The organism is Kineococcus arenarius subsp. arenarius (genome assembly GCF_050871845.1).
GTDB lineage: Bacteria > Actinomycetota > Actinomycetes > Actinomycetales > Kineococcaceae > Kineococcus.
In genome coordinates this window covers 1-57,379 of the sequence record NZ_JBJLSE010000016.1, presented here as the reverse complement: position 1 = coordinate 57,379, position 57,379 = coordinate 1, and the positions used below count along the sequence as shown (strand labels likewise).

Annotated in this window: 54 protein-coding genes and 1 pseudogene (1 of these 55 cut by a window edge); 30 read left to right on the top strand and 25 right to left on the bottom strand. The window is 73.9% G+C overall.

The window, feature by feature from the left end:
* Positions 1-547: the end of a glycoside hydrolase family 15 protein gene (locus tag ACRYM0_RS06560; RefSeq protein ID WP_432503268.1), read on the top strand. 1,295 nt of this gene lie to the left of the window's left edge; the window shows 547 of its 1,842 coding nt (coding positions 1,296-1,842); its start codon lies beyond the left edge, outside the window; it ends in the stop codon at positions 545-547.
* A 19-nt stretch (positions 548-566) separates the two neighbouring features.
* Here ACRYM0_RS06560 and ACRYM0_RS06555 read toward each other — a convergent pair whose 3' ends face one another.
* Genes ACRYM0_RS06555 through ACRYM0_RS06535 form a run of 5 tightly spaced genes read right to left on the bottom strand, consistent with a single transcriptional unit; the run spans position 567 to position 7,709 of the window.
* Positions 567-887: a carboxymuconolactone decarboxylase family protein gene (locus ACRYM0_RS06555; protein ID WP_432503267.1), complete on the bottom strand. Its 321-nt coding sequence runs from the start codon at positions 885-887 to the stop codon at positions 567-569.
* Between the two features lie 39 nt (positions 888-926).
* The gene (gene narI / locus ACRYM0_RS06550) at positions 927-1,673 is read right to left on the bottom strand and encodes a respiratory nitrate reductase subunit gamma (RefSeq protein WP_432503266.1); all 747 of its coding nucleotides are present in this window, start codon (positions 1,671-1,673) and stop codon (positions 927-929) included.
* A complete protein-coding gene (narJ, locus tag ACRYM0_RS06545) occupies positions 1,670-2,383 on the bottom strand; it encodes a nitrate reductase molybdenum cofactor assembly chaperone (protein ID WP_432503288.1) in 714 nt (237 codons plus the stop codon). The genes narI and narJ overlap by 4 nt, the downstream gene beginning before the upstream one ends.
* A gap of 29 nt (positions 2,384-2,412) precedes the next feature.
* Complete coding sequence (narH, locus tag ACRYM0_RS06540; protein WP_432503265.1) at positions 2,413-4,074, bottom strand: nitrate reductase subunit beta; 1,662 nt, start codon at positions 4,072-4,074, stop codon at positions 2,413-2,415.
* Positions 4,074-7,709: a nitrate reductase subunit alpha gene (locus ACRYM0_RS06535; RefSeq protein ID WP_432503286.1), complete on the bottom strand. Its 3,636-nt coding sequence runs from the start codon at positions 7,707-7,709 to the stop codon at positions 4,074-4,076. Before ACRYM0_RS06535 ends, narH begins: the two co-directional genes overlap by 1 nt.
* Positions 7,710-8,066: 357 nt before the next feature.
* Here ACRYM0_RS06535 and ACRYM0_RS06530 point away from each other — a divergent pair, with 357 nt between their 5' ends.
* On the top strand, positions 8,067-9,326 hold the full coding sequence (locus tag ACRYM0_RS06530) for an MFS transporter (protein WP_432503263.1): 1,260 nt from the start codon (positions 8,067-8,069) through the stop codon (positions 9,324-9,326).
* Positions 9,327-9,387: 61 nt separating this feature from the next.
* On the opposite strand, the gene ACRYM0_RS06525 is transcribed toward ACRYM0_RS06530, so the two are convergent.
* Positions 9,388-10,026, bottom strand: coding sequence for a response regulator (locus ACRYM0_RS06525; RefSeq protein WP_432503261.1), 639 nt, complete (start codon positions 10,024-10,026; stop codon positions 9,388-9,390).
* 92 nt (positions 10,027-10,118) lie between these two features.
* On the opposite strand from ACRYM0_RS06525, the gene ACRYM0_RS06520 reads away from it, so the two are divergent.
* A complete protein-coding gene (locus ACRYM0_RS06520; RefSeq protein WP_432503260.1) occupies positions 10,119-10,571 on the top strand; it encodes a pyridoxamine 5'-phosphate oxidase family protein in 453 nt (150 codons plus the stop codon).
* A 10-nt stretch (positions 10,572-10,581) separates the two neighbouring features.
* Here the strand turns inward: ACRYM0_RS06520 and ACRYM0_RS06515 are convergent, their stop codons facing one another.
* Positions 10,582-10,806: a hypothetical protein gene (locus ACRYM0_RS06515; protein WP_432503258.1), complete on the bottom strand. Its 225-nt coding sequence runs from the start codon at positions 10,804-10,806 to the stop codon at positions 10,582-10,584.
* A gap of 98 nt (positions 10,807-10,904) precedes the next feature.
* Here ACRYM0_RS06515 and ACRYM0_RS06510 point away from each other — a divergent pair, with 98 nt between their 5' ends.
* Together ACRYM0_RS06510 and ACRYM0_RS06505 are read left to right on the top strand one after the other, a co-directional pair.
* Positions 10,905-12,608, top strand: a complete 1,704-nt coding sequence (locus ACRYM0_RS06510; protein WP_432503256.1) for a sensor histidine kinase — start codon at positions 10,905-10,907, stop codon at positions 12,606-12,608.
* A gap of 513 nt (positions 12,609-13,121) precedes the next feature.
* A complete protein-coding gene (locus tag ACRYM0_RS06505) occupies positions 13,122-14,273 on the top strand; it encodes a globin domain-containing protein (protein WP_432503254.1) in 1,152 nt (383 codons plus the stop codon).
* A 3-nt stretch (positions 14,274-14,276) separates the two neighbouring features.
* Here ACRYM0_RS06505 and ACRYM0_RS06500 read toward each other — a convergent pair whose 3' ends face one another.
* From ACRYM0_RS06500 to ACRYM0_RS06480, 5 genes are all read right to left on the bottom strand, one after another.
* Entirely contained in the window at positions 14,277-14,561 is a 285-nt protein-coding gene (locus ACRYM0_RS06500) for a hypothetical protein (RefSeq protein WP_432503253.1), read from the bottom strand.
* Between the two features lie 120 nt (positions 14,562-14,681).
* Positions 14,682-15,365: a GNAT family N-acetyltransferase gene (locus tag ACRYM0_RS06495; protein WP_432503251.1), complete on the bottom strand. Its 684-nt coding sequence runs from the start codon at positions 15,363-15,365 to the stop codon at positions 14,682-14,684.
* A 70-nt stretch (positions 15,366-15,435) separates the two neighbouring features.
* On the bottom strand, positions 15,436-15,672 hold the full coding sequence (locus tag ACRYM0_RS06490) for a hypothetical protein (RefSeq protein WP_432503249.1): 237 nt from the start codon (positions 15,670-15,672) through the stop codon (positions 15,436-15,438).
* Between the two features lie 63 nt (positions 15,673-15,735).
* Positions 15,736-16,998, bottom strand: a complete 1,263-nt coding sequence (locus tag ACRYM0_RS06485; RefSeq protein WP_432503247.1) for an MFS transporter — start codon at positions 16,996-16,998, stop codon at positions 15,736-15,738.
* 73 nt (positions 16,999-17,071) lie between these two features.
* Positions 17,072-17,350: a helix-turn-helix domain-containing protein gene (locus ACRYM0_RS06480; protein WP_432503245.1), complete on the bottom strand. Its 279-nt coding sequence runs from the start codon at positions 17,348-17,350 to the stop codon at positions 17,072-17,074.
* 51 nt (positions 17,351-17,401) lie between these two features.
* Between ACRYM0_RS06480 and map the strand changes: the two genes are divergently transcribed.
* From map to ACRYM0_RS06460, 4 genes are all read left to right on the top strand, one after another.
* Positions 17,402-18,169: a type I methionyl aminopeptidase gene (gene map, locus ACRYM0_RS06475; protein ID WP_432503243.1), complete on the top strand. Its 768-nt coding sequence runs from the start codon at positions 17,402-17,404 to the stop codon at positions 18,167-18,169.
* An 82-nt stretch (positions 18,170-18,251) separates the two neighbouring features.
* A complete protein-coding gene (locus ACRYM0_RS06470; RefSeq protein ID WP_432503242.1) occupies positions 18,252-19,298 on the top strand; it encodes an SIS domain-containing protein in 1,047 nt (348 codons plus the stop codon).
* Complete coding sequence (gene nagA / locus ACRYM0_RS06465) at positions 19,295-20,392, top strand: N-acetylglucosamine-6-phosphate deacetylase (RefSeq protein WP_432503240.1); 1,098 nt, start codon at positions 19,295-19,297, stop codon at positions 20,390-20,392. The genes ACRYM0_RS06470 and nagA overlap by 4 nt, the downstream gene beginning before the upstream one ends.
* A gap of 73 nt (positions 20,393-20,465) precedes the next feature.
* A complete protein-coding gene (locus tag ACRYM0_RS06460; protein ID WP_432503238.1) occupies positions 20,466-21,566 on the top strand; it encodes a calcium:cation antiporter in 1,101 nt (366 codons plus the stop codon).
* A gap of 77 nt (positions 21,567-21,643) precedes the next feature.
* Here the strand turns inward: ACRYM0_RS06460 and ACRYM0_RS06455 are convergent, their stop codons facing one another.
* The gene (locus ACRYM0_RS06455; RefSeq protein WP_432503237.1) at positions 21,644-23,179 is read right to left on the bottom strand and encodes an APC family permease; all 1,536 of its coding nucleotides are present in this window, start codon (positions 23,177-23,179) and stop codon (positions 21,644-21,646) included.
* A gap of 147 nt (positions 23,180-23,326) precedes the next feature.
* Here ACRYM0_RS06455 and ACRYM0_RS06450 point away from each other — a divergent pair, with 147 nt between their 5' ends.
* On the top strand, positions 23,327-24,094 hold the full coding sequence (locus ACRYM0_RS06450; protein ID WP_432503235.1) for a universal stress protein: 768 nt from the start codon (positions 23,327-23,329) through the stop codon (positions 24,092-24,094).
* Here the strand turns inward: ACRYM0_RS06450 and ACRYM0_RS06445 are convergent.
* Complete coding sequence (locus ACRYM0_RS06445) at positions 24,004-24,327, bottom strand: hypothetical protein (RefSeq protein ID WP_432503233.1); 324 nt, start codon at positions 24,325-24,327, stop codon at positions 24,004-24,006. The two genes, ACRYM0_RS06450 and ACRYM0_RS06445, sit on opposite strands and share 91 nt — an antisense overlap.
* A 166-nt stretch (positions 24,328-24,493) precedes the next feature.
* Between ACRYM0_RS06445 and ACRYM0_RS06440 the strand changes: the two genes are divergently transcribed.
* The 3 genes from ACRYM0_RS06440 (at position 24,494) to ACRYM0_RS06430 (ending at position 25,648) form a co-directional block, all read left to right on the top strand.
* Positions 24,494-25,018 carry a nucleotidyltransferase domain-containing protein gene (locus ACRYM0_RS06440; RefSeq protein ID WP_432503232.1) on the top strand — a complete coding sequence of 175 codons (525 nt, stop codon included), beginning with the start codon at positions 24,494-24,496 and terminating at the stop codon, positions 25,016-25,018.
* A gap of 55 nt (positions 25,019-25,073) precedes the next feature.
* Positions 25,074-25,406: a HepT-like ribonuclease domain-containing protein gene (locus ACRYM0_RS06435; RefSeq protein ID WP_432503230.1), complete on the top strand. Its 333-nt coding sequence runs from the start codon at positions 25,074-25,076 to the stop codon at positions 25,404-25,406.
* A 62-nt stretch (positions 25,407-25,468) separates the two neighbouring features.
* Positions 25,469-25,648: a hypothetical protein gene (locus tag ACRYM0_RS06430; RefSeq protein WP_432503228.1), complete on the top strand. Its 180-nt coding sequence runs from the start codon at positions 25,469-25,471 to the stop codon at positions 25,646-25,648.
* A 112-nt stretch (positions 25,649-25,760) separates the two neighbouring features.
* Here the strand turns inward: ACRYM0_RS06430 and ACRYM0_RS06425 are convergent, their stop codons facing one another.
* The 3 genes and pseudogenes from ACRYM0_RS06425 to ACRYM0_RS06415 form a co-directional block, all read right to left on the bottom strand.
* Positions 25,761-26,096, bottom strand: coding sequence for a hypothetical protein (locus tag ACRYM0_RS06425; protein ID WP_432503227.1), 336 nt, complete (start codon positions 26,094-26,096; stop codon positions 25,761-25,763).
* Between the two features lie 198 nt (positions 26,097-26,294).
* Positions 26,295-26,861 carry a dihydrofolate reductase family protein gene (locus tag ACRYM0_RS06420; RefSeq protein WP_432503283.1) on the bottom strand — a complete coding sequence of 189 codons (567 nt, stop codon included), beginning with the start codon at positions 26,859-26,861 and terminating at the stop codon, positions 26,295-26,297.
* A gap of 220 nt (positions 26,862-27,081) precedes the next feature.
* Positions 27,082-27,225: pseudogene (locus ACRYM0_RS06415) on the bottom strand (SAM-dependent methyltransferase); the annotation flags it as partial.
* A gap of 247 nt (positions 27,226-27,472) precedes the next feature.
* On the opposite strand from ACRYM0_RS06415, the gene ACRYM0_RS06410 reads away from it, so the two are divergent.
* From ACRYM0_RS06410 to ACRYM0_RS06395, 4 genes are all read left to right on the top strand, one after another.
* Positions 27,473-27,889 (top strand): VOC family protein, encoded by a 417-nt coding sequence (locus ACRYM0_RS06410; RefSeq protein ID WP_432503225.1) that lies wholly within the window; start codon positions 27,473-27,475, stop codon positions 27,887-27,889.
* Positions 27,890-28,044: 155 nt separating this feature from the next.
* Positions 28,045-28,518 carry a hemerythrin domain-containing protein gene (locus ACRYM0_RS06405; RefSeq protein ID WP_432503224.1) on the top strand — a complete coding sequence of 158 codons (474 nt, stop codon included), beginning with the start codon at positions 28,045-28,047 and terminating at the stop codon, positions 28,516-28,518.
* 120 nt (positions 28,519-28,638) lie between these two features.
* On the top strand, positions 28,639-29,022 hold the full coding sequence (locus tag ACRYM0_RS06400; RefSeq protein ID WP_432503222.1) for an STAS domain-containing protein: 384 nt from the start codon (positions 28,639-28,641) through the stop codon (positions 29,020-29,022).
* Positions 29,023-29,108: 86 nt separating this feature from the next.
* On the top strand, positions 29,109-30,305 hold the full coding sequence (locus ACRYM0_RS06395) for an MFS transporter (protein WP_432503281.1): 1,197 nt from the start codon (positions 29,109-29,111) through the stop codon (positions 30,303-30,305).
* A 101-nt stretch (positions 30,306-30,406) separates the two neighbouring features.
* Here ACRYM0_RS06395 and ACRYM0_RS06390 read toward each other — a convergent pair whose 3' ends face one another.
* Entirely contained in the window at positions 30,407-31,360 is a 954-nt protein-coding gene (locus ACRYM0_RS06390) for an exopolyphosphatase (protein ID WP_432503221.1), read from the bottom strand.
* A gap of 99 nt (positions 31,361-31,459) precedes the next feature.
* On the opposite strand from ACRYM0_RS06390, the gene ACRYM0_RS06385 reads away from it, so the two are divergent.
* Positions 31,460-32,518, top strand: a complete 1,059-nt coding sequence (locus ACRYM0_RS06385) for a cation diffusion facilitator family transporter (protein ID WP_432503220.1) — start codon at positions 31,460-31,462, stop codon at positions 32,516-32,518.
* A 48-nt stretch (positions 32,519-32,566) separates the two neighbouring features.
* On the opposite strand, the gene ACRYM0_RS06380 is transcribed toward ACRYM0_RS06385, so the two are convergent.
* From ACRYM0_RS06380 to rhaI, 6 genes are read right to left on the bottom strand one after another with little or no spacing between them, the layout of a single operon-like run.
* On the bottom strand, positions 32,567-33,220 hold the full coding sequence (locus ACRYM0_RS06380; RefSeq protein ID WP_432503218.1) for a LutC/YkgG family protein: 654 nt from the start codon (positions 33,218-33,220) through the stop codon (positions 32,567-32,569).
* Positions 33,217-34,728, bottom strand: a complete 1,512-nt coding sequence (locus ACRYM0_RS06375) for a LutB/LldF family L-lactate oxidation iron-sulfur protein (protein WP_432503279.1) — start codon at positions 34,726-34,728, stop codon at positions 33,217-33,219. The genes ACRYM0_RS06380 and ACRYM0_RS06375 overlap by 4 nt, the downstream gene beginning before the upstream one ends.
* Positions 34,729-34,745: 17 nt before the next feature.
* Complete coding sequence (locus ACRYM0_RS06370) at positions 34,746-35,558, bottom strand: (Fe-S)-binding protein (protein WP_432503216.1); 813 nt, start codon at positions 35,556-35,558, stop codon at positions 34,746-34,748.
* The gene (locus tag ACRYM0_RS06365; RefSeq protein ID WP_432503214.1) at positions 35,555-37,003 is read right to left on the bottom strand and encodes a rhamnulokinase; all 1,449 of its coding nucleotides are present in this window, start codon (positions 37,001-37,003) and stop codon (positions 35,555-35,557) included. Before ACRYM0_RS06365 ends, ACRYM0_RS06370 begins: the two co-directional genes overlap by 4 nt.
* A 19-nt stretch (positions 37,004-37,022) precedes the next feature.
* Entirely contained in the window at positions 37,023-39,080 is a 2,058-nt protein-coding gene (locus tag ACRYM0_RS06360; RefSeq protein WP_432503213.1) for a bifunctional aldolase/short-chain dehydrogenase, read from the bottom strand.
* A gap of 5 nt (positions 39,081-39,085) precedes the next feature.
* The gene (gene rhaI / locus ACRYM0_RS06355) at positions 39,086-40,252 is read right to left on the bottom strand and encodes an L-rhamnose isomerase (RefSeq protein WP_432503211.1); all 1,167 of its coding nucleotides are present in this window, start codon (positions 40,250-40,252) and stop codon (positions 39,086-39,088) included.
* Between the two features lie 332 nt (positions 40,253-40,584).
* Between rhaI and ACRYM0_RS06350 the strand changes: the two genes are divergently transcribed.
* From ACRYM0_RS06350 to ACRYM0_RS06325, 6 genes are all read left to right on the top strand, one after another.
* Positions 40,585-41,919 carry an ABC transporter substrate-binding protein gene (locus ACRYM0_RS06350; RefSeq protein ID WP_432503210.1) on the top strand — a complete coding sequence of 445 codons (1,335 nt, stop codon included), beginning with the start codon at positions 40,585-40,587 and terminating at the stop codon, positions 41,917-41,919.
* A 66-nt stretch (positions 41,920-41,985) separates the two neighbouring features.
* Positions 41,986-42,915 (top strand): carbohydrate ABC transporter permease, encoded by a 930-nt coding sequence (locus tag ACRYM0_RS06345; protein ID WP_432503208.1) that lies wholly within the window; start codon positions 41,986-41,988, stop codon positions 42,913-42,915.
* 92 nt (positions 42,916-43,007) lie between these two features.
* On the top strand, positions 43,008-43,826 hold the full coding sequence (locus ACRYM0_RS06340; protein ID WP_432503277.1) for a carbohydrate ABC transporter permease: 819 nt from the start codon (positions 43,008-43,010) through the stop codon (positions 43,824-43,826).
* Between the two features lie 45 nt (positions 43,827-43,871).
* Complete coding sequence (locus ACRYM0_RS06335; protein ID WP_432503206.1) at positions 43,872-46,148, top strand: alpha-L-rhamnosidase; 2,277 nt, start codon at positions 43,872-43,874, stop codon at positions 46,146-46,148.
* 93 nt (positions 46,149-46,241) lie between these two features.
* Entirely contained in the window at positions 46,242-47,237 is a 996-nt protein-coding gene (locus ACRYM0_RS06330; RefSeq protein WP_432503275.1) for a LacI family DNA-binding transcriptional regulator, read from the top strand.
* A 292-nt stretch (positions 47,238-47,529) separates the two neighbouring features.
* Positions 47,530-49,938, top strand: a complete 2,409-nt coding sequence (locus ACRYM0_RS06325) for a beta-xylosidase/alpha-l-arabinosidase (protein ID WP_432503204.1) — start codon at positions 47,530-47,532, stop codon at positions 49,936-49,938.
* A 3-nt stretch (positions 49,939-49,941) separates the two neighbouring features.
* On the opposite strand, the gene ACRYM0_RS06320 is transcribed toward ACRYM0_RS06325, so the two are convergent.
* Positions 49,942-50,583 carry a trimeric intracellular cation channel family protein gene (locus ACRYM0_RS06320; RefSeq protein WP_432503202.1) on the bottom strand — a complete coding sequence of 214 codons (642 nt, stop codon included), beginning with the start codon at positions 50,581-50,583 and terminating at the stop codon, positions 49,942-49,944.
* 127 nt (positions 50,584-50,710) lie between these two features.
* Here ACRYM0_RS06320 and ACRYM0_RS06315 point away from each other — a divergent pair, with 127 nt between their 5' ends.
* The 6 genes from ACRYM0_RS06315 (at position 50,711) to nrdF (ending at position 57,337) form a co-directional block, all read left to right on the top strand.
* Positions 50,711-52,333 carry a methyl-accepting chemotaxis protein gene (locus ACRYM0_RS06315; protein ID WP_432503200.1) on the top strand — a complete coding sequence of 541 codons (1,623 nt, stop codon included), beginning with the start codon at positions 50,711-50,713 and terminating at the stop codon, positions 52,331-52,333.
* Between the two features lie 102 nt (positions 52,334-52,435).
* Positions 52,436-53,215 carry a carbon-nitrogen hydrolase family protein gene (locus ACRYM0_RS06310; protein WP_432503198.1) on the top strand — a complete coding sequence of 260 codons (780 nt, stop codon included), beginning with the start codon at positions 52,436-52,438 and terminating at the stop codon, positions 53,213-53,215.
* A 274-nt stretch (positions 53,216-53,489) separates the two neighbouring features.
* The gene (gene nrdH / locus ACRYM0_RS06305) at positions 53,490-53,735 is read left to right on the top strand and encodes a glutaredoxin-like protein NrdH (protein ID WP_337062986.1); all 246 of its coding nucleotides are present in this window, start codon (positions 53,490-53,492) and stop codon (positions 53,733-53,735) included.
* Positions 53,736-53,745: 10 nt separating this feature from the next.
* Positions 53,746-54,138 (top strand): class Ib ribonucleoside-diphosphate reductase assembly flavoprotein NrdI, encoded by a 393-nt coding sequence (gene nrdI, locus ACRYM0_RS06300; RefSeq protein ID WP_432503196.1) that lies wholly within the window; start codon positions 53,746-53,748, stop codon positions 54,136-54,138.
* A 35-nt stretch (positions 54,139-54,173) separates the two neighbouring features.
* Complete coding sequence (gene nrdE, locus ACRYM0_RS06295; protein ID WP_432503274.1) at positions 54,174-56,306, top strand: class 1b ribonucleoside-diphosphate reductase subunit alpha; 2,133 nt, start codon at positions 54,174-54,176, stop codon at positions 56,304-56,306.
* 59 nt (positions 56,307-56,365) lie between these two features.
* The gene (nrdF, locus tag ACRYM0_RS06290) at positions 56,366-57,337 is read left to right on the top strand and encodes a class 1b ribonucleoside-diphosphate reductase subunit beta (protein WP_432503195.1); all 972 of its coding nucleotides are present in this window, start codon (positions 56,366-56,368) and stop codon (positions 57,335-57,337) included.
* The last annotated feature ends 42 nt before the right edge of the window (positions 57,338-57,379 follow it).

The following is a 57,379-nucleotide window of genomic DNA, read 5'->3' as shown; positions in this document are numbered from 1 at the left end:
CTTCGACCGGGCGCTGCGGCTGGCGCGCGACCGCGGCCTGCCCGCACCGGAGCAGAAGTGGCGCAAGCTCGCCGCCAAGGCGTACCGCTTCGTGCAGGAGGAGTGCTGGGACCCGCGCGCCGGCGCGTTCACCATGGCTCCGGGGTCGCAGCTGCTGGACGCGTCGGTGCTGTGCATGCCGATGGTGAAGTTCGCCGGTCCCACCGACCCGCGGTTCCTCAGCACGCTGGACGTGGTGGGGGAGCGGCTCGTCTCCGACAGCCTGGTGCACCGGTACGCCCGCACGGGCCACGACGGCCTCCCGGGCGAGGAGGGGACGTTCAACCTGTGCTCGTTCTGGTACGTGGACGCGCTCACGGCTGCGGGCCGCCTGGCCGAGGCCCGGCTGGTCTTCGACAAGATGATGACCTACGCCAACCACCTGGGGCTGTACGCCGAGGAGATCGGTCCCTCGGGGGAAGCGCTGGGCAACTTCCCGCAGGCGTTCACGCACCTGGCGCTCATCAGCGCCGCCACCAACCTCGACCGGGCCCTGGACCGGGGGTGAGCGGGGCCCACCCACCCGCTCACTCCTCGGCGGCCAGGACCTCCTCGATCCAGCGCAGCCCCGCGATCGCGGTGGGGAACCCGCAGGTGGTGATCGCGGACAGGGCCACCGCGCGCAGCTCGTCGGGCGAGGAGCCCTCCGCCAGCGCCTTGCGGACGTTCGAGCGCACCGCGCCGTCGGCCTCGGCGCCCAGGGCCAGGGCGAACTTCAGCAGCCGGTCGGTGCGGGCGTCGAACCCGGTGTGCGCCCGCACCGCCTCGGCCAGCGCCCCCTGCGCGGCGGCCACGTCCGGGTACCGCTCGGTGAACTCGCGGTAGATCGAGGGCAGGTAGTCGCTCACGGCGTCCTCCGGTGCGCTGGGGTTCTCTCGCCGGTCACCCTACCGAGGGGGCAGGGCCCGGTCGCGGACCACGTCCGGGCGCGGCTGCGGCACGGGTGCCGCACCCGGCCGGCGGCGGTAGACGACGTACGGGCGCCACAGGTACGCCATCGGCGCGGACCACACGTGCACCAGCCGGGTGAAGGGCCACAGCGCCAGGAACAGGAAGCCGCCCAGGGCGTGCGCCTGGTACACCAGCGGCGCCCCGGCCATCAGGGAGGTGTCGGGGGACAGCAGGAACACCCCGCGGAACCACACCGCGATCGTCTCCCGGTAGTCGTAGCCCGGGCCAATGAGGTTCTCGCCGACGGTCGCGCTCATGCCGAGGACCACCATCGCGGCCAGCGCCAGGTACAGCACCCGGTCCATCGCCGTGGTGGTGCGCCGCACCCGGCCGCCGACGACGAAGCGGCGGGCGATCAGCAGCAGCAGCCCCACCACCATCGCGACCCCGGTGACGGTGCCGCCCCAGACGGCCACGAGGTGGTAGGCGTGCTCGGGCACGTGCAGCGCCTCGGTGACGGAGGCGGGGATCAGCAGGCCCATCGCGTGCCCGGCGATGACGCCGAACGCACCGAGGTGGAACAACGGCGAGCCCAGCCGCAGGATGCGGCTTTCCAGCAGCTGGCTGGTGTGCGTGGTCCAGCCGAACTGGTCGTGCCGCCAGCGCCACGCGTGGCCCACGGCGAACACCGCCAGGCACGCGTAGGGGACGACGATCCACAGGGCGACGTCGAGGGCGTTCACGGCCGGGCCTCCGGGGTGCTGCAGGGGGAGTGGGGCGACGGGCGGTGGGCGGGGGCCTCCCCGTAGGGGGCGAGACCGATCGCGGCCAGCTCGTCGGTGGGCGCGAGCGCGCCCGGGGTCGTCATGCCGACGGACTCCACCGGGGGGCCGTCCGCGGCGAGTGCGGCCACGGCCTCCCGGTCGGCGTCGGTCAGCGGCGGCAGCGCCAGGTGGACCGCGTCCAGCAGGTGGCGGTACGGGGTGCCGGAAGCCGTGAGCGCTTCCCGCAGCAGTTCCACCCCGCGCCGGTGCTGGCGCAGCGGCGCCTCCCCGTCGCCGGGACCGGCGACGGCCGCGAACTCCAGCACCACCGGCAGCAGGTCCGGCAGCTCCCCGCCGTCCAGGCGCAGGCCGTGGGCGCGGTAGCGCTGCTTCAGCGTCAGCAGCGCGATGCCGCGCTTGCGGGTGTCGCCGTGCAGGTAGTACGTCAGGTACAGGCCCGAGCGCCTGCGCAGGTCGAACGTCTGCACGTAGTGCTGCTGGACCTCGGTGCCGGGCGTGGTGGTGAACCAGGCCAGGAACTCGCGCACCGCCGCCCCGGCGTCCGGGTGCGCCAGGTGGGCGGCGGCCGCGGTCAGCTCGTCGCCCGCGGCGAGCAGGTCCGCGTCCGGGTAGGTCAGCAGCAGGGACACCAGCTCGAACAGGCGGGCGCGCTCGGCGGGCGCCACCAGCTCCCCGGCCGCGGGGCCCGTCACGGCGGTCACGAACCGCTCCCGGGGGTGCGCGGGGTCACCTTCAGGCCGCGGCGGCCGTCGGCGCGCCGGCGCAGCAGGCCGGTGCGGCCCGGCCGCACCTGCTCGCCCTCGTCGACGAGGTGGAACCGCTCGACGGTGGCCGAGGTGGCGGAGGCGGCCCCCACGGGGTCGCCGCCCATCCCGGGGCCGCCCGAGCAGTCCAGGCTGCACCCCGCCTCCTGCGCGGCGGTGGCCTGCGCCTCCAGGGCCGCCGCGTCGGCGGCGTGCGCCGGCGGGACGACGTAGCGGTCGTCGTACTTGGCCACCGCCAGCAGCCGGTACATGGCCTCCACCTGCGTGGCGCTCATCCCGATCCCCTCCAGCAGTTCCCGCGCGACCGTGCCGTCGAGGGTGCGGGCACGCATGTACGCGCGCATCGCCGCCAGCTTCATCAGCACGCCCGCGACCACCTCCGTGTCGCCGGCGCTGAACAGCTCGGCGAGGTACTCCACCGGGATCCGCAGGTCGCGGATCGTGTGGAACACGTCGTCGGCGTCGGTGTCGTCGCGCCCGGCCTGCCCGACCGCGTCCAGCACCGGCGAGAGCGGCGGCACGTACCAGACCATCGGCATCGTGCGGTACTCCGGGTGCAGCGGCAGCGCGATGCGGTACTCGCTGATGAGCCGGTGCACGGGGGAGTTCGCCGCCGCGGTGATCCACTCCTCCGGCATGCCGGCATCGCGCGCCGCCTGCTGCACCAGCGGGTCGTGCGGGTCGCAGAACGCGTCGCGCTGGGCGTCCAGCAGGTCGCGCTCGTCCGGGACGGACGCGGCGGCCAGCACCTTGTCCTCGTCGTAGAGCACGATGCCCAGGTAGCGGAGCCGCCCCACGCAGGTCTCAGAGCAGATCGTCGGCAGGCCGGCCTCGATGCGCGGGAAGCAGAACGTGCACTTCTCCGCCTTGCCGGTGGCGTGGTTGACGTACACCTTCTTGTACGGGCACGCCGAGACGCACATGCGCCAGCCGCGGCACTTGTCCTGGTCCACCAGGACGATGCCGTCCTCCTCGCGCTTGTACATCGCCCCGGACGGGCACGCGGACACGCACGCGGGGTTCAGGCAGTGCTCGCAGATGCGCGGCAGGTGGAACATGAACGTCTTCTCGAACTCGAACTTCACCTTCGCCGCGGCCTCCGGCGGCATCCGGACGATGTTCGGGTCGCCGCCGGCGCGCTCGTGCGCACCACCCAGGCCGTCCTCCCAGTTCGCGCCCCACTCGATCGCCATCGGCTCGCCCGTCAGCGCCGAGCGCGGCTGCTTCACCGGGGTGTCGGTCAGGCCCGCGGGAGCCGTCACCAGGACGTCCTTGTCGAACGTGGCGGGCTCGTAGTAGTCGTCCAGGGAGGGCAGGTCCGGGTTGGCGAAGATGCCCGTCAGGCGCTTGACGCGCCCACCGGAGCGCAGCTTCAGCCGGCCCTTGCCGTCGAGCACCCAGCCGCCCTTCCAGCGCTCCTGGTCCTCGTAGTGCTTCGGGTAGCCGATGCCGGGCTTCGTCTCGACGTTGTTGAACCAGACGTACTCGGTGCCCTCGCGGTTCGTCCACGTCTGCTTGCACGTCACCGAGCACGTGTGGCACCCGATGCACTTGTCCAGGTTCATCACCATGGCGACCTGCGCGCGGATCCGCATCAGTACTGCACCTCCTGAGAGCGGCGGCGGATCACGGTGATCTCGTCGCGCTGGCTGCCGATCGGGCCGTAGTAGTTGAAGGCGTAGGTCAGCTGGGCGTGACCCCCCGCCAGGTGGGTGGGCTTGACCAGCAGCCGAACCATCGAGTTGTGGTAGCCGCCGCGGCGGCCGCTGCCCTCCGCCTTCGGCACGTTCACGGTGCGCTCGGGGGAGTGGTACTGGAACACCGTCCCTTCGGGCATGCGGTGGCTCACCACTGCCCTCGCGACGACGACGCCGTTGCGGTTGTGCGCCTCGATCCAGTCGTTGTCGGCCACGCCGATCTTCGCGGCGTCCTCGACGCTCATCCAGACCACCGGCCCACCGCGCGAGAGGGCGAGCATCAGCTCGTTGTCGTGGTACATCGAGTGGATCGACCACTTCGCGTGCGGGGTGAGGAAGCGCACCGTCACGCCGCCGTCGGCGAGCTCTCCGGGCGGGCCGAAGTGCCGGGCCATGTTCAGCGGCGGGCGGAACGCCGGCAGCTGCTCACCGAGCTCGGCGACCCAGTCGTGCTCCACGAAGAAGTGCTGCCTGCCGGTCAGGGTGTGCCACGGCTTGGAGCGTTCGACGTTGATGGTGAACGGGGAGTACCGGCGTCCGTCCTTCTCCGACCCCGACCACTCCGGGCTGGTCAGCACCGGCTGCGGAGCGCGCTGCGTGTCGGCGAAGGTGACGACGTGGTCCTCGTGGCCGGCGACCAGGTCGGTCAGGCGGTGCCCGGTCTGCTCCTCCAGGCGGCGGAAGCCCTCGGCCGCCACCCGCCCGTTCGTGGTGCCCGACAGGGTGAGGATCGCCTCGCACATGCGGTCGGCGGTCGCCAGCGACGGGCGCCCGGCGAACGGGCCGTCCGCGACGACGCCGTTGCGCTCGCGCAGCCGTTCCACCTCCGGGGTGACGTCGACGGTGAGGCCCTTCGTCGTCGTGCCCAGGGTGTCCAGCAGCGGCCCGACGGCGCGCATCTTCGCCCCGATGAGCGTGTAGTCGCGCTCGACCTCCACCAGCTTCGGCATCGTCAGGCCGGGCACGGGCGGGCACTCGCCGCGCTTGTAGTCGCGGACCCGGCCGCCGGGGGTGGCCAGCTCGTCGGCCGTGTCGTGCTGGAGGGGAGCGGCCAGCACGTCCCGCCGGGTGCCCAGGTGCGTGCGGGCCAGCTCGGAGACCTTGTCGGCGATGTCCAGGAACGCGTCGTAGTCGGTGTGGGCGTCGGCGGGCGGGGCCACGGCGGGGGAGAAGGAGTGCACGAACGGGTGCATGTCCGTGGTGGAGATGTCGTGCTTCTCGTACCAGGTGGCTGCCGGCAGGACCACGTCGGAGTGCAGGCCGGTGTTCGTCATGCGGAAGTCGATCGTGGTCAGCAGGTCCAGCTTGCCGACGGGCGCCTCGTCCCGCCACGTCACGTCGCGGGGCCGCTCGCCGGGGCCGCACTCCTGCGCGCTGGCCAGCGACGGGACACCCAGCAGGTGGCGCATGAAGTACTCGTTGCCCTTGCCGGAGGAACCCAGCAGGTTCGCCCGCCACAGCGTCAGGCAGCGCGGGAAGTTCGCCGGGTCGTCCGGGTCCTCGGCGGCGCTGCGCAGCCGGCCGGCGACCAGCTCGTCCACGACGTGCTGCTGCACCGACTTGCCGGCCGCGCGGGCCTCGTCGGTCAGGTCCAGCGGGTTGCGGTCGAACGCCGGGTGCCCCGGGCTCCACCCCATCCGCTGCGCCGCGGCGACGGTGTCGGCGAACGTCATGCCCGCGAGGCGGCCGGTGCCCAGCGGGGAGGCCAGCTCGTCGGCCGCGACCCGCTCGTAGCGCCACTGGTCGGTGTGCAGGTACCAGAACGGGGTGCTCGCCTGGTGCCGCATGGGGCGGTGCCAGTCGAACGCGAACGACATGTGCTGCTGGCCGGTCAGGGGCCGGGCCTTCTCCTGGCCGACGTAGTGCGCCCATCCGCCGCCGTTGACGCCCTGGCAGCCCGTGAGGGTGACCAGCGCGATGAACGCCCGGTACGTCATGTCCGAGTGGAACCACTGGTTGGCGCCCGCGCCCAGGGCGATGAGGGACCGGCCCCGGCTGCGCTCGGCGTTGCGGGCGAACTCGCGCCCGATCCGCGCGGCCAGCGCGGCCGGCACCGAGGTGATGGCCTCCTGCCACGCCGGCGTCCCCGGCTGGGTGGCGTCGTCGTAGCCGGTGGGCCAGGTGCCGGGCAGGCCCTCGCGGTGCACCCCGTACTGCGCCATCACCAGGTCGAACACGGTGGTGACCAGGTGGTCGCCGACGCGCCGGACGGGGACCCCGCGGCGCACCGTGGTGCCGCCCTCGGTGGGGCCCTCGTCGAAGCGGGCCAGGTCCACCTCCACCGCCGCCTCGGCCTGCCCGAGCAGGCCGAGGGCCGGCTGCACCTCGTCCAGGTCGAGGTTCCAGCGCCCCGCGCCGGAGGCGTGCCAGCGGAAGCCCAGGGAGCCGTTGGGCACGACGGGCGCACCGGTGCGCTCGTCGACCAGGACGGTCTTGTGCTGCGCGCCGGCGGTGGTGTCACCCAGGTCGGCGGCGGTCAGGAACCGGTCGGCGGCGTAGGCGCCGTCGCGCTCGCGCAGGGTCACCAGGAACGGCAGGTCGGTGAACCGGCGCACGTAGTCGGTGAAGTAGGGGACCTGGCGGTCGACGAAGAACTCCTTCAGGACGACGTGGCCCATGGCGAACGCCAGTGCCCCGTCGGTGCCCGGGTGCGGGGCCAGCCAGTCGTCGGCGAACTTCACGTTGTCGGCGTAGTCGGGGCTGACGGCCACGACCTTCGTGCCGCGGTAGCGGGCCTCGGCCATGAAGTGGGCGTCCGGGGTGCGGGTGACGGGGATGTTGGAGCCCCACATCACGAGGTAGGTGGAGTTCCACCAGTCCCCGGCCTCGGGGACGTCGGTCTGGTCGCCCCAGATCTGCGGGGAGGCCACCGGCAGGTCCGCGTACCAGTCGTAGAAGCTCAGCAGCGTGCCGCCCAGCAGCGCGTGGTACCGGGTGCCGGCGGCGAAGGAGGCCATCGACATCGCCGGGATGGGCGAGAACCCGACGACGCGGTCGGGACCGTACGCCTTGGTGGTGTGCACGTGCGCGGCGGCCACCATGGTGGTGACCTCGTCCCAGGTGGCGCGCACGAAACCGCCGCGGCCGCGCGCGCTCTTGTACGCCAGCGCCTTCAGCGGCGTCTCGACGATGTCCGCCCACGCCAGCACCGGGTCGCCCAGGCGGGCCAGGTTCTCGCGGAACATCTCGGCCAGGACACCGCGGACGTAGGGGTGGCGCACCCGGGAGGGGGAGTACTCGTACCAGGAGAACGACGCGCCCCGCGGGCAGCCGCGCGGCTCGTAGTCGGGCGACTCCTCACCGGTGGTGGGGTAGTCGGTGGCCTGGTGCTCCCAGGTGATGAGGTCGTCCTTGACGAACACGTTCCACGAGCACGAGCCGGTGCAGTTCACGCCGTGGGTGGAGCGCACGACCTTGTCGTAGCTCCAGCGGTCCCGGTAGAAGGAGTCCCACGACGAGGAGCTGATCTGGTGCAGCGTGCGGCCGGAGTCGCCGACCGTCTCGTGCTTGAGGAAGCGGCGAGCCGCCAGCAGCGGGCCGGTGCCCGGCACGGTGTCGACGACGCCGGCGGGGAGGTGCTCGGGACTGTCCGAGGTGCGCACGGTGCTGCTCCTGGGGTGGGGGACTGCGGGACGAGCGGGGGTCGCCGTGGCGGCCCGGCCGTTCCCCTCCACCATCGGGTGCCGGGAGCGCGGTGATCGTCGCGGAACGTCCTCGTGCGGCGGGACCAACGTCCCGGTCGGCGCCGGCGCGGGACCATGGTCCCGCCGGCCGGGACCCTCCGCCCGTCCCGGTGGGACCACGGGCGGCCGTAGCTTCAGGTGAACGCCGGGGCCGACCCGGCGAGCCCGCGCACCACCGGTGCGCCCCGCCCGACCCGAGGACCTCCCGTGAACCGAGAGACGACCCCCACCACCGAACCCGCCGGACGAGCGCGCCGGCCCGGCGCCGTGCTCGCGCTGGCGACCGTCGGCTTCTCCCTGAACTTCTGGGCGTGGGCCCTGCTGAGCCCGCTGGCCCCCCGGTTCAAGGAGGCGCTGGACCTCACCGCGTTCCAGCAGGCGCTGATCGTCGCCGTGCCCGTCGTGGTCGGCTCGCTGGGCCGCATCCCCGTGGGCGCCCTCACCGACCGCTACGGCGCCCGTGTCATGTTCCCGGCCGTCTCGTTCGCCACGATCGTCCCCGTCCTCTACCTCGGCCTGTGGGGTAGCACGTCCCTGACCGGCCTGCTGGTGGGCGGCTTCTTCCTCGGCATCGGCGGCACCGCCTTCGCCGTCGGCGTGCCCCTGGTCAACTCCTGGTTCCCGCCGAACCGGCGCGGCTTCGCCATCGGCGTCTTCGGCGCCGGCATGGGCGGCACCGCGATCAGCGCCCTGACCACCGTGAAGCTGGTGGACGCCGGCAGCATCACCACCCCGTTCCTCATCACCGCGATCGCGCTGGCCGCCTACGGCGTCCTCGCCGCGGTCGTGATGCGCGACGCCCCCGGGCGCCAGGTGCCCACCGAGAGCTTCGCCCGGCGCATGCGCGCCACCGTCGCGCTGCCCATCACCTGGCAGGCCGCCGCGCTGTACGCGGTGGGCTTCGGCGCCTACGTCGCCTTCAGCGTTTACCTGCCCGCCTACCTGAAGACCGGGTACGACCTGGGCCAGACCGACGCCGCGAACCGGATGGCCGGCTTCGTGGTCCTGGCGGTCGTGATGCGCCCGGTCGGCGGCTGGCTCTCGGACCGCCTGCACCCCACCAAGGTCATGCTCGGCGCGTTCGCCGTCGTCGCCGTCGCCGCGACCGTGCAGTCCGCCACCCCGAGCCTCGCCCCGGTCGGCACCCTCGCGTTCCTGTCGATGGCCGCCGCCCTCGGCGCCGCGAGCGGCGCGACCTTCGCCCTGGTCGCCCTGCTGGCACCGGCGAACAAGGTCGGCTCGGTCACCGGTGTCGTCGGCGCCGCCGGCGGCCTGGGCGGGTTCGTCCCGCCGCTGCTCATGGGCTCCCTGTACGGGGTCTACGGCAACTACACGCTGGCGCTGCTCCTGCTGGCCGCCGTGGCCGTGGGTGCGCTGGTGCTGGACGCGACGATCGGCCGCCGCGCCGGCGGGTCCGGGGGCGCGGGCCGCTCCGAGGAGCGCGGCCGCGGCACCGCGCTGGCCTGAGCGGGCGCCGTCCCGGGGCCGGTGCGCGAGGGGCGGTCCACCCGAGGGGGTGGGCCGCCCTTCAGCGTTGCGCGTCCAGCTTGCTGGCGAACACCGCGGCCTGCGTGCGCCGCTCCATGCCCAGCTTCGCCAGCAGGCTCGTCACGTGGTTCTTGATGGTCTTCTCCGCCAGGAACATCCGCTCGCCGATCTGCCGGTTCGTCAGGCCCTCGGCGATGTGCTCCAGCACGGTCCGCTCGGTGGGGGTCAGCGAGGCGATGCGCGGGTCGGTGCGCTCACCGGCGCGCATCCGGTCCAGCACGCGCGCCGTCACCGCCGGGTCCAGCAGCGACTGGCCGGCGGCCACCGCCCGCACGGCCTGCAGCAGGTCCGCCGAGCGCACCTGCTTGAGCAGGTACCCCGCCGCCCCCGCCATGATCGCGGCGAAGAGGGCCTCGTCGTCGTCGAAGGACGTCAGCACCAGCGCCTTGATCTCCGGGGAGTCGGAGCGCACCTGCCGGCACACGTCGATCCCGGAGCCGTCCGGCAGGCGGGCGTCGAGGACCGCCACGTCCGGGCGGGCGGCGGGGATGCGCCGCAGCGCCTCCGCGGCCGTGGACGCCTCGCCCACGACCTCCAGGTCGCCCTCGGACTCCAGCAGCTCCCGCAGGCCGCGGCGGACGATCTCGTGGTCGTCGAGCAGGAAGACGCGCACCGTCACCCCGCCACCGTAGCCCGCGCCCCGCGCGCGGTCTCCTCCCCGAGGGACCTTCGGCCCTGTCCCGGCGGGCGCGGGAGGCCGATCCTCGAGGCATGACGCTCTCCGCGACCGCGCCCGCCGCAGCGGGCGTCCTGCTGCCGCTGGCCCCCGAGGAGTGCCTGGCGCTGCTGGCCACCCGCCCCTTCGGGCGCGTGGTCTTCACCCACCGGGCCCTGCCCGCGGTGCTGCCGGTGAACTTCCTGCTCCACGACGGCGCCGTGCTGCTGCGGGTGCAGCCCGGCTCGGCGCTGGCCACCGCGGCCGGGGGTTCGGTCGTCGCCTTCCAGGTCGACGACATCGACGCGGCCACCCGCACCGGGTGGAGCGTGACGGCCGTGGGCCGCGCCGACGTGGTCGGCGACGAGGTGCGGCAGCGGGCGCTGGCGGGCCTGACCCCCTGGGCGGGCGGCGAGCGCGACCACGTCGTGCGCATCGGCCTGGAGCAGCTGACCGGCCGCCGACTGGCGCAGCAGGTGCCCGTGCTGCCCGAGGCCGTCGGCGCCTGAGCGCCCGCGCTCAGCCGCGGGGCAGCTCCCGCACGTAGGTCTCGGCCTCGTCCAGGGTCAGCACGGGCCCTGCCGCGCCGAACGCGATGCGCGCGTCCTTCGCACCGGGCTTGCCGCTGGTGAGCAGGTAGCCCGGGTGCCGCTTCGTGGGCGCCTCCAGCGTCCACCCCTTCGCCCCGGCCTCGCGCCGCAGCCGCTCGTACCGTTCCTGCTCGGTGCCCGTGTCCGCGCCCATGCCCGGCACTGTCACCGCTGCGGTCCGTTGCGCGCAACGCGGGACGGCGCCCGCGCCCGAGGACGACCCGCCGCCGGTCCATGACCTAGCCTCGGGGCGTGGTCAGCCGCGACACCCCCGGCCCGCACGGCGACACCCCCCTGGGCCGGCTGCGCCTGGACGTCCTGCTGCGCGAGCTGGTCGAGCGCGCCGAGGAGGTGATCGCCACCGAGGGCCGCCTGCACCGCCTCCTGGAGGGGGTGGTGTCCATCGCCAGCGACCTGAGCCTGCCGGACACCTTGCGGCGCATCACCGAGGTCGCCACCGAGCTGTCCGGTGCCCGCTACGGCGCCCTCGGCGTCGTCGGGCCCGACCGGGGGCTGTCGCAGTTCGTCACCGTCGGCGTCGACGAGGAGACGCGGCTGCGCATCGGGCCCCCGCCGCGCGGCCACGGCGTCCTCGGCGTCCTCATCGACGACCCGCGCCCCATCCGGCTGCACGACATCGCCGAGCACGCCAAGTCCTACGGCGTGCCGCCGAACCACCCGCCCATGTCGAGCTTCCTCGGGGTGCCCGTCCGCGTCGGCGAGGAGGTCTTCGGCAACCTCTACCTCACCGAGAAGAGCGGCGGTGGCGACTTCACGCAGGAGGACGAGGACGTCGTCGTAGCGCTGGCCGCGGCCGCCGGCATCGCCATCAAGAACGCCGACCTCTTCGAGCAGACCCGCACCCGCGAGCGCTGGCTGGAAGCGTCCACCGAGGTCACCGCCGCCCTGCTCAGCGGGTCCGGCGGTGCGCGCGCCCTGGACCGGGTGGTGGCGCAGGCCTGCGTCGCCGCCGACGCCGACGCCGGGGTCCTGCTGCTCGCGGACGCCGGCCCGGGGTTGCGGGTGGCGGCGGTCGCCGGCCCCGCGGCGCACGGCCTGGTGGGCCGGCGCGTGCAGGACGGGCCCGCGCTGGAGGTCCTGGCGGCCGGGGCGCCGCGCCCGCTGCCGTCGGCCGGTGAGCACCTGCCCGGGCTGGACGCGGCGGCCGGGCCCACCGCGCTGGCCCCGCTGTCGGTGCCGGACCGCGCCGCCCTGGGCGTGCTCGCGCTCGCCCGCCGCAGCGGTGCGCTGGAGTTCACCGGGGCGGAGGTGGGCATGGTGAGCTCCTTCGCCGGGCACGCGGCGCTCGCGGTGGAGTTCGAGCGCGCGCAGGCCGACCGCCAGCGCCTGGCCGTGTACGAGGACCGCGACCGCATCGCCCGCGACCTGCACGACCTCGTCATCCAGCGCCTGTTCGCCGTGGGGCTGGGGTTGCAGTCGCTGGGGCCGCGGCTGCGCGGCACGGGCGCCGAGGACCGCATGGCCGCCTTCGTGGACGACCTCGACGAGACGATCCGCGAGGTGCGGCGCACGATCTTCTCGCTGCAGGAACCCGACGAGGGCCCCACCGGCCTGCGGGGCGAGCTGCTGCGGGTCGCCTCGGGAGCCACCGGGCCGCTCGGCTTCGAGCCGCACCTGGCGCTGGAGGGCCCGCTGGACTCCGCGGTGCCCGACGACGTGCGGGCGGACCTGCTGGCGGTGCTGGGGGAGGCGCTGGCGAACGTCGCCCGCCACGCCCGCGCCTCCCGCGTGGACGTGCACGTCTCCGTGGACGCCGCCGGGCGCGAGCTGCTGCTGCGCGTCGCCGACGACGGCGTCGGCCCGGACCCGGAGGCGTCCCCCGGCCACGGGACCCGGAACATGGCCGCCCGCGCCGAGCGGCTGGGCGGGCAGTGCGCGCTGCGCCCGCGCGAGCGCGGCGGCGCGGAGCTGCGCTGGCGGGTCCCGCTGGCCTGAGCCGGCGTTCCCGGCGCGCGCGGTCGGGGCGGCGGGGAACAGGCCGTCCTGCCCTCCTGGATGTGCTCGCGCAGCGTGAACGATCGAGTCGGACCACCCGCTCGAGCCGGCCGCACGAGCGGCGCCTGTTGCGCCGGGGAGAGTCCGATGTTCCACTTCGGCACCGGGGACACCTTGCCGCGCACGGTCATCGGCCAGGTGTCGGACCACCGAAACACCGTCTCGCCGTGGTTCCGCAGCACCTGCTGCTTCCACCCCGAGCCGCAGCCCACCCCCTTGTGCGGTGCCATCGGGCTCGAACCCGGCGACGCCGAGTTCCGCACGGCCGGTTCCGTGGTGCCGGCCCTGGTGGTGCGCCCGGTGACCGCCGGGCGGGCCGGCGCCGGACCTGCGTCCCCGGGTCCGGGACCAAGGTCCCCCGGGGGTGGGACGTGCGCGTTCGTACGCTGGGGAAACCGCCGCGCCCACGTGGTGCGGCGGTGCGTCTCGCACCCGCACGTCCCTGGAGGTCCCGTGCCCACCACCGCCCCGCACCGCACCCCGCTGCTGTCGGAGAGCTCGCAGGAGGTGGTCCGCGCCACGGCTGCCGTCGTCGCCGCGAACGCCGAGGCCATCACCGCCCGCTTCTACCCGAGCATGCTGGCCGCCCACCCGGAGCTGCGACGGGTCTTCAACATGGGCAACCAGGCGACCGGGGAGCAGAGCAGGGCGCTGGCCGCGTCCGTGGTCGCCTACGCCGTGCAGCTCATCAACCCCGACGCACCGCCGTTCGACCACGTCCTGCGGCGCATCGCCCACAAGCACATCTCCCTGGGCATCCGCCCCGACCAGTACACGATCGTCGGCCGGCACCTGCTGGCCGCCGTCGGCGAGGTCCTCGGCGACGCCGTCACGCCGGAGGTGACAGCCGCCTGGGACGAGGTGTACTGGCTGTTCGCCACCCAGCTCATTGCCGAGGAGGCGCGCCTGTACCACCTGGCCGGTGTGGACCCGGCCGTGCCGGTGCGCCCGTACCGGGTGGTGCGCCGCGTGCAGGAGACGGCGGAGGTCGTCTCCCTCGTGCTGGAACCCGCGGACGGCCAGCCCCTCCCGGCGGTCCTGCCCGGCCAGTACGTGTCGGTGTTCGCCGACCTGCCCGACGGCAGCCGCCAGCCGCGGCAGTACACCGTCTCCTCCTCCCGCAGCGGCACCCGCCTGCAGATCACCGTGCGCCGCGTGCGCGGTCGCGACGGCGCCCCCGACGGGCAGGTCTCCTCGTTCCTCCACGACCACGTCGCCCGCACCCAGCCGCACCGGCAGGTGGTCGTCGCGCACGCCGACCGCACCGCCGCCGACCACGCCCTTCGCGATGCGGTGCTGCGCACCGGCGCCGAGCTGGACGAGTTCACGGCCTTGGCCTGGTACGAGCAGCCCGAACCCGGGGACACCACCTCCCGGGAGGGGTTCATGGACCTGTCCGAGGTCCCGCTGCCGGAGGGCGTGCAGGTGTTCACCTGCGGGCCGCTGCCGTTCATGCGGCAGGTGCGCGCCACGCTGCTGGCGCGCGGGGTGCCCGCCTCCGCCATCCGCTACGAGGTCTTCGGCCCCGACCTCTGGGGCGCCGCGCCCGAGCCGGCGCAGCCGGTGCCGCGCCAGGAGGTCCACCAGGAGCGCGTGGCCGTCTGAGGCTCAGGCGGCGGGCCGCTGCGGGCCGGGTTCGGCCTCGTCGAACCCGGCCGGCGCGGTGCGCACCGGCGCCGGCGACCGCAGGTCCACCACGGTGGGGGCGGCCGGGGCGGTGGTGCGGCGCTGCGCGCGCCGGTGCGCCAGGGCCGCGGCGAACGCCAGGGCCACGACGGCGTAGAACACGGCGCGGGCGGCTTCGCCGTCGGCGGCGAACCCCGCCACCAGGGCGGCGGAACCCACAGCGCCCACGACGTGCACGAGGTCCATGAACGACGTCCAGACGGCCACCCGACGATGGTGACGCCTGCCGCGCCGATCCGCGCGTCGGTGCGTGGCGGACGACCGCTCCGGCCCACGGTGAAACACGGGAGGTGACGTGACACCACTCCCTGTGAGGGGGTGGTGCGCTCAGCGCAGCCGCAGACCCATCGTCAGCCCCGTCGCACCCGCTTCGGGTTCCACGAGCTCGGAGAACCCCAGCCGCCGGTAGAACGCCACCGCCCCGGGGTTGCGGGTGGACACGCCCAGGTGCACGCCCGCCACCCCGCGCGCCCCGAACTGCACCAGCAGGTGCTCCACGAGCCGGCGGCCCAGCCCGCGGCCCTGCGCGTGCGGCAGCAGGTCGATGTGCAGGTGCGCCGGGTGCGCGGCGCGTCCGTGCAGGTACGGCCTCGGTCCCGGCGGACGGTCCAGCGAGCGCAGCAGCGCGGTGTCCAGCTCGGTGGGCCGCACTCCGGTGGCCACGAGCTCGCGGTGGCGCCGGCGCACCCCGGCCCACCAGCGCTCCCGGGCCCACTGCTCGAACCCCAGGGTGTCGGCGCACCCGATGACGTACCCGGCCACCCCCGCACCGTCGTCGACGACGGTGACCAGCGCGGGGTCGTGCGCGGCGTAGGGCCCGGCGTACACGTCGCCCAGCAGCAGCGGGTCCGCGTAGCGGCCGGTGGCGTCCTCGCCGTGGAACCCGGTGCGCAGGCACACGTCGTACAAGCCGCTCAGGTCCGCCGGGGACGCGGGGTCGAACGGGCGCAGGCGGGGCTCGGTGGAGGACGGTCCCCCCGGGGGCGCCCCCGGCGCTGGTTCGTGCGGCACGGCGCCCATCCTGCCCCACCGGGCCGCGCCACCCCGGGGCGGTGATCGGGTTCCCCGTCCGGGGCCCACGTCAGGAACCCTCCTCCAGCTCCTCGGTCCAGCGGCCGGTGGTGGGGTCGACGAAGCAGTCGACGCCCTCGTGCTCCACCTCCACCTCCACGGCGAGCCCGCGGACCTGCTGGGAGGCGGCGGCCAGCTGCTCGTCGCTGGGTGCCGGCAACTCGGCGCAGGGGCTGGTGCCGCTGCAGGCGGTGAGGGTCAGGGTCGCGAGGGCGGTGGCGGCCAGGGCGGCGGGTGACTGCTTCACGGCGCCGGATCCTGCCACCCCGCGGTGCGGCGGCGTGCGGGTTTTCCGCGGCCGTCGAACGGGTCAGGCGGGCGGTGCGCCGGCAGGTTCACCGGCGGGGGTTTCCTCGTCGGCGTGGGCCACGTGCCGCAGCTGACCCCAGATCAGCAGGAGGAACACCGCCGACCCGGCGAAAGCGAACCAGAACGGCGCCACCACGCCGAGGTGCTGCGCCAGGACGCCGCCGATCCCGGAACCGGCGACCAGGCCGCCGAACGTCCCCACGGCGTTGACCGCGCCGACGCGGCCCTGCAGCCCGGCGGGCACGGCGCGCTGCCGCACGGTGATCGAGGTGGTGCCCCAGACGAACGCGTGCGCACCGAAGACGAAGAACACCGGCAGCGCCACCAGGGGCGAGGTGGTGGTGGCCAGCGCGGCGTGGGTCAGCGTCTCCACGACCAGGCCGATCCGCATGAGGTTCCCCAGGCTGACGCGCCGGGTGATCGCCCCGTACGCCAGGGTGCCGAGCAGGCCGCCGACGGCGCCGGTGGTGGTGACCAGCCCGTAGCCGACCTCGCCGAGGCCCAGCCGCTCGGTGGCGTACAGCACCAGCACCGACCAGGCGGCGCCGAAGGTGATGTTGAAGACGAAGATGGTCAGCACCAGCGTGCGCACGGCGGCGTGGCCCGCGACCCAGCGCAACCCCTCGGCGACGTCGTGCCGCACCCGCGTCCGCGCGCGCACCCGCTCGCGGGCGGGCAACCGCAACCGGCTGACGAGCACCGCCCCCATCCCCACCAGCGCCGCCTGGGTGGCGAACGGCAGGAACGTCCCGGCGGTGAACAGCGCCGCGCCCAGGGGCGGGCCGGCGAGCTGGTTGACGGTGATGAAACCCGTCTGCAGGCGGGCGTTCGCGGGGGCGAGGTCGTCGCGGTCGACCAGCACCGGCAGCAGCGTGCTGGTCGTGTTGTCCGCGAACACCTCGGCGGTGGCGACGAGGAACAGGGCCGCCAGCACGACCGCGATCGGCGCCTCGCCGGTCAGCACCGCCAGGGCCAGCAGCACCAGCACCCCGGCTCGCGCGGCGTCGACGGCGACGACGAGCAGGCGGCGGTCCAGGCGGTCGGAGAGCACCCCGGCCCACAGGCCGAACAGCAGCGGCGGCAGCCACTGCACCGTCGCGGCCAGCGCGACGAGGAACGCGTCGTCGGTCGTGGAGGCGACCAGCAGGGGCCCGGCGGCCAGCGCGATGCCGTCACCGAGGTTGCTGGACCAGCTCGAGGCCAGCAGCCAGCGGAAACCCGTGCCCAGGCGCGCGGGGACCAGGGTCTCGACGAGGCGGGGCACCGCGACACCCTGCCACGGGGCCGGGGGTGCCCCCCACCGGGTTTCCCCGTCCGTCTCCCCGTCCGCGCGGCCGTCAGGCGCTCAGGCTCCCGAGCCCGGCGCGGGGGACCGGCTCGAGGCACGCGGCGACCAGGTCCTCCAGGGGGACCTCGAGCGCGGTGGCGAGCGCGGCGACGGTGAAGAACGCCGGGGTGGGCACCCGGCCCGCCTCGATCTTGCGCAGCGTCTCGGCGGGCACGCCGGAGCGCGCGGAGACCTGCACGACGGTCAGCTCGCCGCGCGCGCGGCGCAGCAGCTCGCCGAGCCGGCGACCGCGCTCGCGCGCCTCCTCGGTCAGCGGGGGACGCACCATGCCGTGATAGTAATACCGGGATAGGAATACCGAGGACTCCAGGAGGCAGCGGTGGTGGAGCTCAAGACGCCCGGCGAGGTGCAGGCGATGCGCGCGGCGGGGAAGGTCGTCGCCGACGCGCTGGCGGCCGTGCGCGCCGCCGCCGCCCCCGGCGTCCGGCTGGACGAGCTGGACGCCGTGGCCCGCGAGGTGATCGCCGCCGCCGGCGCCACCTCCCCGTTCCTCGGCTACCGGCCCCGCTTCGCCCCCACCCCGTTCCCCGGGGTGATCTGCACCTCCGTCGACGACGCGGTGCTGCACGGGATCCCCGGCCCGTACGCGCTGCGCGCCGGCGACCTGCTCAGCGTCGACTGCGGTGCGGTGCTCGACGGCTGGGCCGGGGACTCCGCCACCACGTTCAGCGTCGGCGAGCCCCGCCCCGGCCACGCCGAGCTGGTCGCCGCCACCCGCGACGCCCTGGCCGCCGGGATCGGCGCCGCCGTCCCCGGCGCACGCATCGGCGACGTCTCCGCCGCCATTGGTGCCGTGGCGCGCGAGCGCGGCTGCGGGGTGAGCACCGACTTCGGCGGGCACGGCATCGGCCGCACCATGCACGAGGACCCCGCCGTGCCCAACGACGGGCGGGCCGGGCGCGGGCTCACCCTGCGCCCCGGCCTCGTCGTCGCGATCGAACCGTGGTTCTTCGCCGGCGGTCGCGGGGAGTACGCGATCGACGAGGACGGCTGGACGCTGCGCAGCGCCCACGGCCTGCCCGGCGCCCACGAGGAGCACACCGTGGCCGTCACCGAGGACGGTCCGGTGGTCCTCACCCTGCCCTGAGGGCCGCCCCGCCCCCGGGCCCCCGCGCGTGTAGCGTCGCGTCGACGGCCCGCCCCGGTCGGGCCCGCCCCCTGGAGGCACCGTGAGCACCCCGCCCCGCGGCCACCTGGTCCGCTCCGAGATCGCCGAGCAGCCCGCGGTCGCCGAACGGGTCCTCACCGCGGCCGGCGGGGAACTGGCGCGCGTGGCCGCCCGCCTGCGCGCCGCCGCCGCCCCGCGCACCGTGCTGCTCACCGCCCGCGGCACCAGCGACCACGCCGCCCTGTACGCCAAGTACCTGATCGAGGTCGGCCTCGGCCTGCCCGCCGGGCTCGCCTCCACCTCCACCCTCACCGTCTACGGAGCCCGCCCCGACCTGAACGGCGTGCTGTGGATCGCCGTCAGCCAGTCCGGCGGCTCACCCGACCTCGTGGAGTCCACCGCCGCCGCCCGCCGCGCCGGAGCCCTCACCCTGGCCGTCACCAACGACCCCGCCTCGGCGCTCGCCGCCGCCGCGGAGCTGCACCTGGACGTGCACGCCGGGCCCGAGCTGGCCGTGGCCGCCACCAAGAGCTACACCGCCCAGCTGCTGACCCTCTGGTTGCTGGTGACCACCTGGCGCGGCGGCGACGCGAGCCCCGCGCACGCCCTGCCGGGGTTCCTGCAGCGGGCCGTCGAGGCCGACGACGTCGCCGCCGTCGCCACCCGCTACCGCTTCGTCGACCGCCTCGTCCTCACCGCCCGCGGCTACTCCTACCCCACCGCCCGCGAGGCCGCGCTGAAGCTCATGGAGACCTCCTACCTGTCCGCCCAGGCGTTCTCCGCCGCCGACCTCATGCACGGGCCCCTGGCGATGGTCGACGCCGACCGGCCCGTGATCGCCGTCGTGCCCGAGGGGCCCGGCGGGCGGGCGATGACCCCCGTGCTGGACGCGCTGCGCGAGCGCGGCGCCGACGTGTGCGCCGTGGCGCCCGACGGCCTGGCCCCCGACGCCACCGTGCGCCTGGCGGTGCCCGCCGGGGTGCGCGAGGACCTCGCACCGGTGGTGCAGATCGTCCCCCTGCAGCGCCTCGCGGTGGAGATGGCGCTCGCCCGCGGCCTGGACCCCGACGCCCCCCGCGGCCTGCGCAAGGTCACGCAGACCCGGTGACTGTCCTCGCGCGGGGCACCGTCCGCACGGGTGGGCGGGTGCTGCCCGACGGCTGGGTCCTGCTGCGCGGCGGCGAGGTCCTGCGGACCGGGCACGGGCCGGCCCCGGCCGCCGACGAGACCGTCACCGGCGCGCACGTCGTGCCCGGGTTCGTCGACCTGCACTGCCACGGCGGCGGCGGCGCGAGCTTCGGCGGCTCCCCCGAGGAGGCCGCCACCGCCGCCGCCACCCACCGCGCGCACGGCACGACGACCCTCGTGGCGAGCCTGGTCACCCGCCCCGTCGACGAGCTCGCGGCGACGCTGGCCGCCTGCGCCGACCTCGTCGCCGACGGGCTGCTGGCCGGCGTGCACCTGGAGGGCCCCTGGCTCAGCCCGGACCACCGCGGCGCCCACGACGCCGCGCTGCTGCGCACCCCCGAACCCGCCGAGGTGGACAGGCTGCTCGGCGCCGGCCCGGTGCGGGTGGTGACCCTGGCCCCCGAGCTGCCCGGGGCGCTGGACGCGGTGCGCCGGGTCGTCGACGCGGGGGCGGTCGCCGCGCTGGGGCACACCGGCGCCGACGCCGCCACGACCCGCCGCGCGGTCGACGCCGGCGCCCGGCTGGCCACCCACCTGTTCAACGCGATGCCGCCGCTGCACCACCGCGCCCCCGGCGCCGCCGGCGCGCTGCTCGCGGACGAGCGGGTGGTGGTGGAGCTCATCGCCGACGGTGTGCACCTCGACCCGGCCGTCCTGGCGCTGGCCGCCCGCGCCGCCGGCCCGGCGCGCACCGCCCTGGTCACCGACGCCACGGCCGCCGCCGGGGCGCCGGACGGCACCTACCGCCTCGGCGAGCTCGACGTGGAGGTGAGCGGCGGCACCGCCCGCCTCGCGGGCGGTGGTGCCATCGCCGGCAGCACCCTGACCCTGGACCGGGCGCTGCGGCACGCCGTCACCGCTGCCGGGATCGACCTGGACGACGCGCTCGCCGCCGTCACCGCCGTCCCCGCGGCGCTGCTGGGCCGGTCCGACCGCGGCCACCTGGAACCGGGCGCGACCGGGGGAGCGGTCGTGCTCGACGAGCGGCTGCACGCGCGGCGGGTCGTGGCCTGAGCGGTGCCGGGCCGGCGCCGACCACCCCGCACCCGCCGCGGCCCAGGCCCGCCGGGTCCGCCAGGCTGGGCGCATGGACTCCGCCCTGCGCCCCCACCTGACCAGATGGACGTCGCTGGCCCCGCCGGTGGCCCTGGTGGTGCTGGCCCTGACCTGGGGGCGGTACCCGGGGGGAGCGGTGATCGCGTTGGTGGCTGTGGTGCTGGCCGCGGCCGTGCTGGCGGCGGTGCACCACGCCGAGGTGGTCGCGCACCGGGTGGGTGAGCCGTACGGCTCCCTGGTCCTGGCCGTGGCCGTCACGGTCATCGAAGTCGCCCTGATCGTCACGCTGATGACCGCCGGTGGGCCGCAGGCCGCCTCCCTGGCCCGCGACACCGTCTTCGCCGCCGTCATGATCACCTGCAACGGGATCCTGGGCCTGTCGCTGCTGCTGGGGGCGCGGCGCTACGGCACCACCGTCTTCAACGCCGAGGGCACCGGTGCGGCCCTGGCGACCGTGGCCACCCTCGCCGCCCTCAGCCTGGTGCTGCCCACCTTCACCAGCGCCCGGCCGGGCCCGGAGTTCTCCCCGGCGCAGCTCGCCTTCGCCGCCGTGGCCTCCCTGGCGCTGTACGCGATGTTCGTCGTCACCCAGACGGTGCGCCACCGCGACTTCTTCCTGCCGGTCGCCCCCGGCGGCGGGCCCCTGGAGGAGGAGGAGCACGCCGCCCCGCCGAGCACCCGCGCAGCGGTGGCCAGCCTGGTGCTGCTGCTGGTGTCGCTGGTGGCCGTGGTGGGGCTGGCCAAGGTGGAGTCGCCGGCCATCGAGGCCGGCGTGGCGGCCCTGGGCCTGCCGCAGTCCTTCGTCGGCGTCGTGATCGCCTTGCTGGTCCTGCTGCCCGAGACCATCGCGGCCGCCAACGCGGCCCGGCGCGGGCGCACCCAGATCAGCCTGAACCTCGCGCTGGGCTCGGCGATGGCCAGCATCGGCCTGACCATCCCGGTGATCGCGGTGGCGTCCGTCTGGCTGGAGGGGCCGCTGCTGCTGGGGCTCGGCTCGACCCAGCTCGTCCTGCTGGCCCTGACGGTGGTGGTGGGGGTGCTGACGGTCGTGCCCGGGCGTGCCACGCGGCTGCAGGGCGGGGTGCACCTGGTGCTGCTGGCGGCGTTCCTGTTCCTGGCCGCCAGCCCCTGAGCGCGCCGCCGCCACCGCGGGCGGGAACACCGCCCCGGCCGTCGAGGGCTTGTGGACGGTGTTCCTCCCGGCACCCGTCACAGGCCGCCGACGGGCGGTTCCCCCGTGTCCGGAACCAGGACCGGAGTGTCCTCGCGCAGCGTCTCGCCGCGGAAGAACGCCCGCAGCCGCACCGCGCACAGCAGCATCAGCGGAACCCCCAGCGCCAGCATCCCGACCCCGATGACGAACACACCCCCCAGCGAGCCGAAGCGCGTGTAGCCGTACTCCGGGTCGAGCATGTCCACCGTGCTCTGGCCGAACGCCCACAGCATCGCCAGGCCGCCCACCAGGGGGAACACCCCGCGCATCAGCGCGTCGCGCACCGAGCGCGTCAGGGTGCGGCGGAAGAACCACACGCAGGAGAACGCCGTGATCCCGTAGTAGAACGCCACCGCCAGACCGAGCGAGGCGATGGAGTCCTGCAGCGCGTTCTGGCTCACCACGCTCAGCACCAGGTAGAAACCCACTGCCGAAGCGCCCATGACGAGGGTGCCGAACGACGGCGTCCGGTAGCGGGGGTGGACCCGCGCGAAGCGCTGCGGCAGCGCGCCGTACACCGCCATCGACAGCGTCCCGCGCGCGGTCGGCAGGATCGTGGTCTGCGTGGAGGCCGCCGCCGACACCGCCACCGTCAGCAGCAGCAGCGAGGAGGCGACCGCTCCGCCCACCGGATCGCCGATGACGGTCAGCACGTCGTCGGCGTTGGCCTCGTTGCGCAGTCCGATGCCGGTGGTGCCGAAACCCGCGTACGCCTGCACCGCGACCGCGACCAGCACGTACGTCACCAGCAGGATCACCGTGGACAGCAGCGCGGCGCGACCCGGCGTGGAGCCGGAGTCCCGCGTCTCCTCGGTGACCGCCAGGCAGGCGTCCCAGCCCCAGTAGATGAAGATGCACAGGATCACCGCCTCCGCCAGTGCCGACGCGCTCACACCGAACGGGGAGAACCAGTCCCACTGCGGCAGCACCGCCTGGGGTCCGGCGTCCCCGGCGAGCACCAGGTACAGCGCCGCGACCGCCAGCAGCCCCAGCACCGCGAACTGCACGATCACCAGGACGTTCTGCAGCTGCTCGGAGATCTTGATGCCGCGGTAGCTCACCCACGTCATCCCCGCGATGAACAGCACGCCCAACCCGACCCGCAGCACCGGCTGGTCCGCCAGGTCCTCGGCGCCCAGGAACCGCAGCGTGTACACCGCGGAGATCTCCGCGACGTTCGCCAGGACGATGATCGCCGAGACGGCCACGCCCCAGCCGCCCATCCACCCCACCCAGGGGCCCAGGGCCTTGGTGCCCCACGTGAACGTGGTGCCGCAGTCCGGGGCGGCGCGGTTCAGCTCCCGGTAGGCGAACGCCACGAGCAGCATCGGCGCGAACGCCACCAGGAACATCGCCGGCGCCTTGTCGTGCACCGCCAGCACCACGTACCCCAACGTCGCGGCCAGGCTGTACGCCGGGGCCGTCGCGCCGAGCCCGATGACCGTGTTGCCCCACAGCCCCAGGGCTGCGGGTCGAAGGCCCTTGCCCGACTCCAGGGTGAGGGTGCCGTCGGCACCCTGTCGCTCCGCCATGCCGCTCCTCGCGTTCCGGGGCCGATCCAGCCGGCCAGCGTAACCACCGCGGGACCTCCGTCCTGTTGTGCGTGCCCCCGTCCGGGCGGACCATCGGGGCCACGGGTGCACGGCCGCGCCCGATCCCGGCCGCGAGGAGGCGGTGTCGTGAACGGCGACCGGAACGACGACGGCACCCGCTCCGGCGGCCCCGCGCGCGAGCGCACCGCGGTCGGCTGGTCGGGTTCGGGCGCTTCGCGCCGTGCGCTGCGCTGGGCGTTGCGCGAGGCGGCCGCCTCCGGTCGCGCCGTGCACGTCGTGGCCGTGGACCCGCCCCGGCGCCCCGCTCCGCCGCCGCCCTCCGCCGCCCTGCCCGCGGCGCTGGCCGAGGAGCTGGAACGGCTCCCCGGGCGCTGCCCGCCGGTGAGCACCTCCGTCGTCACCGGCGACGTGGCCACCGCCCTGCTCGTGGCCGCCTCCAGCAGCCGCTGGCTCGTGCTGGGGTGCGGGCGCGGCGTCGGGCCCTCGGGGACCGGCGACGGGGACGTCCTGGCGCGCTGCCTGGCGCACTGCCCTGTGCCCGTCGTCGTCGTGGGACCGCAGGCCGTCCTGGCCGGTCCGCAGCGCCTGCTCGCCGTGCGCGGCGCCGGGGGCACCGTCACCCGCGCCGGGGTCACCGTCACCGCGGGCGGCGCGGTCGCCCGCGCCGTGCACGTCGGTGACCTCGTGGTCGCCGCCACCGCCGACGCGGGTGCCCTGCCGCTGCGCACGCTGCGCGCCCCCGTCGTGCTCGTGCCGCCGTCCTCGCGCACCGTCGTGCTGCCCGACACCACCGGCGCCGGGGTTCAGGCGGGCCGCGCCCCCGGGCGCAGCACGGCTGCCGGCACCCAGCTGTCGACGAGGACGGGCCGCCCCGCCGGGTCCAGCAGGACGTAGGCCACCCGCCCCAGCCAACCGCCGTCCTCCCGCCGCCACGCCAGCAGCAGCCCGGGCCGGGGGCCGTCGCGCGGGGTGAGCACCCAGCAGTGCGTGACCGCGGTCCGCTCACCGGACGGGGGAGGTGGGGCGGGCGCGGCGGGTACGGGGTCGTCGAAGGGGGAGGGCTCGCCGCGGGCGCGGGCCGCGCGGTACCGCTCCTCGTACGCGTGGCTCCAGCGACCGCCCGGCACCCGACCAGGATGGCACGCCGTCGAACACCTGTTCGACGGCCGTGTCGTGCGGTGGGGCGGGGGAGCGCGCAGCGCGCTGCCGCAGGCAGTTGGCGATCTCGCTGCCACGTCGATTTCAGGACGCTCGAGGTCCTGGTACGTATCGACGATCCGCTATCTTGGTGTCGTGCCGGTCATCGACTCCGCCGACGCGCTGCTGCGGCAGGCCCGCCGCCGCGCCGGGCTGACCCAGGCCCAGCTGGGGCAGCGCGCGGGAGTGGTCCAGAGCGTGATCAGCGCCTACGAGTCCGGGCGGCGCCAGCCCTCCCTGCCGGTGTTGCTGCACCTGCTGCGCGCCAGCGGCCACCTGCTCGACGCCTCGTTGATCGCCACCGACGCACCGCCCACCGCCCCGCTGTCCGGGCCGCTGGGACGGCGCCTGCGCCGGTACCGCCGCGAGGTCAAGGCGATCGCCGCGGCCCACGGCGTGCAACACGTCCGCGTCTTCGGCAGCACCGCACGGGGTACCGAGCGTCCCGACTCCGATGTCGACCTGCTGGTGGACCTGCCGCCGGGAACGGGCTTGTTCGCGCTGGGACGTCTGCGCCGGGACTTGGAGGAACTCCTCCACGCGCCCGTCGACCTGGTCCCCGAGGACGGGCTCAAGCCCGAGGTGCGCGCGAACGTCGAAGCGGAGCTGGTGACCCTGTGAGCTCGGCGGTGACGGTGGCGGTGGCGGCGACGGCGATGAGGGCGATGGTGTTCGCGTGAGCCGGCACGCCCGCCAACGCCTGCTGGACGTGCAAGCCGCCTTGGACGCCATCGATGCTCACACCCGTCGCGGCGACCTGTCCGACGGCCTGGTCTTCGATGCGGTCCGGGTCCGTCTGATCGAGATCGGCGAGGCCGTCAAGGCCGTCCCGGACGAGGTGCTGGCTGGTGAGCCGGACCTGCCGTGGTCGGAGATCGCTCGCATGCGCGACCACCTCGCTCACCGCTACTTCGACACCACGCACGCCATCGTCGCCGCTACCGTCAGCCAGGACCTGCCCGAGCTGCGGCGGGCCGTCGAACACCTGCTGGAAAGCACCACCGACTGACGTCGGAACGCACGCTGATGAGCGGGCGATGCTCACAGCACCGTGGGAGGTGGCTTCAGCAGATGTCCGGCACCACCCGTCACGTGGTCATCCTCGTCGGGGCGGTCTTGCTCATCGCCATCGTCGTGCTCGACGCGTCTGGCCGGCGACGTCGACGCGAGGAGTCGTGGAAGGCCAGCCACGTCCTGGTCGTGGTGGCCATGACCCTCACTGCCGCGGTACAGGTCTCTTCCCTGGTCTGATCACGCCCTTGCCCCGCATCGCTGCGCCATCATGACGTCGGGTGCACGAGGCTCGGCCACGGCGCCGTCTGCGGAACCTCGTGCGGCCGCGGCCAGCACGATCCGCCAGCCTTCACCTGGCGCAGACCCCGAGCACGCTGCCCTGCTCCGAATCCGACCCCGAATCCGAACCCGACTCCAGGTCCCGATCCAGTCCCAGCCTCGCCACCTCTGAGCGGTACACGTCGTTGACCGCGTTGACCTCCAGGCCGGCCGCTTGGCCCAGTTTGTCGATCAAGGTCCCCACGTGTCCCCACTGCCCACCCATGACCTCGTTGCCGCCACCACGCACCTCGATGCCGTACATCGTCACGCGCACCAGGAGTTCGGCCAGGCTCTCCACCGTTACCGGCAGCCCCTCGCCGCCGGGATTGACCCGCTGCTGGATCCACTCGTCAGCACTGCTCATGCCGTCCTCCTCGACGATGCACCCTGCCCCCGCCGCTACCGCGACGAGCTCGTCCCGGTCCCCGGCGCCGGCATCGTGGACCGGCGACACGCCTCGAGGTCCGCGACCGGCACGGCGGTGCGGGAATCGCTCCGACAGCAGCACACCGGACCGGCCGAGCACCGAGGCGGTTCGGCAGCCGGCGACGGGCACCAGGTGTCAGGGGTCGGTGCGTACGGCGTGGTGCACGTGCACCACGCCGTTGTCGAACCGCCGGTGGCCCAGCAGTTCGAGATCGACTCGCACCCCTGCCGGAAGCGCCGACTTGCCACCGCCGACGAGCACCGGGTGCAGGAGCAACACGCACTCGTCCACCAGACCGTGCCGGAACGCCTGTGCCCCCAGGGCCGCGCCACCGACGCTCAGGTCCGAGGCGGAGGCCCTCTTCAGCTGCCGCACCGCCTCGGGCTCGAAGTGCCGCTCGATCCTCGTGCGCGCCGTGGACACCCCTTCGAGCGTGGAGGAGTAGACGACCTTGTCGGCGTCGCGCCAGATCCGCGCGTACTCGCGCACGACGTCCGGTTCAGCGGTCAGCCAGTCGTCGTCCTCCCACACGCGCATGGTCTCGTACAGGCGTCGGCCGTACAGCGAGGTGCCGATGCCCCGCTCGTGCTCGTTCCAGAAGGCGTGGACCTCCTCGTCCGGCACCGACCAGTCGAAGGAGCCGTCCTCGTCCTCCAGGTAGCCGTCGAGAGAGGTGTTGGCTGCGTAGATCAGCTTGCCCACGACTGCCTCCAACCGGACGGGAGTCACAGCCTCCACCGCCGCAGCGCCACCGGCAAGGTGCACCGGCACCGACCCGGCGCGCCAGCTCCTGCACCGGCCACCGGTACGCCGTGACGACCGCGTGCTCGAGCGGCTCGCACACCGGCCCCTCGAAGAAGCCCACGACCAGCGCGCCACCGGGGGCCGTGACCCGGCGGATCCCGGTGAGGGCGGCGTCCACCCGGGCGGGGTCGAGGTGGATCAGGGAGTACCACGCCAGCACCCCGGACACCGAACCGTCCGGGCGGGCCGGGTCGATCAGGGAGCCCACCTCGAAGCGCGCGCCCGGCTGGGCCCGGCGCGCGTGCGCGATGAACTCCGGCACCAGGTCGATGCCCGTCACCTCGCCCCCACGGCGTGCAGGAAACCCGTCAGGTGCCCCGGGCCGCACCCCAGGTCCAGGACCTCCCCGGTGAGAGGTCCAGCGGTGACCGGGCTGTTCCGGAACCCGGCGCCGGGACCTCACCCGCACCCGGGCACCGGTGAGTTCCGCGGCGACGGCGGGTCGGAGAGGTGTCGGCCCGGACCCGCCGGGCGGCTTGGGTCACCAGACCCGTTCCCAGGAGGTTCCCGTGGCAGTCCGTCTCAGCCCCTACGTCTCCCTCCCCGGCACCGCCCGCGAGGCGCTGGCGTTCTACCGGTCGGTGCTCGGCGGGGAGGTGACCGTCTCCACCTTCGCCGAGTTCGGCGGCGGGGGCGCCGAGGGCGTCGACCCCGACGGCGTCATGCACGGCCAGCTCGACACCCCGTCCGGCTTCACGCTGATGGTCTCCGACGCGATGGCCGGGGCGTCCGCGGCCACCGGTGGCAACCTCGCCCTGTGCCTCTTCGGCGACGACCTCGAGCAGTTGCGCGGGTTCTTCACCGGCCTCGCCGAGGGCGGGCGGGTCACGACCCCGCTGGAGGCGCAGGTGTGGGGCGATGAGTACGGCGCCCTCACCGACCGGTTCGGGGTCGACTGGATGGTCAACGTCTCCGCTCCCGCCTGAGCGGAGCCGGCGACGCCTGGACTCCCTGGTCGGTTCCACCGTCGGGGGCTACAGTCGCCGCATCGTCGCGTGCCGGTGGCAGACCGTGTCAGGCATGGAGGCGCCGGAACGAAGGAGCGCGACGCCGGTGTTGTCGTTCCCTTCGCCCGACACCCGTGGGTGAGGGCGAGAAGACCAGGCTGCTGACCTGGAGCCGTGAACTGCGCGCCGTGCACGAGCGGCTGAGGGAAGCGCTGGGCGTCACCCGGACCGCGCTCGCGCACGACGGCGACGCAGCGGGACCGGCCACCCGGGACCTGCTGCTGTACTGCCACGGGTTCTGCGCCGCGCTGACCGGGCACCACGAGGGCGAGGACCGGGAGCTCTTCCCCTCGATCGCCCAGCAGCACCCGCACCTGCGCGAAGCGCTGCACCAACTGCAGCAGGACCACTCGATGATCGGGCACCTGCTCGCCGGGTTGCAGGCCGCCGTCGAGCGGTCGGCGACCCCGGTGGAACTGGACCGCCACCTGGAGGGCGTAGCGGCGATCATGGAGTCGCACTTCCGCTACGAAGAGCGCCAGCTCACAGCCGTCCTGGAGACGCTGAGCTTGGACGCCGACGTGCACGACGTGCTGGGGCCGCTGTGACCCGGTGCCCCTCGACACCTCCGCGCCCGGCGCCTACTGTGACGGTGGTCGTACCGTCAGTCTCCGCAGGGACGCCGGGCCGACGGAACCTGCGGTCTCCGCTGCACCCGGGGGGTGCCCGTGAGTCTTCCCGTTCTGACCACCACCGAACGCACCACTGCTGAACGCACCGGCCGGAACGCCGCCGACTGCGACGTCGCGCACCTGGGACTCTCGCTGGACCTCGCTCCCGGTGGCGCGGTCCTGCGGGCCTCGGGCGAGCTGGAGGCGGCGACCGCCGACCTGTTCCTCGGCGTCGTCGACAGCGCCCTGCGGCGGGGGTGCCTCGACCTCGAGGTCGACCTCGCCGACGTCACGTTCTGCGACGTGCGCGGCATCGACGCGGTGCTCACCGCCCGCGCCCGGTTCCTCGCCGCCGGCGGCGAGCTGCACCTGCGGCGGGTGAAGCCCTTCCTCCGCGACGTCTTCCGACTGCTGCGCCTCGGCGAGGCCGTCGAGGGCTGAGGCGCGCGAGGGCGCGCGCCTGCCGCACACTGGCGCGGTGACCGGGACGACGCGACCGGCCGGCCCCCGCACCCGGTGGGTGCGCGCTGGCTGACACCGGCTGGGACGGCTCCCGGCGCGCCCTGATCACCGTCTACGCGCCCGCGGCCCTGTTCAGCACCAGCCAGGGCGCGGTGCTGCCGGTGCTGCCGCTCACCGCGCGCGCCGTGGGAGCCCCCGTGGCGGTCGCCGCCCTCGTCGTGGCTCTGCTGGGCGTCGGGCAGGTCGTCGGGGCACTGCCCGCGGGGGCGCTGACCGCTCGGGCCGGCGAGCGCCGGGCGATGCTCGTGGCCGCCGCCGTCTCCGCCGCGGCCCTGGCCGGGGCCGCGCTGGCCGGCTCGGTGGCCGTGCTGGCGCTGTGCGTGCTGGCGCTGGGCCTGGCCGCGGGGGTGTGGGGCCTGGCGCGGCAGTCGTACCTGACGGCCGCGGCGCCGGTGCGGTTGCGGGCGCGGGCGCTGTCCACCCTGGGCGGGGTGGGGCGCATCGGCCTGTTCGCCGGCCCCTTCGCCGGCGCCGCCGGCACCGCCCTGCTCGGCCGTGCCGGCGCCTACGCGGTCGCCGGTCTGGTGGTGGTCGCCGCGGCTGTCGTCGTGCTCGTCCTGCCCGACCCCGCCACCCCCGCGCCGGCGCCGGGTGCGGCGGGCGCTGCGGCGCCCTCCCGGGCCGGTGCCCTGGCCGTGCTGCGCGAGCACGCCCGGCTGCTGTCCACGCTGGGTGTGGCGGCGCTCGCGGTGCAGGCGGTGCGCCAGTCCCGGCAGACGGTCCTGCCGCTGTGGTGCGAGCAGGTCGGCCTGGACGCCACGGCCGCGAGCCTGGTCGTGGGCCTGTCCGGGGCGGTGGACACGGCGCTGTTCTACCCGGCCGGGGCGGTGATGGACCGCTTCGGCCGCCGTGTCGTGGGTGTGCCCTCGATGCTGGTGCTGGGCGCCGCCCACGCGCTGCTGCCGCTGGCGCAGACCGGCGCGGGCGTGGCGCTCGTCGGCGCGCTGATGGGGCTGGGCAACGGGATGGGGGCCGGGCTGGTGATGACGCTGGGCGCCGACGCCGCACCGCCCGGGCAGCGGGCGCGGTTCCTCGGCGCCTGGCGGATGGTCACCGACACCGGGGTGGCCGTCGGGCCCGTCCTCGTCGGGGCGCTGGCCGGCGCCGCCACGCTGGCCGCGGCCGGTGCGGGGGTGGCGGTGCTGGCGGTCGCCGCGGCCGCCGGGCTGGCGGTGTGGGTGCCGCGCGAGCGCCCGCGCTGAGCGTGGGCGCCGCGCTCACCAGCGGGCGGTGTTCGGGCCGGGACCGGGTTCGACGGTGCGCATGCAGCCGGTGTCGTCCCGTCCACGTCCTCGCGCCGGGATCAGCGTTCTGCGCGCAGCGCGGCGATCAGCTCCGGCAGCACGGTGGCCGCGTCCTCGTGCGGGACCTGGCAGGTGCCGGCCGCGACGTGCCCGCCACCGCCGTGCGCCAGGCACACCGCGCCGACGTCCGCCGGGGAGGTGCGGTCCACGATGGACTTGCCGATCGCGAAAACGGTGTTCTGCTTCGCCCGCCCCCACATGACGTGGATCGACACGCGCGCCGCGGGGAACAGCGCGTACACCAGGAAGCGGTTGCCGGCGTGGATGACGTCCTCGTCGCGCAGGTCCAGCACCGCCACGTCGCCGTGCAGGGTGGTGACGCGCTCCAGCTGCGCGCGGAACAGCTCCGCCTGCGAGCGGTACAGCTCCACGCGCTCGGCGACGTCCGGCAGGGCCAGGATCTCGTCCACGTCCTGGTACGTCATGCAGTGCTCGATGAGCTGCATCATCAGCTGGTAGTTCGAGATGCGGAAGTCGCGGAAGCGGCCCAGGCCGGTGCGGCTGTCCATGAGGAAGTTCAGCAGCGTCCAGCCGGTCGGCTCGAGGATCTCGGAGACGTCGTAGGCCGCGGAGTCCGCCTGGTCCACCGCGCGCATCAGCTCGTCGGAGATCTTCGGGAAGCGGGCCGCACCGCCGAAGAAGTCGAACACGACGCGCGCCGCGGACGGGGCGTCGGCGTCGATGACGTGGTTGCCCGCCCCGGCGCTGCGCAGCGTCTCGGAGTGGTGGTGGTCGAAGACCACGCGCGCGCGCGGGTCGTGCGGCAGGTTCGTCAGGACGTCCCGACCCGTGATCTCCACCGTGCCGTCCTGCACGTCCTTCGGGTGCACGAACGTGATCTCGTCGACCAGGTCGAGCTGGCGCAGCAGCACCGCACACACCAGCCCGTCGAAGTCGCTGCGCGTCACCAGCCGGTACGGGCCGGAGGTCAGGAGGGCGTCCGGAGAGGTCACGGCGTTCCCATCGGCACGTGCGGGCCCCACCTTGAGCCCCGGTCGCGCGGCACCGCGGTCCCCGCGCGCGATCCGTGCCGCCGTCGTACTGTTCGGGTCGTGTCCACGGAGGTTTCCCCGGCGAACGAGCGCGGCGGCTCCGGGGGCGGGGAGAGCACCGCCACCGTCCTGGTCGCCCTCGGCGCCAACGCCCTCATCGCCGTCGCCAAGGGCGTCGCGGCGGTCGTCACCGGTTCAGCGGCCATGGCCGCCGAGACCGCGCACTCGGTCGCCGACACCGTCAACGAGGTGTTCCTGCTGACGGCCCTGCGCACCAGCGCCCGTCCGGCCGACCGCGAGCACCCGTTCGGCTACGGCCGCGCCCGCTACTTCTGGGCGCTCATCGCCGCCGGCTCGATCTTCGTCACCGGAGCGCTGTACTCCGCCTACGAGGGCGTGGAGGCGCTGACGTCGGAGTCGCACGAGCTGGAGAGCCCGGTCGTCTCCTACGTCGTGCTCGCCGTCGCCTTCGTGCTGGAGGGTTCCTCCCTGCTGAAGGGGCTGAAGCAGACGCGGGGGGAGGCGCGCGAGCACCGGCAGAGCTTCCGGCGGTTCCTGCGCACCAGCGACGACCCCACGGCGACCACGGTCGTGTTCGAGGACAGCGCCGCGCTCGTCGGCCTGCTCCTGGCCGGCGCCGGGACGGCGCTGCACCAGGTCACCGGGTCGGGGGTCTACGACGGCGTCGCCAGCCTGTGCATCGCCCTGCTGCTGGCGCTGATCGCCGTCCGGCTGGGCCGCACGAACATGCGGCTGCTCACCGGGGTGCAGGCCGACCCGCGGCTGGTGCGCTCCGTCCTCGTCCAGCTCGGCGACGAGCCGGAGGTCGACGCGGTGGTGGACCTGCTGACGGTGCAGCTGGGCACCGACCAGGTCCTGGTGTGCGCCCGGCTCGACCTCGTCGACGCGCTGACCAGCGAGGAGGTGGAGCGGGCCGTCGTCCGCATCGGCCGGGGGGTCCGCGACCGCTTCCCCGACGTCACCGAGGTGTTCCTGGAACCGGTGCCGAAGGACGACGCCGAGGTGCGCGAGCGCGTCCGCGCCCGCTACGGCGACGACCTGGCGAACCGGATGGTCAACGAGGCCGCGGACGGCCTGCCGGGCGCCCGCCCCTCCTGAGCCGGGACGGCGGGCCCGCCCACCGCGGCGCTGCGCCGCCGCGACCCGTCAGCCGAGGAGGACCACGTCCAGCCGGCGCGGTCCGTGCACGCCCTCCACGCGGTCCAGCTCGATGTCGCTGGTGGCGCTGGGACCGGAGATGAACGTCAGCGGCACCGACGGGTCCAGCCGCGCCAGCGCCTCGGGCACGGTCTGCACCACGTCGGCGGCGCGCACCACGCACACGTGGTGGTCCGGGACCAGGGTCAGCGCCCGCCGGCCCTGCCCCGGGGCACCGCCGGCCAGGACGATCGTGCCGGTCAGGGCGATCGCCACCGAACTGCCGGTGACGACGGCGTCCACCGCGTCCAGCTCGGGCACGGCCAGCGGCGCCGAGGGGTGCTCCTCGACCAGCTCGCGGTCACCGATCCGCGGGCGCCAGCCCTGCTCGAGGTCGGCGGGCACCACGAACCGCCGCGAGCCCGCCTCGTCCAGGCACCGGGCCACGGCCGCGGCGACCTCGTCGTCGGTGCCGGCGCGCAGCACGCGGGCGCGGTAGTCCTCGACCCGCTCCACCAGCAGGTCGAGCACGCCGGCGCTGCCGGGGGCGTGCGTGCCGGTGCGGTGGTAGCCGCGCGGCACCGGCGGCACGCCGCCGCGGGGCGCGCCGGCGTCGCGGGCGGCGCGCAACCGCGCCAGGACCTCCTCGCGCGCTCCGCTCACGCCCGCCCCTCCTGCTCGTCGTCGTCCCCGCCGGTGCGGGCCCACCACTGCCGGGCGGTCTCCGCCGGCGGGGCGGGCACGTCGCGGCTGCCGGTCCAGTGCGACAGCGGCCACGGCAGGGAGCTGATGCGGCCCTTGCGCCCGGCGACCAGCCGGCCCAGCGCCAGGCCCTTCTCCGCGGCGGCGAACCGCCCCGGGGAGCTCATCGCGACCGCGGCGGCCTTCAGCGCCAGGTCCTGCGCGGTGGGCCGCGGGTGCGACTCCACCGACGCCGCGCGCTGCTGCACCAGCAGGTTCGGGATGTCGATGCGCACCGGGCAGGCGTCGAAGCACGCCCCGCACAGCGAGGACGCGTACGGCAGCGAGGCGTTCGGGTCGTCGGGCCCGGAGATGCCGGTGAGCATGGGCGACAGGACCGCGCCGATGGGCCCGGGGTACACCGAGCCGTAGGCGTGCCCGCCGACGCGCTCGTAGACGGGGCACACGTTCAGGCACGCGGAGCAGCGGATGCAGTGCAGCGCCGCACGCCCGTCCTCGTCGGCCAGGACGGCGCTGCGGCCGTTGTCCAGCAGCACGAGGTGGAAGTCCTGCGGCCCGTCGCCGGGGGTCACGCCCGTCCAGGTGGAGGTGTACGGGTTCATCCGCTCACCGGTGGAGGAGCGCGGCAGCAGCTGCAGGAACACCTCCAGGTCGCTGAACGTGGGCACGAGCTTCTCCACGCCCATGAGCGTGATGAGGGTGTCCGGCAGGGTCAGGCACATGCGCCCGTTGCCCTCGGACTCCACCACCGACAGCGTCCCGGTGTCGGCCACGGCGAAGTTCGCACCGCTGACGGCGACCTTCGCGGTGAGGAACTTGCGGCGCAGGTGGGCGCGGGCGGCCATCGCCAGCTCGCGCGGGTCGTCGCTCAGCGCCGGGTCCACGTCCGGCATCTCGCGCAGGAAGATCTCCCGGATCTCGCTGCGGTTGCGGTGGATCGCGGGGACGAGGATGTGGCTGGGCGCGTCGTGGCCGAGCTGCACGATGAGCTCGGCCAGGTCGGTCTCCCACGCGGCGATGCCCTGCTCGGCCAGCGCCTCGTTCAGCCCCGTCTCCTGGGTGGCCATCGACTTGACCTTGACGACCTCGTCCGCGCCGGTGGCGCGCACCAGGTCGGCGACGATCGCGTTGGCCTCGGCGGCGTCCCGGGCCCAGTGCACGTGGCCGCCGCGGGCGGTGACGTTCTCCTCGAGCTGCTCCAGCAGTTCCGGCAGGCGGGCCATGACGTCGGCCTTGATCGCCGAGCCGGCCAGGCGCAGCTGCTCCCAGTCGTCGAGCTCGGCGACCACGCCGGCGCGCTTGCCGCGGATGATCCCGGTGGCCTTGCCGAGGTTCCGGCGCAGCTGCGTGTCGGCGAGCTTGGCCTGCGCGGCCTTCGGGAACGAGGTGGCGCCGCGCAGGTTGCCCTGCCCGGCGGGGGAGTGCGTCGGCAGGCCCGTGTCGCGCGAGTCGTCGCGCACGGCGGGCATGCCCAGGTGCGTGGTGCTCACCGCTGCGCCTCCGCCGGCTCGTCGCGCACGCCGCCGGCAGGACCCGCCGCGGACGGCGTCTGCGTCGCCTCCGTGGAGGCGAGGACCTCCGCCAGGTGCACGGTGCGCACGCCGGTGCGCAGCCGGCCCAGGCCCCCGCCGATGTGCATGAGGCAGGAGGAGTCCCCGGCCGTGCACACCTCCGCGCGGGTGTCCAGGACGTTGCGCATCTTGTCCGCGAGCATCGCGGTGGACGTCTCGCCGTTCTTCACCGCGAAGGTGCCGCCGAACCCGCAGCACACCTCCGCGTCGGGCAGTTCCACCAGCTCCAGCCCCCGCACCGCCCGCAGCAGCTGCAGCGGCTTGTCGGCCACCCGCAGCATCCGCAGCGAGTGGCAGGTGGGGTGGTAGGTGACGCGGTGCGGGTAGTAGGCGCCGACGTCGGTGACTCCGAGCACGTCCACCAGCAGCTCGGACAGCTCGTAGGTGCGCCCGGCCACCGCCTCCGCCCGCTCCGCCAGGGCCTCGTCGCCGGCGCGGCGGGCGACCATCGCGTGCTGGTGGCGCACGCACCCGGTGCACGAGCCCGACGGCGCCACGACCGCGTCCCACTCGCCGTGGGCGACGGGTTCGAACACGTCCACGTGGTGGCGCACCAGCGGGACCGCCTCGCGCAGGTACCCGGTGTTCACGTGCATCTGCCCGCAGCACGTCTGCCCCTCGGGGAAGACGACGTCGTGGCCCAGCCGCCGCAGCAGCTTCACGGTGGCCTTGACCGCCTGCGGGAACATCGCGTCCCCCAGGCAGGTGGCCATCACGGCGATCCTCACAGCGCTCCCGTCCCCACGCGTTCCCCGCGGGGAGCGTAGGTCGTCGTCTCGTGGGTGTCGCGCACCAGGGCGCGCAGGTCCTCCAGCGAACCGGTCAGGTCCCCGTGGGCGCGGGCCTGCACCAGGACGTTGCCCAGGGCGGTGGCCTCCACCGGACCGGCCACCACCGGCAGCCCGCACGCCGCGGCCGTCAGGTCGCACAGCAGCGCGTTGCGCGCGCCACCACCGACGAGGTGGACGGCGTCCACCTCGTGCCCGGACAACCGCACCGCGTCGGCGACCGCCCGGGCGAAGGCCTGCGCCAGGCTCTCCACGACGCAGCGCACCACCTCGGCCTTCGCCGTCGGGGCGCGGTGCCCGGCCTCCTCGGCGGCGGCCTGGACCCGGGCCACCATGGGACCAGGAGGCAGGAACCGCGCGTCGTCGATGTCGACGAGCGGGCCGCCGGCGGGCACCCGCGCGGCGGCGGCCAGCAGCGCGGGCAGGTCCTGCTCGCCCTCGGTGCCCGCCCACTCCGCCAGGCACTGCTGGAGCACCCACAGGCCCATGACGTTGCGCAGGTACCGGGTGCGGCCGTCCACGCCGCGCTCGTTGGTGAAGTTCGCCGCGAACGACTCCGCTGACAGGACCGGGTGTTCCAGTTCCACGCCCACCAGGCCCCACGTGCCGCAGGCGACGTAGGCGAACCGCTCGTCGCGGGCCGGCACCGCCACGACCGCGGAGGCGGTGTCGTGCGAGCCGACGGCGACCAGGCGCACCGACCCGGGCAGGCCGGTCTCGGCGAGCACCTCCGAGCGCAGGCCCCCGAGGACCGTGCCGGGCTCGTGCACGGGCGGCAGCAGCGCCGGGTCGATCCCGGCGAGGTCGACGAGGTCGGGTGCCCACCGGCCGGTGCGCACGTCGGCCAGGCCGGTGGTGGAGGCGTTGGTGGCCTCCGCGCCGCGGTGCCCGGACAGCCAGTACCCGAGCAGGTCCGGCACGAGCAGCAGCTGCGCGGCCGAGCCCAGCAGGGACTCCTCCGCCTCGGCGACGAGCTGGTAGATCGTCGTGAACGGCAGGTGCTGCAGACCGTTCCGCTCGTACAGGCGCTGCGCGGGCACGCGCTGGAACACCCGCTCGGCCACGCCCTCGGTGCGCGAGTCGCGGTAGTGCCTCGGGGTGCCCAGCAGGGCGCCCTCGCGGGTCAGCAGCCCGTAGTCCACGGCCCAGGTGTCCACCCCGACGGTGCGGGCGGCCGCGCCGCCGGGCGTGCGGGCGGCGCGGCCGAGCCCGGCCAGCACCTCGCGCCACAGCCCGACGGCGTCCCAGTGCAGGCGCCCGGCCACCTCCACGCCGCCGTTGGCGAAGCGGTGCACCTCGGTCAGCTCCAGCCGGCCCGGTGCCGCCGAGCCGAGCATGACGCGCCCGCTGGAGGCGCCGAGGTCCACGGCGACGTGCGTGCTCACGGTGTTCTCCCCGTTCCCCTCAGCGCAGGAACGCGGCGGCGACGCCGGCGTCCACGGGCACGTGCAGACCGGTGGTGTGCGACAGCTCCCCGCCGGTGAGCACGAACACGGCGTTGGCGACGTGCTCGGGCAGCACCTCCCGCTTGAGCAGGGTCCGCTGGGCGTAGAACTTGCCCAGCTCCTCCTCGGGGATGCCGTACGTCTTGGCGCGCTGGGCGCCCCAGCCGCCGGCGAAGATGCCCGAGCCGCGCACGACGCCGTCGGGGTTGATGCCGTTCACCTTGACGCCGTGCTCGCCCAGTTCGGCGGCCAGCAGGCGCACCTGGTGGGCCTGGTCGGCCTTCACCGCCGAGTAGGCGATGTTGTTGGGGCCGGCGAACACGGAGTTCTTGGAGGAGATGTAGACGATGTCGCCGCCCAGCCCCTGAGCGATGAGGACCTTCGCGGTGGCCTGGGAGACGAGGAACGACCCCTTGGCCATGACGTCGTGCTGGAGGTCCCAGTCCTTCTCCGTGGTCTCCATCAGCGGCTTGGAGATCGACAGGCCCGCGTTGTTCACGACGAGGTCGAGCCCGCCGAACGCCAGCACCGCCTCCTCGACGGCCGCGGCCACGGCGGCCGCGTCCGAGACGTCCGCGGCCACGCCCACGGCCACGTCGGCGCCCCTGGACCCGGCGATCTCCGTCGCGGCGGCCTGCGCCTTGGCGAGGTCGAGGTCGGCGACGACGACGCAGGCGCCCTCGGCGGCCAGGCGGGTCGCGATGGCCTTGCCGATGCCGGAGGCCGCGCCGGTCACCAGGGCGATGCGGGTGGCCAGCGGCTTCGGCTTCGGCATGCGCGCCAGCTTCGCCTCCTCCAGCGCCCAGTACTCGATGCGGAACTTCTCCGACTCCTCGATGGGGGAGTAGCTGGAGATCCCCTCGGCGCCGCGCATGACGTTGATCGCGTTGACGTAGAACTCGCCGGCCACGCGTGCGGTCTGCTTGTCCTTGCCGAAGGAGAACATGCCCACGCCCGGCACCAGCACGATGAGCGGGTCCGCGCCGCGGATGGCGGGGGACTCCGGGGTGGCGTGCCGGTCGTAGTAGGCCTGGTAGTCCGCGCGGTACTCCTCGTGCAGCTCGGCCAGGCGCGCGGTGGTCTCCTCGACCGACGCGGTCGCCGGCAGGTCCACGACGAGCGGCTTCACCTTGGTGCGCAGGAAGTGGTCCGGGCAGCTCGTGCCCAGCGCGGCCAGGCGCGGGTGCTCGGCGCGGGCCAGGAAGTCCAGGACCGCCTCGGAGTCGGTGTAGTGCCCGACCTGCGGCTTGTCCTGCGAGGCGATCCCGCGGATCACCGGGGCCAGCGCGGCGGCCTTCGCGCGCCGCTCGGCCTGCGGCAGGGCGGCGTAGCCGTCGAGCACCGGGCCGAAGGGGTCCGGCACGGAGTTCGCCTCGATGTACGCGGTGGCGGTCTCGATGATCCAGCGGGAGTTGGCCTCGGCCTCGGCGCTGGTGGCGCCCCAGGCGGTGATGCCGTGCCCGCCGAGGATCGTGCCGACCGCCTGCGGGTTGGCCTCCTTGATGGCGGCGATGTCCAGGCCCAGCTGGAAACCGGGCCGGCGCCACGGCACCCACACGACCTTGCCCTCGAAGATCGTCTCCGTGAGCTTCTCGCCGTCCGCGGCGGTGGCGATCGCGATGCCGGCGTCGGGGTGCAGGTGGTCCACGTGCGCGGCGTCGACGAGCGCGTGCATGGCGGTGTCGATGGAGGGAGCCGCACCGCCCTTGCCGTGCAGGCAGTAGTCGAACGCGGCGACCATCTCGTCCTCGCGCTCCACGCCCGGGTAGACGTCGCGCAGCGCGCGGACGCGGTCCAGGCGCAGGACCGCCAGGCCCTTCTCCTCCAGGGTGCCCAGGTCGCCGCCGGAGCCCTTCACCCACAGCAGCTCGACGTCCTCGCCGGTCACCGGGTCCGCCGCGGTGCCCTTGGCGGAGGTGTTGCCGCCGGCGTAGTTGGTGAAGCGCGGGTCGGCGCCCAGGGCGTGCGAGCGCGTGAGCAACTGCTCCACGGCCTCGTTCGTCGTGGTGTTCGTCATGTCGTTCAGGCTCCCCATCCCGCCTGCTGGCCGCCGATGCGCTCGGCGGCGATCCGATCTGCGTACCCCGAGGCCTTGAAGGCGGCCATCGGGTCGGCCGCCAGGCCCATCGACTCGCGCAGCTCGGCCAGCAGCGGGCGCACGTCGGTGTGGTAGGCGTCCATGAAGACGTCGTTCGCGCCGAGGACGTCGCCGGCGAGCTGCGCGGCGCGCAGCGCTTCGCGGTCCACGAGCAGCGCCTTGGCGGTGGCCTGCTGCACGTTGGTCACCGAGCGGATCTGCCCGGGGATCTTCTCCTCGATGTTGTGGCACTGGTCGAGCATGAAGTTCACGCCCGAGTCTGGCCGCAGCGCGTCCGAGCGGACGATCTCGTACATGATCCGGAACAGCTGGAACGGGTCCGCCGCCCCGGCCATGAGGTCGTCGTCGGCGTAGAAGCGCGAGTTGAAGTCGAAGGCGCCCAGGCGGTCGGCGCGCAGCAGCTGCACGACGATGAACTCGATGTTCGTGCCCGGCGCGTGGTGGCCGGTGTCCAGGACGACCTTCGCCTTCTCGCCCAGCGACGTGCAGTGCAGCAGCGAGGTGCCCCAGTCCGGGATGTCGGTGGAGTAGAAGGCCGGCTCGAAGAACTTGTACTCGAGCACCATGCGGTGGTCGTCGTCCAGCAGCGCGTAGACCTGCTGCAGGGACTCGGCGAGGCGGTCCTGGCGGTCGCGCAGGTCGTCCTGGCCCGGGTAGTTGGTGCCGTCGGGCAGCCAGACCTTCAGCTCCTTGGAGCCGGTGGCGCGCATGACGTCGACGCACTGGGCGTGGTGGGCGACGGCCTTGGCGCGCACCTTCGCGTCCGGGTGGGTCAGGGAGCCGAGCTTGTAGTCGTCGTCCTGGAAGAGGTTGGAGTTGATCGTGCCGATCGTCACGCCCTGGTCGGCGGCGTGGGCGGCGAGCTTGCCGAAGTCGTCGACGAGGTCCCAGGGGATGTGCAGGGACACGCGCGGCGCGATGCCGGTGTACCGGTGCACCTGGGCCGCGTCGCTGATCTTCTCGAACGGGTCGCGCGGCGTGCCGGGGCTGCCGAAGACCTTGAACCGGGTGCCGGAGTTGCCGAACGCCCACGAGGGCAGCTCGATCGTCTGGTGCCGCAGGGCGGCCAGGACCGTGTCGGTCGATGTCATGGGGACCTCACTCCATCGGGGGCGGGAGCACCGTAGCCTGACTTTGACACGTTTCACAAGGCGCTCAGGGGCAGGTTCTCCCGCCACGCCCCACGGGCGGGAGCGCCGACCCCCGCCCGTCGACCTCTCAGCGGGGCCTCCGGGAGCTTGCACCCCTTCGACCTGGGTAAAGGCATTCCGTACCGCGTTCGGGGCGTGCTCCCGCCGAGTGCTTGACGCCCCGCTCCGGGACTCCTACCTTCGAGCCCGAGTCGCTCCTTGAAACGTCTCACCCCCACCGCGAACGCTCCGCCCACCGCTCTCCCGAGCGGCCGTCTCGATGAGGAGACCCCGTGGCACGTCGACGCACCTCAACCCGATCCCGGACGCTCAGCGGCCTGGCCGCGCTCGCCCTGGTGCCCCTGACCCTGACCGCCTGCAGCGCCGGCAGCCTCGGCTCGTCCAGCGGCTCCGAGGGCGGCGGTACCACCATCACCTGGCTCACCGGCAGCGACGAGACCGCTCAGGCCACCGCGACGTCCATCGTCGAGGCCTTCGAGGCGGCCAACCCGGACATCCAGGTCGAGCTCGACGGCCGGCCCGCCGGCGGCGAGGGTGACAACCTCGTCAAGACCCGCCTGCAGACCGGCAGCATGCCGGACGTCTTCGACTACAACTCCGGCTCGCTCTTCCAGCAGATCGCCCCCGAGAAGAACCTCGCACCCTTGGGGGAGGACGTCGTCGGCGCCGTCGAGGATGCCTACCTGCCGCAGGTGTCCGTCGGGGACACCGTCTACGGCGTCCCGTACGGGACCGCCTTCGGTGGCGGGGTCATGTACAACGTGGACGTCTACGAACGGCTCGGCCTGCAGGTGCCGAAGACGTGGACGGAGTTCGCTGCGAACAGCGAGGCGATCAAGGCGGCCGGCATCGCACCGGTGATCCAGACCTACGGTGAGACGTGGACCTCCCAGCTCTTCGTCCTGGGCGACTTCCACAACGTGGCCGCCGCCCAGCCCGACTGGGCGGAGCAGTACACGGCCGGCCAGGCCAAGTACGCCACGGACCCCGTGGCGGTGCGGGGCTTCGAGCACCTGCAGGAAGCCCACGAGAACGGCTGGCAGAACCCCGACTTCGCGTCCGCGGAGCTCGAGGACGGCATGCGCAAGCTGGCTGCGGGTGAAGGGGCGATGTACCCCATCCTCTCCGGCAACATCACGACCCTGCTGGGCGTGGACCCCACCGCCGGCGACCGGATCGGCTTCTTCGCCCTGCCCGGCGACGACGCGTCGACCAACGGGCTGACCGCCTGGTACCCCAACGGCGTGTACATCCCGAGCACCACGTCCGGCGCCCAGCTCGAAGCGGCCGAGAAACTGCTGGCCTTCATCGCCAGCCCCGAGGGCTGCGAAGCGCAGACCCAGGCGTCCCCGCCCACCGGCCCCTACCTGGTCCAGGGGTGCGAGCTGCCCGACGACGTGCCTCGGGTCACCAAGGACGTCCAGGCCTACTTCGACGCGGACGCGCAGTCCCCGGCGCTGGAGTTCCTCTCCCCGGTCAAGGGCCCGGCGCTGGAGCAGATCACGGTCGAGGTCGGCTCCGGCATCCGCTCCGCCGCCGACGGCGCGGCGCTGTACGACCAGGACGTCGAGAAGCAGGCCCAACAGCTCGGTCTCGAAGGCTGGTGAGTCGTTGACCCCCGCCCGTCCCCGGCGCGAGCGCCGGGGGCGGGCCCGAGCAAGGAGGTTCTCGAGGTGTCGACGACGATCAGCTCCACCGGGGCCGCGAGCCGGGTGCGGCGCGCCCCCGCTCCCCACCGGGGTGGTGCGCGGCACAGCCCGTACCCCGGCTGGTTCTACCTGCCCGCCGCGATCGTCTACGCGGTGCTCTTCCTGGTGCCGACCCTGCTGTCCTTCTACTTCAGCATGACCCGCTGGACCATCTTCGACAGCGAGTTCATCGGGTTCGGCAACTTCGTCCAGTTCTTCGACGAGCCGGCGCTGGTCAAGGGCTTCACCAACACCTTCATCTACGCCTTCGTCACCTCCGGGGCCAAGGTCGTGCTCGGCCTCGCCCTGGGGATGCTGCTGACCAGCCAGATCGTCGGGCGCGGGTACCTGCGCGCCGTGGTCTTCTTCCCGGTGCTGGTCTCCAGCGTGGGGGTCGGCATCACCTTCCAGGTGCTGATGAACCCCTCCAAGGGTGCGATCAACGCCGCCCTCGGTGTCCTCGGCATCGACGGACCCGGCTGGCTCACCGACCCCTCGCTCGCGCTGCTCTCCGTGGCGATGGTCGACGTGTGGAAGGGGGTCGGTCTGGCCACGCTGATCTACATGGCCGGGATCGTGTCCATCCCGCGCGAGTACCACGAGGCCGCCAAGGTCGACGGCGCCGGGTCGTGGACGCTGTTCCGCAACGTCATCCTCCCGCTGTCGTGGCCGGCGACGTCCACGGTCATCACCCTGTCGCTGATCGGGGGTCTGCGCTCCTTCGACCTGATCTGGGCCATGACCCGCGGTGGGCCTGGCTTCACCTCCGACGTCATCGCTTCGGTGATCTACAAGCAGTACCAGGCCGGCTTCTACGGCCTCTCGACCGCGGGCAACGTCGTGCTGTTCATCGCGGTGACCGCGATCGTCCTGCCGCTGACACGGTTCCTGGCCCGCAAGGAGGTCGAGCAGTGAGCGCCGTCACGACCCCCGTCGGCACCACGACCGGGCGCGCTGCGGACCCCGCCCCTGCACGCGGCCGCCGTGTCGGCGGCCCTCGCGCAGCGCTGTACCGCTACGGGGCCGGTGGGCTGGCGATCCTCGTCAGCGTCGTCGTCTTCATCGTCCCCTTCGCCTTCATCCTCCTGGTGGCGGCGATGGACGCCCAGCAGGCGTCCGAGTACCGCTTCGCCTGGCCGCGCGACTTCCAGCTCTGGCAGAACCTCGTGGACGTCGTGCAGACTCGCGACTACATCATCGTCATCGCCTTCATCAACTCCACGGTCCTCACGGTGGCGTCGGTGACGCTGATGGTGGTGTTCGGCTCGATGGTCGCCTTCGTGCTGCAGCGTCGGAAGACCCGGTGGACGGGCTTCATCAACTTCCTGGTGCTGGCCGGGCTCATCATGCCGCCGGCGGTGGTGCCAACCATCTGGGTGCTGCAGCGCGTGGGGCTCTTCGCCACGATGCCCGGGCTGATCCTGGTGGAGGTGGCCTTCGGGCTGTCCTTCACGATCCTGCTCTTCCGGGCGTTCATCTCCACCATCCCGCGCGAGCTGGACGAGGCGGCGGTCCTGGACGGAGCCGGGCCGTTGCGGCTGTTCTTCCAGGTCGTCCTGCCGCTGCTGCGCCCGGTGCTGGTCACGGTGGTGCTGGTGCAGTCGGTGAACGTCTTCAACGACTTCCAGAACCCGCTGTACTTCCTGCCCGGTGACGCCGGGGCGACCGTGCAGTTGACCCTCTTCAACTTCCAGAGCCAGAACCTGTCCAGCTACAACCTGCTGTTCGCGGACATCCTGCTCATCACGATCCCGATGCTGCTGCTGTACCTGTTCTTCAACCGGCAGATCGTCGCCGGCATGACGTCCGGCGCGGTCAAGGGCTGACCGCGCCGCACGGACCCGTTCCACCCACCCCACCACGGAGAGCTGATGCCCCCCACCTGGCACGCCAGCATGATCGCCGCCGACGTCGACCACGACGGAGCCCCGCTGCTGCGCCGGCGGTTCACCCTCGAGCCCGGTCACGGCGAGGTCCGCCGCGCCGTCCTGCACGTCACGGCCCAGGGGGTCGTCGAGGCCCACCTCGACGGCGCGCCCGTCTCGGACGACCTGCTCAGCCCGGGCTGGAGCAGCTACGAGTGGCGGCTGCGCTACCGCACCCACGACGTCACCGGCTCGCTGCGCGGTGACGGCGGTGACGAGCACGTGCTCGGCCTGGCGCTGGGCAACGGCTGGTCGCGCGGTCGCCTCGCCTGGGACGGTGGGCGCGCCTACTACGGCGACGACCTCGGCGGCTTCGCCCAGCTCGAGGTGGAGTTCACCGACGGGCACACCCAGGTCGTCGTCACGGACGGGAGCTGGGAGTCGCACGGCTCCGCCGTCACCGCGAACGACCTGTACGACGGGCAGAGCGTCGACGCCCGGCGCCTGGACCCCGCCTGGGCCACCGTCGGCGGCGACCGCGCCGGCTGGGGCGGGGTGCGGGTGCTGGAGCTCGACACCGCCCGGCTGACCGAGCACGTCGGGCCGCCGGTGCGCCGGCAGGAGGTGCTGCCGGGGAAGGAGGTGTGGACCTCCCCGTCGGGCAGGACGCTCGTCGACTTCGGCCAGAACCTCGTCGGCTGGGTCCGCTTCACCGTGCGCGGCGAGGCCGGCTCCACGATCACCGTCCGGCACGCGGAGGTGCTCGAGCACGGCGAGCTGGGGACGCGGCCGCTGCGCAGCGCCGAGGCGACCGACCGCTTCACCCTCTCGGGTGGTCAGGACTCCTTCGAGCCGACGTTCACCTTCCACGGGTTCCGCTACGCCGAGGTGGACGGCTGGCCGGGCGAACTGCGACCGGGCGACCTCGAAGCGGTCGTGGTCCACTCCGAGCTGCGGCGCACCGGTGAGTTCGAGTGCTCCGATGACCTGGTGAACCAGCTGCACCGCAACGTGGTCTGGGGCACGAAGGGCAACTTCCTGGACGTGCCCACCGACTGCCCGCAGCGTGACGAGCGGCTGGGCTGGACGGGCGACCTGGCGGTGTTCGCGCCCACGGCCGCGTACCTGTTCGACGTGCAGGATTTCCTGCGCGACTGGCTGCGCGACATGGCCCTCGAGCAGCGCCACGGCGGCGGCATCGTCCCCTTCGTCGTCCCCGACGTGCTGAAGTACCTGCCTCCGCACGACGAGTTCCGCGACCCGGACTCCACGGCGGTGTGGTCGGACGTGGCCGTCTGGCTGCCGTGGGCGCTGCACCAGGCGTACGGCGACGACGACCTGCTGGCCGAGAACTACCCGGCCATGGCCCTGCACGTGGACCACGTCGCCGGCCTGCTCTCGCAGACGGGCCTGTGGGACACCGGCTTCCAGTTCGGGGACTGGCTCGACCCGGACGCCCCGCCGGACAAGCCGGCCGACGCCAAGGCCGACAAGGGCGTGGTGGCCACCGCGTGCCTCTTCCGCAGCGCCCGGACGACCGCCGACGCCGCCCGCCTGCTGGGGCACGAGGAGGACGCCGAGCGCTTCGACGCCCTCGCCCGGCGCGTGCGCACCGCTTTCCAGGAGCACTACGTGGACGTGCAGGGCCGGGTCCTCAGCGACTGCGCCACGGTCTACGCCCTGGCCATCGAGTTCGGGCTGCTGGAGGGGGAGCAGCGCGCCTGGGCGGGCGACCGCCTGGCGGAACTGGCGGAGAAGGCCGGCTACCGGGTGTCCACCGGATTCGCCGGAACCCCGTACGTGACCGGTGCACTGTCCTCCACCGGTCACCTGGACGCCGCCTACCGCCTGCTGCTGGAGCAGGGCTGCCCCTCCTGGCTGTACCCGGTGACGATGGGCGCCACCACGATCTGGGAGCGCTGGGACTCCATGCTGCCGGACGGCTCCATCAACCCCGGCCAGATGACGAGCTTCAACCACTACGCCCTGGGCGCGGTGGCGGACTGGATCCACCGCACCGTGGCGGGGTTGTCACCGCTGGAACCGGGCTACGCCCGCTCGCTGATCGCCCCGCAGCCCGGCGGCGGGATCACCTGGGCGCGGGCCAGCCTGCAGACCCCGCACGGCGAGCTGGCGGTGCACTGGCGCCAGGGTGACGCCGGCCTGGAGGCCGACGTCACCGTGCCGGAGGGCACCACCGCCGTGCTGCGCCTGCCCGGCCAGGACGCGCGCGAACTGCCCGCCGGCACCCACCGCGCGACGGCGCCGCTCCCGGTGTCCTGAGGCCCGGCGGAGCGGTCGTTGACCTCCACCTCGGTCCCGTCCGGTGCCGACCTGGCGCCGGACGGGGCTCCCGGCCTGGCACCCTTGTCCGTCGTGGCGACGGTCAAGGAGGTCGCCCAGCGGGCCGGGGTCTCGCTGGGCACGGTGAGCAACGTCCTCAACCGCCCCGAGGTGGTCTCCGACGCGCTGCGCGCCCGGGTGGAGCAGGCGATCGCCGAGCTCGGCTTCGTGCGCAACGAGTCGGCCCGTCAGCTGCGGGCCGGGGTCAGCCGGACGATCGCCGTGGTGGTGCTCGACGTGGCCAACCCGTTCTTCACCGACCTCGTCGCCGGTGCGGAGGAGGTCGCCGAGCGCCACGGGGCGCTGGTGGTGCTGTGCAACAGCGCCAACGACGCGCAGCGGGAGGCGCGCCACCTGCTGCGGCTGCAGCAGCAGCGGGTGCTGGGCGTGCTGCTCAGCCCGGTGCGCGACGAGCCGACACCGGCCCTGGAGTCAGTGCGCTCCCACGGCACCCCCGTGGTGCTCGTCGACCGCGGCGCGCCCACCGCGGAGAACTCCTCGGTCGCGGTGGACGACGTCCTCGGTGGCCGCCTCGCCGGTGAGCACCTGCTGGAGCGCGGGCACCGGCGGATCGCCTTCATCGGGGACGCGGCCGGGTTGCGGCAGGTCGACGACCGCCTGGCGGGGCTGCGGCGGGCAGCCGGTGCGGTCGCGGCGGTGGACGCCGTCATCGCCAGCGGGCTGACGGTGCGCGCCGGCTCGCAGGCGGCGGCGGCGCTGTTCGCCGGTGACGCGCCGCCCACGGCGGTCTTCTGCGCCAACGACCTCCTGGCCCTGGGGGTGCTCAACGAGTGCGTGCGCCGCGGGGTCCGCGTGCCCCACGACCTCGCGATCGTCGGGTACGACGACATCGGTTTCGCCGCCACGGCGGCGGTCCCCCTCACCTCCGTGCGCCAGCCGCGCGAGGTGCTGGGCCGCACCGCTGTCGAGCTGCTGCTGGCGCAGGTGGAGGGCCGTCCGGCCCGGCAGCTGGTGTTCGAGCCCGAGATCGTGGTGCGCCGCTCCAGCGACCGCAGGGTGGGCAGCTGACCCGCCGCCCCTCCGGCGCGCCGCACAATCCCGCGCCCGGCGCGGAAGACGCACCCGGCGCTTTCCGGTACTCCTTCCGGAAGGAGCGGTCATACTGGGGCCGGGACCGAGGGGGAGGGGGAGCGGCCGTGGTCGGCGGCAGCCAGCGAGGTGGGCCGGTGCCGGCCGTGTCCGGGCCGGCCGACGACCTGCGCGCCCTCGACCGTCTTCGCCGTGCACCACCACCGCGCCCCGACGGCAGCTGACCACCCCACCGCCGCCCGCACCCGGGGCGGCCCCACCGAGGAGCACCATGACCACGCTCGACCAGTCGTCCACCGCGTCCACCGGCGCGCGGCAGCCCCGCCCCTGGCACGACACGTCGCTGCCGCCCGCCGAGCGCGCCGAGGTGCTGCTGGCGGAGATGACGCTGGAGGAGAAGGTCGCCCAGCTCGGCAGCCGCTGGGTCGGCAACAGCCACGGCGGTGGCGAGGGGGCCGTGGCGCCCGCGGAGGTCACCGGCACCGGCAACGTCGCCCCCCTGCAGGACGTGTTCTCCGCCGGTGCGGTGGAGTTCGAGGAGGCCAGCCGGCACGGCCTGGGCCACCTCACCCGCGTGTTCGGCTCCCGCCCCGTCAGCGTCGAGGAGGGCCGCGCGGAGGTCGTGCGCCTGCAGCGCTCCATCGTGGAGCGCACCCGCCTGGGCATCCCCGCGATCGTGCACGAGGAGTGCCTGACGGGTTTCACCGCCTTCGGCGCCACCGTCTACCCGGCGGCGCTGGCGTGGGGTGCGACCTTCGACCCCGAGCTCGTCGAGCGCATGGCCGCGGCGATCGGCGCCGACATGCGCGCCGTCGGCGTGCACCAGGGCCTGTCGCCCGTCCTGGACGTCGTGCGCGACTACCGCTGGGGCCGCGTCGAGGAGACCATGGGCGAGGACCCGCACCTCGTCTCCACCCTGGGCGCCGCCTACGTGCGCGGCCTGGAGAGCGCCGACGTCGTCGCCACCCTGAAGCACTTCGCCGGGTACTCCGCCTCGCGCGCGGCCCGCAACCACGGCCCCGTCTCGATGGGCCCGCGCGAGTTCGCCGACGTGGTGCTGCCGCCGTTCGAGGCGGCGCTGCGCCACGGCGGTGCCCGCTCGGTGATGAACTCCTACACCGACGTCGACGGCGTGCCCGCGGTCTCCGACGAGCGGCTGTTCACCGAACTGCTGCGCGACCGGTGGGGCTTCACCGGCACCGTCGTCTCCGACTACTCCGCGATCGCGTTCCTGGCCTCGATGCACCGCACCGCGGCCGACGAGACCGACGCGGGGGTGCAGGCCCTGCGCGCCGGCATCGACGTGGAGCTGCCCGACACCCTCTGCTACGGCGACCGCCTCGTGGCCGCCGTGCGCGCCGGCGCGGTGGAGGAGTCCTACGTGGACCGGGCGCTGCGCCGCCTGCTGACGCAGAAGGCCGAGCTGGGCCTGCTGGACGCGGACTGGACCCCGGAGGGTTCCGTCGCCGCCGGGCAGGGCCGTGAGCTGGACTCCGCGGGCAACCGCGCCATCGCCCGCGAGCTGGCCGAGCGGAGCGTGGTGCTCCTCGCCAACGACGGGACCCTGCCGCTGGCGCCGGCCACCGCACGCCGCGTCGCCGTCGTCGGCCCGTGCGCGGACGACCCGAACACCTTCATGGGCTGCTACTCCTTCGCCAACCACGTGCTGCCCCGCTACCCGCAGCTCGGGCTGGGCACCGAGGTGCCCACCGTCCTCGAGGCGATGCGCGCCGAGCCCGGTGCGGCGTGGGAGGTGGTGCACGAGCGCGGCTGCGACGTGCGCGAGCCGGACACCTCCGGCATCCCCGCCGCCGTGGAGGCCGCGCGCGGTGCGGACGTCGTCGTCGCCGTCGTCGGCGACCGCGCCGGCATGTTCGGCGCCGGCACCTCCGGCGAGGGCTGCGACGCCGACGACCTGCGCCTGCCGGGCGTCCAGGAGGACCTGGTGCGCGAGCTCATCGCGACCGGCACCCCCGTCGTCCTCGTCGTCGTCTCCGGCCGGCCCTACGCCCTGGGTGAGCTGACCGGCGCCGCGGCGCTCGTGCAGGCGTTCATGCCCGGCGAGGAGGGCGGCGGCGCGATCGCCGGCGTGCTGTCCGGGCGCGTGAACCCCAGCGGCAAGCTGCCCGTGCAGGTGCCCGCCACCCACGGCGGCCAGCCCGGCACCTACCTGCAGCCGCCGCTGGGCGCGGACAGCCAGGGCATCAGCAACCTCGACCCCACGCCCCTGTTCGGCTTCGGCCACGGCCTGTCGTACACGAGCTTCGCGGTGGAGGACCTGGAGCTGTCCGGCGAACAGGTCCCCACCGACGGTTCCGTCGAGGTTTCCGTGACGGTGCGCAACACCGGCGAGCGCGCCGGCGAGGAGGTCGTGCAGCTGTACCTGCACGACGTGCTGGCCCAGGTGACCCGCCCGGTGCGCGAGCTGACCGGTTTCACCCGGGTGCGGCTGGAGGCCGGGGAGGCGGCGCGCGTGACGTTCGAGCTGCACGCCGACCGCACCAGCTTCACCGGCCGCCGCGGCGAGCGCGTCGTGGAACCGGGCGAGGTCGAGGTGGTGGTCGGCTCGTCGTCCACCGACACCGCCTGCACCGGTTCCTTCACGCTCACCGGGCCGCTGCGCACCGTCGGGTTCGACCGCGTCACCACGACCCCGGTGCGCGTGGACGCCGTGGGCTGAGCCCTACTCCTCCAGCTCGTCGGGAGCGCGCAGCGTGGCGTGCGGCGCCTGCCAGCCGCGCAGCACGCTCCCGGCGCGCAGGGCTGCGCACGCTCCCGCCCCGGCCAGCGCCCACACGAGCTGGCGGCCGCCGAGCTGCGGGCCCAGCACCGCCACGGCAGCGCCCACCAGGGCGGGGATCGCGTACAGCTTGCCGGCGAGGATCGTGGGCACCGTGCGCACCAGCACGTCGCGCAGCGTCCCGCCGCCCACGGCGGTCAGCCCGCCCAGCAGCACCGCCTGCCCGGGACCCACGCCCGCCTCCAGGGCGATCCGCGCACCGGTGACCGCGAACAGCGACAACCCCATCGTGTCGAACAGCAGCAGCGGCCGCGACAGCCGCGTCAGCACCGCGTGCCCCCAGAAGGCGATCAGGCCGCCGACCGTGGCGGTCGCCAGGTAGTACCAGGTGCGCAGCGCCGCCGGCGGCAGCTCGCCCAGCAGCACGTCGCGCAGCATCCCGCCGCCGACCGCGGTGACGACCCCCAGCGTCACCACCCCGAACAGGTCCAGCGTGGTGCGGCGCATGGCCGTCAGCGCCCCGTCGAGGGCGAAGGCGAGCACCCCGACCAGGTCCAGGACCAGCAGCAGGTGCGTCGCGCTCACCACAGGAGTGTGCCCGCCGACGCGGCACCCGGGTGCACCGCCCGCTCAAGAGCACCCGCGCTCGCGCCGATGGCAGGGGAACGGTCCCCGACCCCCGGTGCCGGTGCTGCCACCCCCAGGAGTTCCCGTGTCCCACGACCCCGCCCGCTCCCGCGGCCCCCTGGCGATCTTCCGCGACCTGGGCGTCGCCACCAAGATCCTGACCGCCGTCGGCCTGACCGCCCTGGTGGCGGTCGTCGTCGGCCTGGTGGGGGTGAGCGCCGTGCGCAGCGGGGCCCAGGCCACCGCGGACATGCACGACAAGAACGTCAAGGGCGTGCAGCTCGCGCAGGAGATGCGCTTCCAGATGATGAACGTGCGCTTCGCCTCCACCAGCCGCAGCGGCGCCGCGACCCCGGAGGACCGGGCGAAGTTCACCACCGTGCGCGACGACGCCCGCGCGGCCCTGGCCGCCGCCGGGGAGGACTACCTGGCTCTGGTCGAGGGGTCCAGCGAGCAGGCGGCGACGGTGACCGGTGTGCTGGAGGGGCTGGACACCTACTTCGACCTGGCCGTGCAGATGGACGCCCTGGCCGCCGCGGGGGACGAGGCGGAGTTCAACCGGGTGCGCAGCGAGGAGATCGCCCCGCTGACCACGCAGATGGTCGCCAGCCTGGACGAGCTGCAGCAGGGCGAGGTCGCGCAGGCGGAGGCGAACGCGGCGCAGGCCGCCCAGGCGTACGGCCGGACCCGCACCCTGCTGCTGGCCGTCCTGGCCGCGGGCCTGGTGGCCGCGCTGGCCGCCGCTGTGGCCGCGGCCCGCAGCGTGACCCGCCCCCTGGGGCAGGTGCGCGCGGTCGCCGGCCGCCTGGCCGAGGGCGACCTGACCCGGGACAGCGGTGTCCGGCAGGGTGACGAGGTCGGGCAGACGGCGGCGGCGCTGGACAGCGCGCTGGCCTCCCTGCGCTCGGTGATGGCGACCGTGGTGACCTCCGCCGACGCGGTGGCCACCTCCGCGCAGCAGGTGACGACCTCCTCGGCGCAGATCTCCGCCTCCGCGGAGGAGACCAGCGCGCAGGCCGGCGTGGTCGCCGCCGCGGCCGGGGAGGTCTCGCGCAGCGTGCAGACGGTGGCCGCCGGTGCGGACGAGATGGGCCTGTCCATCCGGGAGATCTCCGCCAACGCCAACGACGCGGCGGTGGTGGCGGGTGAGGCCGTGAACGTGGTGCAGACCACCACGGCGACGGTGGCGAAGCTCGGCGCTTCCAGCCGTGAGATCGGCGAGGTGGTGAAGGTCATCACCGGCATCGCCGAGCAGACCAACCTGCTGGCCCTCAACGCCACGATCGAGGCCGCCCGCGCCGGAGAGCTCGGCAAGGGGTTCGCCGTCGTCGCCGGTGAGGTGAAGGAGCTGGCGCAGGGCACCGCGCGGGCGACCGAGGACATCGCCCGCCGGGTGGAGGCGATCCAGTCGGACACCGGCGGGGCCGTGCAGGCCATCGAGCGGATCAGCACGATCATCGAGCAGATCAGCGGCTACCAGACGACGATCGCCTCGGCGGTCGAGGAGCAGACGGCGGCCACCCAGGAGATGTCGCGGTCGGTGGCCGAGGCCGCGGGCGGCTCGGGGGAGATCGCCGCGAACATCTCCGGCGTGTCCGCCGCCGCGGAGTCCACCGCGCACGTCCTGGAGCGGACGCGCAGCGCCGTGGACGACCTGTCGCGCCAGGCCGGCGACCTGCGGGCGGCCGTGGGCCGGTTCACCTACTGAGGACCGGGTCACCCGGCAGCCTGAGCGCCCGAGCGGCACGGGGACCTGCTGGGATGGGGCGGGGGTTCCCGCCCCACCCGTTCCAGCCCGTGGGAGGCAACCGTGCGCGTCGCACTCGCCCAGATCAGCAGCACCGGCGACCCTCGGGCCAACCTCGAGCTGGTCGCCGCGGAGGTCGCCGCGGCCCGGGAGGCGGGTGCGCGGCTGCTGGTGCTGCCCGAGGCGACGATGTGCCGCTTCGGGGTGCCGCTGGCGCCGGTGGCCGAGCCGGTCGACGGGCCGTGGGCGAGCGCCCTGGAGCGGCTGGCCGACGAGGCCGGGCTGACGGTGGTGGCGGGCGCCTTCACGCCGGGGGAGGGCGGGCGGGTCCGCAACACCCTGCTGGTGCGGGGCGCCGGCGTGCGGGCCCACTACGACAAGGTCCACGTCTACGACGCCTTCGGGTACGCCGAGTCCGACGCCGTGGAGCCGGGGCGCGAGCCGGTGGTCGTCGACGTCGACGGCGTCGGCGTCGGCCTGACGACGTGCTACGACGTGCGCTTCCCGGGGTTGTTCACCGCCCTGGCCGAGCGGGGTGCGTCGGTGGTCGTCGTGGCGGCATCCTGGGGCGCGGGGCCGGGCAAGGCCGAGCAGTGGGGACTGCTGACGCGCGCGCGGGCCCTGGACAGCACGTGCTTCGTGCTGGCGTGCGGCCAGGCCGACCCGGGCGTGCCCGCCGGAGCCGCGCCGAGGGGCGTGGGGTTCTCGTGCGTCGTGGACCCGGTGGGGGCGGTCCTGGCCGGGCTGGGCGCCGGGTGCGGGCGGCTCGTCGTGGACCTCGACGTGGCCGCCGTCGAGCGGGTGCGGGCGGTGCTGCCGGTCCTGGCGAACCGCCGCGTCTGAGCGCCCGGCGGCGAGTCGGGCACGACACGCCGCTGTGACGCAGCGCAACATTTTTGTGACTTTCCGTCGCTCATCCCCAGGCCGCCCACACCCTCCCGGGGCAACGGCGCAGGTCACGGGCTCGCGGGGGGTGGTTGTCCACCGCGTCCACAGCCTGGGGAAATCACACGCGTGTGACACACCATCTAGTGGTGCCTTGCGATGTCGCCCCCTAGGGGTAGTGTCTGACTCACCCCAGCACGCCGGGCTCGCACCCGAGGGAAGGACCACCCCCATGAGCATCACCGTCTACAGCACGCCGTCCTGCGTGCAGTGCAAGGCGACCTACCGCGCGCTCGACCGCAAGGGCCTCCCGTACGAGGTCGTCGACGTCACCAGCGACGCGCAGGCCCTGGAGACGGTGCGCGCCCTGGGGCACGTCCAGGCCCCCGTCGTCGTCAGCGGCGACGAGCACTGGTCCGGCTTCCGCCCCGACCGCATCGAGGCCCTGGCCGAGCGCTTCGCCGCCGTCTCCGCCTGAGGCGGCCGCCGTGCCGCTCGACGTCGTCTACTTCTCGAGCGTCTCGGGCAACACCCACCGCTTCGTCGAGAAGCTGGGCCTGCCGGCGCACCGCATCCCGCTGCGCGCCGGTGACGGGCACCTGAGCGTCACCCGGCCCTACGTCCTCATCGTCCCCACCTACGGCGGGGGCGGCGGCGCGGGGGCGGTGCCCAAGCAGGTCATCCGCTTCCTCAACGACCCGGCCAACCGTGCCCTCGTGCGGGGCGCCATCGGCGCCGGCAACACCAACTTCGGCACCCACTACGCCGTGGCCGGCGACGTCGTCGCCGCCAAGTGCCGGGTGCCCCACCTGTACCGCTTCGAGCTCTTCGGCACCCCCGAGGACGTGCGTCGCGTCCGCGACGGATTGGACACGCTGTGACCCTCACCTCCGACGCCACCGAGGTCTCCGGGACCGTGCCGCAGCCGGCCGTCCCCGCCTCGCCGGGCTTCCACTCGCTCAACGCGATGCTGAACCTGTGGGACGAGCAGGGGCGCATCCAGTTCGACGCGGACCGCGAGGCGGCGCGCCAGTACTTCCTGCAGCACGTTATCCCCAACACCCCGCGCTTCGAGAGCTTCGAGGCCCGCCTGGACCACCTCGTCGCCGAGGGGTACTACGAGGCCGAGGTGCTCGACCGCTACCCGCGCACCTTCGTGCGCGAGCTCACCGACCGCGCCCACGCCGCGAGGTTCCGCTTCGCCACCTTCCTGGGGGCCTTCAAGTTCTTCACCAGCTACGCGCTGAAGAGCTTCGACGGCAAGCAGTACCTCGAGGGCTTCGAGGACCGCGCCGTGATGACGGCCCTCACCCTCGCCGCCGGCGACGAGGCGCTGGCCACCGCGATCACCGACGAGATCGTCAGCGGCCGCTTCCAGCCGGCCACCCCCACGTTCCTCAACGCCGGCAAGGCCTCCCGCGGTGAGCTGGTCTCCTGCTTCCTGCTGCGCATCGAGGACGACATGGAGTCCATCGGCCGCGGCATCAACTCCGCCCTGCAGCTGTCGAAGCGCGGCGGCGGCGTGGCGCTGCTGCTGAGCAACATCCGCGAGTACGGCGCACCCATCAAGCGGATCGAGAACCAGTCCTCCGGCGTCATCCCCGTGATGAAGCTGCTGGAGGACTCCTTCTCCTACGCCAACCAGCTCGGCGCGCGCCAGGGCGCCGGCGCGGTGTACCTCTCGGCGCACCACCCGGACATCATGCGGTTCCTGGACACCAAGCGCGAGAACGCGGACGAGAAGATCCGCATCAAGACCCTCAGCCTGGGTGTCGTGGTCCCCGACATCACCTTCGAGCTCGCCAAGAACAACGAGCCGATGCACCTGTTCTCCCCGTACGACGTGGAGCGCGTGTACGGCGTGCCGTTCGGCGACCTGTCCGTGTCCGAGAAGTACCGGGAGATGGTGGCGGACCCGCGCATCCGCAAGACGCAGATCAACGCCCGCGACTTCTTCCAGACCCTCGCCGAGCTGCAGTTCGAGTCCGGTTACCCGTACGTCGTGTTCGAGGACACGGTGAACCGGGCCAACCCGATCGACGGCCGCATCAACATGTCGAACCTCTGCTCGGAGATCCTGCAGGTCAACACCCCCAGCAAGCTGGGCGAGGACCTCGGCTACGAGGTCGTCGGCAAGGACATCTCCTGCAACCTGGGCTCGCTGAACATCGCCCTGGCGATGGACGGCGGCGACCTCGGCGCCACGGTCGGCACCGCGGTGCGGGCCCTGACCGCCGTCTCGGTGGCCAGCGACATCCGTTCGGTGCCCTCCATCGCCCACGGCAACTCCCGCTCGCACGCCATCGGCCTGGGGCAGATGAACCTGCACGGCTACCTGGCCCGCGAGCACGTGCACTACGGCAGCGCCGAGGGCATCGACTTCACGAACATCTACTTCTACTCGGTGCTGTTCCACGCGCTGCGCGCCTCGAACGAGATCGCCGTCGAGACCGGGACGACGTTCGAGGGCTTCGAGCGATCCGCCTACGCCGACGGCAGCTTCTTCGACAAGTACACCGAGCAGCAGTGGGCGCCGGCCACCGAGCGCGTCGCGCAGCTCTTCGCGGACGCCGGCATCGCGATCCCCACGCAGGACGACTGGCGGGCGCTGAAGGCGTCCGTGATGGAGCACGGCATCTTCAACCAGAACCTGCAGGCCGTGCCTCCCACCGGCTCCATCAGCTACATCAACAACTCCACCTCCTCGATCCACCCGATCGCCTCCAAGATCGAGATCCGCAAGGAGGGCAAGCTCGGCCGCGTGTACTACCCGGCGCCGTTCATGACGAACGACAACCTGGAGTACTACCAGGACGCGTACGAGATCGGCCCCGAGAAGATCATCGACACCTACGCGGCGGCCACCCAGCACGTCGACCAGGGCCTGTCGCTGACGCTGTTCTTCAAGGACACCGCCACCACCCGCGACGTCAACCGCGCGCAGATCTACGCCTGGCGCAAGGGGATCAAGACGATCTACTACGTGCGCATCCGCCAGATGGCGCTGGAGGGCACCGAGGTCGAGGGCTGCGTCAGCTGCATGCTGTGAGGGGACGGGCGGCAGGCACGGGGCACGGGACGGCGCTGGACGGGACGAGGGACGAGACGGTGGAGAAGCTCAAGCTGATCGATCGCGTGAACGCGATCAACTGGAACCGCGTGCAGGACGACAAGGACCTCGAGGTCTGGAACCGCCTCACGAGCAACTTCTGGCTGCCCGAGAAGGTGCCGCTGTCCAACGACGTGCAGTCCTGGGCGCGGCTGTCGGACGCCGAGCGCACGCTGACGATGCGCGTGTTCACGGGCCTGACCCTGCTGGACACCATCCAGGGAACGGTGGGCGCCGTCTCGCTCATCCCGGACGCGCTGACCCCGCACGAGGAGGCCGTCTACACGAACATCGCGTTCATGGAGTCGGTGCACGCCCGCAGCTACTCCTCGATCTTCTCCACCCTCGCCTCCACCCAGGCGATCGACGAGGCCTTCACCTGGTCGGAGCAGAACGAGGCGCTGCAGCGCAAGGCGTCCATCGTGCTGGAGTACTACCACGGGGACGACCCGCTGAAGCGGAAGGTGGCCTCCACGCTGCTGGAGTCCTTCCTGTTCTACTCCGGCTTCTTCCTGCCCATGCACTTCTCGTCCCGGGCGCAGCTGACGAACACCGCCGACCTCGTCCGGCTCATCATCCGCGACGAGGCCGTGCACGGCTACTACATCGGCTACAAGTACCAGCGCGGGCTGGAGCTGGTGGACCAGGCCAAGCGCGACGAGCTCAAGGACTACACGTTCGACCTGCTCTTCGAGCTGTACGACAACGAGTGCAAGTACACCGCGGACCTCTACGACAACGTCGGTCTCACCGAGGACGTCAAGACCTTCCTGCACTACAACGCCAACAAGGCCCTCATGAACCTCGGTTACGAGGGCATGTTCCCCGCGGACACGACGAGGGTCGACCCCGCCATCCTCTCCGCCCTCTCGCCGAACGCGGACGAGAACCACGACTTCTTCTCCGGTTCCGGTTCCAGCTACGTCATCGGCAAGGCCGTGGCCACCGAGGACGAGGACTGGGAGTTCTGAGCTGCGTCGCGGGCCCGTCGTGACCACACCCGGCGGGCCCGC

Bases quoted from the DNA above. Each gene is read 5' to 3' on its own strand.
- narH (WP_432503265.1), bottom strand. From the start codon at position 4,074: ATGCGGATCCGCGCGCAGGTCGCCATGGTGATGAACCTGGACAAGTGC.
- ACRYM0_RS06520 (WP_432503260.1), top strand. From the start codon at position 10,119: ATGACGCTCTCCGCGACCGCGCCCGCCGCAGCGGGCGTCCTGCTGCCG.
- ACRYM0_RS06515 (WP_432503258.1), bottom strand. From the start codon at position 10,806: ATGGGCGCGGACACGGGCACCGAGCAGGAACGGTACGAGCGGCTGCGG.
- ACRYM0_RS06480 (WP_432503245.1), bottom strand. From the start codon at position 17,350: ATGGTGCGTCCCCCGCTGACCGAGGAGGCGCGCGAGCGCGGTCGCCGG.
- ACRYM0_RS06460 (WP_432503238.1), top strand. From the start codon at position 20,466: ATGGACTCCGCCCTGCGCCCCCACCTGACCAGATGGACGTCGCTGGCC.
- ACRYM0_RS06455 (WP_432503237.1), bottom strand. From the start codon at position 23,179: ATGGCGGAGCGACAGGGTGCCGACGGCACCCTCACCCTGGAGTCGGGC.
- ACRYM0_RS06430 (WP_432503228.1), top strand. From the start codon at position 25,469: ATGTCCGGCACCACCCGTCACGTGGTCATCCTCGTCGGGGCGGTCTTG.
- ACRYM0_RS06425 (WP_432503227.1), bottom strand. From the start codon at position 26,096: ATGAGCAGTGCTGACGAGTGGATCCAGCAGCGGGTCAATCCCGGCGGC.
- ACRYM0_RS06375 (WP_432503279.1), bottom strand. From the start codon at position 34,728: ATGCCCGCCGTGCGCGACGACTCGCGCGACACGGGCCTGCCGACGCAC.
- ACRYM0_RS06360 (WP_432503213.1), bottom strand. From the start codon at position 39,080: ATGACGAACACCACGACGAACGAGGCCGTGGAGCAGTTGCTCACGCGC.
- rhaI (WP_432503211.1), bottom strand. From the start codon at position 40,252: ATGACATCGACCGACACGGTCCTGGCCGCCCTGCGGCACCAGACGATC.
- ACRYM0_RS06335 (WP_432503206.1), top strand. From the start codon at position 43,872: ATGCCCCCCACCTGGCACGCCAGCATGATCGCCGCCGACGTCGACCAC.
- ACRYM0_RS06325 (WP_432503204.1), top strand. From the start codon at position 47,530: ATGACCACGCTCGACCAGTCGTCCACCGCGTCCACCGGCGCGCGGCAG.
- nrdH (WP_337062986.1), top strand. From the start codon at position 53,490: ATGAGCATCACCGTCTACAGCACGCCGTCCTGCGTGCAGTGCAAGGCG.